The sequence below is a fragment of the Streptomyces sp. NBC_01465 genome (assembly GCF_036227325.1).
In the GTDB taxonomy this organism is placed as follows: Bacteria; Actinomycetota; Actinomycetes; order Streptomycetales; family Streptomycetaceae; genus Streptomyces.
Genome location: NZ_CP109467.1, coordinates 8,398,971 through 8,454,861, shown reverse-complemented (window position 1 = coordinate 8,454,861; position 55,891 = coordinate 8,398,971). Strand labels below are relative to the sequence as shown.

Annotated in this window: 52 protein-coding genes and 1 pseudogene (1 of these 53 running past the window's edge); 24 read left to right on the top strand and 29 right to left on the bottom strand. The window is 71.2% G+C overall.

Features of this window, described 5'->3' with window-relative positions:
- Nucleotides 1–972: the 5' portion of an amidase gene (locus OG707_RS39175; RefSeq protein WP_329126696.1), read on the bottom strand. 480 nt of this gene lie to the left of the window's left edge; 972 of the gene's 1,452 nt are visible here — the first part of the coding sequence; its start codon is at nucleotides 970–972; the stop codon falls past the left edge of the window.
- Nucleotides 973–1,006: 34 nt separating this feature from the next.
- A complete protein-coding gene (locus OG707_RS39170) occupies nucleotides 1,007–2,350 on the bottom strand; it encodes a cytosine permease (protein WP_329126694.1) in 1,344 nt (447 codons plus the stop codon).
- 264 nt (nucleotides 2,351–2,614) lie between these two features.
- Here OG707_RS39170 and fdrA point away from each other — a divergent pair, with 264 nt between their 5' ends.
- Genes fdrA through OG707_RS39155 form a run of 3 tightly spaced genes read left to right on the top strand, consistent with a single transcriptional unit; the run spans nucleotide 2,615 to nucleotide 6,431 of the window.
- Nucleotides 2,615–4,144, top strand: coding sequence for an acyl-CoA synthetase FdrA (gene fdrA / locus OG707_RS39165; RefSeq protein WP_329126693.1), 1,530 nt, complete (start codon nucleotides 2,615–2,617; stop codon nucleotides 4,142–4,144).
- A 47-nt stretch (nucleotides 4,145–4,191) separates the two neighbouring features.
- Nucleotides 4,192–5,562, top strand: coding sequence for a DUF1116 domain-containing protein (locus OG707_RS39160; protein ID WP_329126691.1), 1,371 nt, complete (start codon nucleotides 4,192–4,194; stop codon nucleotides 5,560–5,562).
- On the top strand, nucleotides 5,559–6,431 hold the full coding sequence (locus OG707_RS39155) for an oxamate carbamoyltransferase subunit AllH family protein (RefSeq protein ID WP_329126690.1): 873 nt from the start codon (nucleotides 5,559–5,561) through the stop codon (nucleotides 6,429–6,431). The genes OG707_RS39160 and OG707_RS39155 overlap by 4 nt, the downstream gene beginning before the upstream one ends.
- Here the strand turns inward: OG707_RS39155 and OG707_RS39150 are convergent.
- The 4 genes from OG707_RS39150 to OG707_RS39135 form a co-directional block, all read right to left on the bottom strand.
- Entirely contained in the window at nucleotides 6,349–6,915 is a 567-nt protein-coding gene (locus OG707_RS39150) for a DUF1097 domain-containing protein (RefSeq protein WP_329126689.1), read from the bottom strand. The genes OG707_RS39155 and OG707_RS39150 overlap by 83 nt on opposite strands.
- Nucleotides 6,916–7,054: 139 nt before the next feature.
- Nucleotides 7,055–8,320: an amidohydrolase family protein gene (locus OG707_RS39145; RefSeq protein WP_329126687.1), complete on the bottom strand. Its 1,266-nt coding sequence runs from the start codon at nucleotides 8,318–8,320 to the stop codon at nucleotides 7,055–7,057.
- Nucleotides 8,317–9,480, bottom strand: coding sequence for an acetamidase/formamidase family protein (locus tag OG707_RS39140; RefSeq protein ID WP_329126686.1), 1,164 nt, complete (start codon nucleotides 9,478–9,480; stop codon nucleotides 8,317–8,319). Before OG707_RS39140 ends, OG707_RS39145 begins: the two co-directional genes overlap by 4 nt.
- Before the next feature lie 58 nt (nucleotides 9,481–9,538).
- Nucleotides 9,539–10,561: a carbamate kinase gene (locus OG707_RS39135; protein ID WP_329126685.1), complete on the bottom strand. Its 1,023-nt coding sequence runs from the start codon at nucleotides 10,559–10,561 to the stop codon at nucleotides 9,539–9,541.
- 180 nt (nucleotides 10,562–10,741) lie between these two features.
- On the opposite strand from OG707_RS39135, the gene OG707_RS39130 reads away from it, so the two are divergent.
- The 3 genes from OG707_RS39130 to OG707_RS39120 all read left to right on the top strand — a co-directional run bounded on the left by OG707_RS39130 (nucleotide 10,742) and on the right by OG707_RS39120 (nucleotide 14,393).
- Nucleotides 10,742–12,358: a PucR family transcriptional regulator gene (locus tag OG707_RS39130; RefSeq protein ID WP_329126682.1), complete on the top strand. Its 1,617-nt coding sequence runs from the start codon at nucleotides 10,742–10,744 to the stop codon at nucleotides 12,356–12,358.
- A 53-nt stretch (nucleotides 12,359–12,411) separates the two neighbouring features.
- On the top strand, nucleotides 12,412–13,062 hold the full coding sequence (locus OG707_RS39125) for a CatB-related O-acetyltransferase (RefSeq protein WP_329126681.1): 651 nt from the start codon (nucleotides 12,412–12,414) through the stop codon (nucleotides 13,060–13,062).
- A 95-nt stretch (nucleotides 13,063–13,157) separates the two neighbouring features.
- Nucleotides 13,158–14,393, top strand: a complete 1,236-nt coding sequence (locus tag OG707_RS39120) for a carbohydrate-binding protein (RefSeq protein ID WP_329126679.1) — start codon at nucleotides 13,158–13,160, stop codon at nucleotides 14,391–14,393.
- Between the two features lie 70 nt (nucleotides 14,394–14,463).
- On the opposite strand, the gene OG707_RS39115 is transcribed toward OG707_RS39120, so the two are convergent.
- The 3 genes from OG707_RS39115 to OG707_RS39105 all read right to left on the bottom strand — a co-directional run bounded on the left by OG707_RS39115 (nucleotide 14,464) and on the right by OG707_RS39105 (nucleotide 17,724).
- A complete protein-coding gene (locus OG707_RS39115; RefSeq protein ID WP_329126677.1) occupies nucleotides 14,464–14,838 on the bottom strand; it encodes a hypothetical protein in 375 nt (124 codons plus the stop codon).
- Nucleotides 14,839–14,947: 109 nt separating this feature from the next.
- On the bottom strand, nucleotides 14,948–16,210 hold the full coding sequence (locus tag OG707_RS39110) for an arginine deiminase (RefSeq protein WP_329126675.1): 1,263 nt from the start codon (nucleotides 16,208–16,210) through the stop codon (nucleotides 14,948–14,950).
- Between the two features lie 47 nt (nucleotides 16,211–16,257).
- Nucleotides 16,258–17,724, bottom strand: coding sequence for a basic amino acid/polyamine antiporter (locus OG707_RS39105; protein WP_329126673.1), 1,467 nt, complete (start codon nucleotides 17,722–17,724; stop codon nucleotides 16,258–16,260).
- 297 nt (nucleotides 17,725–18,021) lie between these two features.
- On the opposite strand from OG707_RS39105, the gene OG707_RS39100 reads away from it, so the two are divergent.
- The 4 genes from OG707_RS39100 to OG707_RS39085 are packed head-to-tail and all read left to right on the top strand — an operon-like array spanning nucleotide 18,022 to nucleotide 22,109.
- The gene (locus OG707_RS39100) at nucleotides 18,022–19,293 is read left to right on the top strand and encodes an NAD(P)/FAD-dependent oxidoreductase (protein ID WP_329126671.1); all 1,272 of its coding nucleotides are present in this window, start codon (nucleotides 18,022–18,024) and stop codon (nucleotides 19,291–19,293) included.
- Nucleotides 19,293–20,015: a DUF1365 domain-containing protein gene (locus OG707_RS39095; RefSeq protein WP_329128208.1), complete on the top strand. Its 723-nt coding sequence runs from the start codon at nucleotides 19,293–19,295 to the stop codon at nucleotides 20,013–20,015. Before OG707_RS39100 ends, OG707_RS39095 begins: the two co-directional genes overlap by 1 nt.
- Nucleotides 20,012–21,265, top strand: coding sequence for a cyclopropane-fatty-acyl-phospholipid synthase family protein (locus tag OG707_RS39090; RefSeq protein ID WP_329126669.1), 1,254 nt, complete (start codon nucleotides 20,012–20,014; stop codon nucleotides 21,263–21,265). Before OG707_RS39095 ends, OG707_RS39090 begins: the two co-directional genes overlap by 4 nt.
- Before the next feature lie 34 nt (nucleotides 21,266–21,299).
- Nucleotides 21,300–22,109 carry a DUF1295 domain-containing protein gene (locus OG707_RS39085; RefSeq protein WP_329126668.1) on the top strand — a complete coding sequence of 270 codons (810 nt, stop codon included), beginning with the start codon at nucleotides 21,300–21,302 and terminating at the stop codon, nucleotides 22,107–22,109.
- Nucleotides 22,110–22,112: 3 nt separating this feature from the next.
- On the opposite strand, the gene OG707_RS39080 is transcribed toward OG707_RS39085, so the two are convergent.
- The 6 genes from OG707_RS39080 to OG707_RS39055 all read right to left on the bottom strand — a co-directional run bounded on the left by OG707_RS39080 (nucleotide 22,113) and on the right by OG707_RS39055 (nucleotide 27,914).
- Nucleotides 22,113–23,471 carry a cryptochrome/photolyase family protein gene (locus OG707_RS39080; RefSeq protein WP_329126667.1) on the bottom strand — a complete coding sequence of 453 codons (1,359 nt, stop codon included), beginning with the start codon at nucleotides 23,469–23,471 and terminating at the stop codon, nucleotides 22,113–22,115.
- A gap of 13 nt (nucleotides 23,472–23,484) precedes the next feature.
- Complete coding sequence (locus OG707_RS39075; RefSeq protein ID WP_329126665.1) at nucleotides 23,485–24,237, bottom strand: anti-sigma factor; 753 nt, start codon at nucleotides 24,235–24,237, stop codon at nucleotides 23,485–23,487.
- Entirely contained in the window at nucleotides 24,234–24,818 is a 585-nt protein-coding gene (locus OG707_RS39070; protein WP_329126663.1) for a sigma-70 family RNA polymerase sigma factor, read from the bottom strand. Before OG707_RS39070 ends, OG707_RS39075 begins: the two co-directional genes overlap by 4 nt.
- A 94-nt stretch (nucleotides 24,819–24,912) precedes the next feature.
- Entirely contained in the window at nucleotides 24,913–26,379 is a 1,467-nt protein-coding gene (locus OG707_RS39065; RefSeq protein WP_329126662.1) for a helix-turn-helix domain-containing protein, read from the bottom strand.
- 145 nt (nucleotides 26,380–26,524) lie between these two features.
- The gene (locus OG707_RS39060; protein ID WP_329126660.1) at nucleotides 26,525–27,415 is read right to left on the bottom strand and encodes a DUF6397 family protein; all 891 of its coding nucleotides are present in this window, start codon (nucleotides 27,413–27,415) and stop codon (nucleotides 26,525–26,527) included.
- 112 nt (nucleotides 27,416–27,527) lie between these two features.
- Entirely contained in the window at nucleotides 27,528–27,914 is a 387-nt protein-coding gene (locus tag OG707_RS39055; protein ID WP_329126658.1) for a roadblock/LC7 domain-containing protein, read from the bottom strand.
- A gap of 108 nt (nucleotides 27,915–28,022) precedes the next feature.
- Here OG707_RS39055 and OG707_RS39050 point away from each other — a divergent pair, with 108 nt between their 5' ends.
- Complete coding sequence (locus OG707_RS39050) at nucleotides 28,023–28,451, top strand: PPOX class F420-dependent oxidoreductase (protein ID WP_329126655.1); 429 nt, start codon at nucleotides 28,023–28,025, stop codon at nucleotides 28,449–28,451.
- Here the strand turns inward: OG707_RS39050 and OG707_RS39045 are convergent, their stop codons facing one another.
- The 5 genes from OG707_RS39045 to OG707_RS39025 are packed head-to-tail and all read right to left on the bottom strand — an operon-like array spanning nucleotide 28,452 to nucleotide 33,237.
- A complete protein-coding gene (locus OG707_RS39045) occupies nucleotides 28,452–29,057 on the bottom strand; it encodes a GTP-binding protein (RefSeq protein WP_329126654.1) in 606 nt (201 codons plus the stop codon).
- Nucleotides 29,038–29,472, bottom strand: a complete 435-nt coding sequence (locus tag OG707_RS39040; protein ID WP_329126653.1) for a DUF742 domain-containing protein — start codon at nucleotides 29,470–29,472, stop codon at nucleotides 29,038–29,040. The genes OG707_RS39045 and OG707_RS39040 overlap by 20 nt, the downstream gene beginning before the upstream one ends.
- The gene (locus OG707_RS39035; protein WP_329126652.1) at nucleotides 29,469–29,885 is read right to left on the bottom strand and encodes a roadblock/LC7 domain-containing protein; all 417 of its coding nucleotides are present in this window, start codon (nucleotides 29,883–29,885) and stop codon (nucleotides 29,469–29,471) included. Before OG707_RS39035 ends, OG707_RS39040 begins: the two co-directional genes overlap by 4 nt.
- Nucleotides 29,882–32,410: a nitrate- and nitrite sensing domain-containing protein gene (locus OG707_RS39030; RefSeq protein ID WP_329126651.1), complete on the bottom strand. Its 2,529-nt coding sequence runs from the start codon at nucleotides 32,408–32,410 to the stop codon at nucleotides 29,882–29,884. The genes OG707_RS39035 and OG707_RS39030 overlap by 4 nt, the downstream gene beginning before the upstream one ends.
- Before the next feature lie 53 nt (nucleotides 32,411–32,463).
- On the bottom strand, nucleotides 32,464–33,237 hold the full coding sequence (locus OG707_RS39025) for an MHYT domain-containing protein (RefSeq protein WP_329126650.1): 774 nt from the start codon (nucleotides 33,235–33,237) through the stop codon (nucleotides 32,464–32,466).
- A gap of 150 nt (nucleotides 33,238–33,387) precedes the next feature.
- Between OG707_RS39025 and OG707_RS39020 the strand changes: the two genes are divergently transcribed.
- The gene (locus OG707_RS39020; protein ID WP_329126648.1) at nucleotides 33,388–33,987 is read left to right on the top strand and encodes a class I SAM-dependent methyltransferase; all 600 of its coding nucleotides are present in this window, start codon (nucleotides 33,388–33,390) and stop codon (nucleotides 33,985–33,987) included.
- Here the strand turns inward: OG707_RS39020 and OG707_RS39015 are convergent.
- Complete coding sequence (locus OG707_RS39015; RefSeq protein ID WP_329126646.1) at nucleotides 33,978–34,736, bottom strand: alpha/beta fold hydrolase; 759 nt, start codon at nucleotides 34,734–34,736, stop codon at nucleotides 33,978–33,980. The two genes, OG707_RS39020 and OG707_RS39015, sit on opposite strands and share 10 nt — an antisense overlap.
- 102 nt (nucleotides 34,737–34,838) lie before the next feature.
- On the opposite strand from OG707_RS39015, the gene OG707_RS39010 reads away from it, so the two are divergent.
- The 4 genes from OG707_RS39010 to OG707_RS38995 all read left to right on the top strand — a co-directional run bounded on the left by OG707_RS39010 (nucleotide 34,839) and on the right by OG707_RS38995 (nucleotide 38,133).
- Complete coding sequence (locus tag OG707_RS39010) at nucleotides 34,839–35,369, top strand: PadR family transcriptional regulator (protein ID WP_329126644.1); 531 nt, start codon at nucleotides 34,839–34,841, stop codon at nucleotides 35,367–35,369.
- 109 nt (nucleotides 35,370–35,478) lie between these two features.
- On the top strand, nucleotides 35,479–35,769 hold the full coding sequence (locus OG707_RS39005; RefSeq protein ID WP_329126642.1) for a hypothetical protein: 291 nt from the start codon (nucleotides 35,479–35,481) through the stop codon (nucleotides 35,767–35,769).
- 74 nt (nucleotides 35,770–35,843) lie between these two features.
- Entirely contained in the window at nucleotides 35,844–36,623 is a 780-nt protein-coding gene (locus OG707_RS39000) for a hypothetical protein (protein WP_329126641.1), read from the top strand.
- Between the two features lie 142 nt (nucleotides 36,624–36,765).
- The gene (locus OG707_RS38995; RefSeq protein ID WP_329126639.1) at nucleotides 36,766–38,133 is read left to right on the top strand and encodes a tannase/feruloyl esterase family alpha/beta hydrolase; all 1,368 of its coding nucleotides are present in this window, start codon (nucleotides 36,766–36,768) and stop codon (nucleotides 38,131–38,133) included.
- Nucleotides 38,134–38,142: 9 nt separating this feature from the next.
- Here OG707_RS38995 and OG707_RS38990 read toward each other — a convergent pair whose 3' ends face one another.
- The 3 genes from OG707_RS38990 to OG707_RS38980 all read right to left on the bottom strand — a co-directional run bounded on the left by OG707_RS38990 (nucleotide 38,143) and on the right by OG707_RS38980 (nucleotide 40,058).
- Nucleotides 38,143–38,685: an MOSC domain-containing protein gene (locus tag OG707_RS38990; protein WP_329126638.1), complete on the bottom strand. Its 543-nt coding sequence runs from the start codon at nucleotides 38,683–38,685 to the stop codon at nucleotides 38,143–38,145.
- A gap of 73 nt (nucleotides 38,686–38,758) precedes the next feature.
- Entirely contained in the window at nucleotides 38,759–38,941 is a 183-nt protein-coding gene (locus OG707_RS38985; RefSeq protein ID WP_329126636.1) for a hypothetical protein, read from the bottom strand.
- A 70-nt stretch (nucleotides 38,942–39,011) separates the two neighbouring features.
- Entirely contained in the window at nucleotides 39,012–40,058 is a 1,047-nt protein-coding gene (locus OG707_RS38980) for an acyl-CoA desaturase (RefSeq protein ID WP_329126634.1), read from the bottom strand.
- A gap of 248 nt (nucleotides 40,059–40,306) precedes the next feature.
- Between OG707_RS38980 and OG707_RS38975 the strand changes: the two genes are divergently transcribed.
- From OG707_RS38975 to OG707_RS38965, 3 genes are all read left to right on the top strand, one after another.
- A complete protein-coding gene (locus OG707_RS38975; RefSeq protein WP_329126632.1) occupies nucleotides 40,307–43,186 on the top strand; it encodes a DEAD/DEAH box helicase in 2,880 nt (959 codons plus the stop codon).
- Entirely contained in the window at nucleotides 43,183–44,466 is a 1,284-nt protein-coding gene (locus OG707_RS38970) for an SWIM zinc finger family protein (protein ID WP_329126631.1), read from the top strand. The genes OG707_RS38975 and OG707_RS38970 overlap by 4 nt, the downstream gene beginning before the upstream one ends.
- 175 nt (nucleotides 44,467–44,641) lie before the next feature.
- Nucleotides 44,642–45,976, top strand: coding sequence for an esterase-like activity of phytase family protein (locus OG707_RS38965; protein WP_329126629.1), 1,335 nt, complete (start codon nucleotides 44,642–44,644; stop codon nucleotides 45,974–45,976).
- Nucleotides 45,977–46,034: 58 nt separating this feature from the next.
- On the opposite strand, the gene OG707_RS38960 is transcribed toward OG707_RS38965, so the two are convergent.
- Entirely contained in the window at nucleotides 46,035–46,682 is a 648-nt protein-coding gene (locus tag OG707_RS38960; RefSeq protein ID WP_329128206.1) for a TetR/AcrR family transcriptional regulator, read from the bottom strand.
- 161 nt (nucleotides 46,683–46,843) lie between these two features.
- On the opposite strand from OG707_RS38960, the gene OG707_RS38955 reads away from it, so the two are divergent.
- Nucleotides 46,844–48,301 carry an MFS transporter gene (locus tag OG707_RS38955; protein WP_329126628.1) on the top strand — a complete coding sequence of 486 codons (1,458 nt, stop codon included), beginning with the start codon at nucleotides 46,844–46,846 and terminating at the stop codon, nucleotides 48,299–48,301.
- A 10-nt stretch (nucleotides 48,302–48,311) separates the two neighbouring features.
- Here OG707_RS38955 and OG707_RS38950 read toward each other — a convergent pair whose 3' ends face one another.
- Together OG707_RS38950 and xylA are read right to left on the bottom strand one after the other, a co-directional pair.
- On the bottom strand, nucleotides 48,312–48,713 hold the full coding sequence (locus OG707_RS38950) for a hypothetical protein (protein WP_329126626.1): 402 nt from the start codon (nucleotides 48,711–48,713) through the stop codon (nucleotides 48,312–48,314).
- 70 nt (nucleotides 48,714–48,783) lie between these two features.
- Nucleotides 48,784–49,950, bottom strand: a complete 1,167-nt coding sequence (gene xylA, locus OG707_RS38945; protein WP_329126625.1) for a xylose isomerase — start codon at nucleotides 49,948–49,950, stop codon at nucleotides 48,784–48,786.
- A gap of 97 nt (nucleotides 49,951–50,047) precedes the next feature.
- Here xylA and xylB point away from each other — a divergent pair, with 97 nt between their 5' ends.
- From xylB to OG707_RS38930, 3 genes and pseudogenes are all read left to right on the top strand, one after another.
- On the top strand, nucleotides 50,048–51,493 hold the full coding sequence (xylB, locus tag OG707_RS38940; RefSeq protein WP_329126624.1) for a xylulokinase: 1,446 nt from the start codon (nucleotides 50,048–50,050) through the stop codon (nucleotides 51,491–51,493).
- Entirely contained in the window at nucleotides 51,490–52,662 is a 1,173-nt protein-coding gene (locus OG707_RS38935) for an ROK family protein (protein ID WP_329126623.1), read from the top strand. Before xylB ends, OG707_RS38935 begins: the two co-directional genes overlap by 4 nt.
- Nucleotides 52,663–52,756: 94 nt before the next feature.
- Nucleotides 52,757–54,076: pseudogene (locus tag OG707_RS38930) on the top strand (APC family permease); the annotation flags it as partial.
- On the opposite strand, the gene OG707_RS38925 reads toward OG707_RS38930, so the two are convergent.
- A complete protein-coding gene (locus OG707_RS38925) occupies nucleotides 53,974–54,207 on the bottom strand; it encodes a hypothetical protein (protein ID WP_329126621.1) in 234 nt (77 codons plus the stop codon). The pseudogene OG707_RS38930 and the gene OG707_RS38925 overlap by 103 nt on opposite strands.
- Nucleotides 54,208–54,269: 62 nt before the next feature.
- On the opposite strand from OG707_RS38925, the gene OG707_RS38920 reads away from it, so the two are divergent.
- Entirely contained in the window at nucleotides 54,270–54,872 is a 603-nt protein-coding gene (locus tag OG707_RS38920) for an N-acetylmuramoyl-L-alanine amidase (RefSeq protein ID WP_329126619.1), read from the top strand.
- A gap of 15 nt (nucleotides 54,873–54,887) precedes the next feature.
- Here the strand turns inward: OG707_RS38920 and OG707_RS38915 are convergent, their stop codons facing one another.
- Nucleotides 54,888–55,727: a hypothetical protein gene (locus tag OG707_RS38915; RefSeq protein WP_329126617.1), complete on the bottom strand. Its 840-nt coding sequence runs from the start codon at nucleotides 55,725–55,727 to the stop codon at nucleotides 54,888–54,890.
- Between the last annotated feature and the right edge of the window lie 164 nt (nucleotides 55,728–55,891).

Here is a 55,891-nt window from a genome sequence, read left to right as displayed (position 1 = left end):
GAACGCCTCGCCGGGGTCCTTCCAGCCGGGGTCTGCGGCCTCGACGTGGCAGCCGAGATCGGACTCCAGGGTGCGTACGGCAGCACCCACGACGCGGCGCACTTCGGGGTGGACGGGCAGATAGCCGAGGTCCGCGCTGTAGGCGACGCGCAGGCCCGCGATGTCCCCGGGCTGCGCCGCCAGGACCCAGTCGACGTCGCCGCACGGGATGGAGTGCCGGTCGCGCGGGTCGGGTCCGGCCAGCACCGACAGCATCAGCGCGGTGTCGGCGACCGTGCGGGTGAGCGGGCCGAGGTGCTCCAGGGACTCCCAGCCCGAGACGCCCGGATACCGCTCGTCGCGGCAGCCCGGCCACACCGGTACCCGCCCCATGGACGCCTTGAAGCCGACGAGCCCGCTGTGCGCGGCGGGCACGCGGATCGACCCGCCGCCGTCGGATCCGAGCGCGACGGGGCCGAGTCCGGCCGCGACCGCGGCGGCCGAACCGGCGCTGGAACCACCAGGGGTCAGAGCGGTGTTCCACGGGTTGCGGGTGGCAGGGAAGAGCGGGTTGTGGCCGGTCGCGCTGTAGCCGAACTCCGAGGCGTTGGTCTTGCCGAGGACCACCGCCCCGGCGGCGACGGCCCGTTCGACCACGATGTCGTCCTCGTCCGGTACGAAGTCCTCGTAGGCCGGGGATCCTGACGTGGTGCGGATGCCCTGGGTGGTGATGAGGTCCTTCACCCCGATCGGCACACCGGCGAGAGGGCCGACCTCCTCGCCGCGGGCGAGCCGGTCGGCGACGGCGCGGGCCTGCGCACGGGCGAGGTCGGGCGTGGGGGTGCAGTAGGCGCCGAGGGCGCCGTCCAGGGCGGCCATCCGCTCCAGTACGGCGTCGGTGACCTCGACGGGAGAGATCTCGGACGTGCCGATCCTGGCGGCCAGTTCGGTGGCGGGAAGGCGGCAGATCTCGTCTCGGGCGGCTTGGTCCATCAGGCAGCTCCTCGGTCGTCGAATCTCGTACGGCTCAGGCGCGGACGGTGGTCCGTACCGGGTCCGTCCCCGGGGCGGCCGGGCGCAGGGTGCGGTCCATGGCCGCGTACGCACACGCCGCCACGACGATCCCGACCAGCGCGTCGACCGCGCCGGGCAGCAGATAGTGCGTGGCCGTCGCAGCGCCCGCGCCGAGGGCCCAGCAGATGAGGGCGGGCAGCCGGTACGCGGCAGCGGGGCGGGTCGCGGTGCGGCGGCGCAGCAGCACCTGATCGGTGATGAGGACCGCGCCGATCGGCGGGACGAAGATGCCGAGCAGGTTGAGCCAGTCCACGAAGTGCGCCCAGATTCCGGTCAGCGCGGCGACCAGTCCGACGGCGCCGAGCACCAGGGCGAGCGGGCGCATCCGTGCGGGGGTCAGCGCGGACCAGCCGACGGCCGCGTTGTAGAGGCAGTGGGAGGCGACCGAGCCGAGGTTGACGAAGACGAGGACGACGGCGCACGTGGTGAGCAGCGGGCCGTGTCCCATCAGCAGGCCGAGGAATCCGCCGCCGTTGTTGCCGGGGTCGTCTGCTCCGCCGACGGCGACGACGAGCCCGCCGACCAGGAAGGAGACGCAGTTGGCGAAGGGAAACGCGCAGAAGGTGGCGATCACCCCGGCCCGCCCGGTCTTCGCCCACCGGGTGAAGTCCGCGGTCATCGTCCCCGAGTCGGAGAACCCGGCGATGACGATGCTCATGGCGGCGCCGAACGACATGGCGGCGCCGGGGCCGTCGTAGGACAGGGCGGACCCCAGGGACGCGTCGCCGAGTCCGTATCCAAGGGCGACGGCGGCCAGCACGACGAACAGCGGGGTGGCGACCATACCGAGGAAGGACAGGGCGCGGATACCGACGACGGTCAGTACGACGAAGAAGACGCCGCCCGCGAGCGCACCCCACAACGTCGCCCAGCCGAGGGCCTGTTGGAGGTTGGTGCCGGACAGTCCGATCTGGAAGGAGTACCAGCCGATGACGACCGTGGAGAGGAAAGCGGCCGGCAGGCGGGCGCCGAGGGTGCCGAAGGTGCGCGCCGTCTGCTGGGTGAAGTTCTCGCCGGTGCGACCGGCCAGCCAGCTGAGGGCGCCGACGTAGCCGAACAGGACAAGGTTGCCGAGGACGATCGCCGCGGCGCCGGTGAGGAATCCCAGGTTGTAGACGATGACGCCGCCGAAGACGGCGTTGCCGAGGTTCATCGGGAAGCCGAACCAGACGGAGCAGACCGACAGCAGGCTCTTGCGGGCATGCAGGGGAACCGGCTCGTGCTCGTACTCCTCTCCCAGGTCGACAGCGGTGCCGGCGGCCGGCGCGGGCCGGCTCTCGGTTCGATTGGAGGTCACGGAAACTCCCGGAGGACAGTGGTATACCAATGACAATGCCGGGACGCTAGGCGGCACTTGTTACGTCGGAGGGCGTGGGACGTAACAGGGGACCGCGCGGTCGGTGCACCGCGTCGTGCGCCGTACGCCCTGATGGTGCGTGTGACGGCAGGCTGGTCGCTGAGCGGTCCCGCGTCACTGTCAGCAGGTACCTGCATAGGGCCGCCGGATACTGGCAGCTGCGCACCAAGACGCGGGTGGGGGGTCCGCTCGTAGGCTCGCCGCATGGTGGAACCCGCGCTGAAAACCCCGGCCCCCGTCAATGCCGTACGGCCCAACACCTACGTGGACTCCGTCGCTCTCATGCGCATCTCCGGCGCGCTGACCGCATTCCCCCACGTCGAGGCCGCCAGCCTCGTCATGGGCACTCCGGCCAACCGGCGGATCCTCGCCGACGCGGGGCTGCTCGCCGACGAAGGTGCACGCGCCCGCCCCAACGACCTGCTGATAGCGCTGCGTTGCCCGCCCGGAGCGATCGAGGAAGCCCTCGCCGAGGTGGACCGGCTGCTCCAAAAGGGCTGGGACGGCGACGCCCAGGCACCGCCCCCGGGGGCCGACGAGCCACCTCGCTCGCTCGCCACCGTGCCCGAAGGCGCCCGGCTCGCGCTCATCTCCACGCCCGGCCCGTACGCCGCGGCCGAAGCGCTCAAGGCCCTGCGCCGCGGCATGCACGTCTTCGTCTTCAGCGACAACGTGCCGGTCGCGGAGGAGGTGCTCCTCAAGACGGAGGCCCACGCACGCGGTCTGCTCGTCATGGGCCCCGACTGCGGGACGGCCCTCCTTGACGGCATACCGCTCGGCTTCGCCAACGCCGTGCGGCGCGGCCGGATCGGCCTGATCGGCGCCTCCGGAACGGGACTTCAGCAGGTCTCCACCCTGCTGCACTCCTACGGCGCCGGGGTCAGCCAGATCATCGGGGTCGGCGGACGCGATCTGTCCACGGAGGTCGCGGGCACCTCCATGCTGGACGCGCTCGACCTGCTCGCCGCCGACCCGGACACCGACACGATCGTGCTGGTGTCGAAGCCACCGGCACCCGAGGTGGCTCGCGCTGTCCTCGCGCGGGCGGCAGAAGCGGGGAAGCCCGTGGTGGCTGCGTTCCTGGGCGCAGCCGGCGAGGACGTGCCCGGCGTACGGACGGCAGGCACACTGCGCGAGGCCGCGCGGGCCGCCGCCGGGGTGACGGGCGAGGACTCCCCCGACACCGCCTCACCGGCGGCCGGATTCGGTGCAGGGCGCAGATGGCTGCGGGCGCTGTACGCCGGCGGGACGTTCGCGTACGAAGCGAAGCAGCTCCTCGCCGGGCACGAAGTGGCAACGACCGCGACCCACGGATCATCGCCCCAACTGCCCTCCGGGCACTGCGTACTGGACCTGGGCGACGATGCCTTCACCGCCGGACGCCCCCATCCGATGATCGAGCCGGCCGTACGCACCCCCTGGCTGGCGGCCGCGCTGCGCGACCCGTCGACGGCCGTCGTGGTCGTCGACGTCGTCCTCGGGCACGGGGGCGCCGACAATCCCGCGGGCGCGGTCGCACGGGTGGTCTCGGCCGAGCTCGGCGCACTCCGCGCGGCAGGAGCACCGCCGCCCGTGGTGCTCGGTTTCGTCGTGGGCACGCCCGAGGATCCGCAGGACTTCCACGGGCAGGTACGGGCACTGCGGGAGGCGGGCGTCGTGGTCCTCGACAGCAGTACGACGGTGGCGGAGACGGCCGCCGACATCCTCGCCAAGATCGACGGAGGCGCTCTGTGAGCCGGGCCGGTGGACTGCTCCTGGGAGCCGATCCGCACCTTGTCAATGTGGGACTCGAGTCGTTCGCCGGACCCCCGCGCGCCGCCGGTGCTCGCGTCACCTCACTCGACTGGCGTCCGCCCGCCGAAGGCGACAGCGAACTAGCCCTGAAACTCGCCAGGTTGACCGCACATCCCTTGGTGGAGGCCGCCAACGCCGAGGCCCTGCGGCGCATCCTGGACGTGACTCCGCTGTGGACGGATGTCGTCACGGCGCGCGATGCGCTGCCCGTCCTCGCGGGACCCGACAAGGCGCTGCTCCACGCGGGACCGCCGCTCGCCTGGGCGGAGATGTGCGGGCCGATGCGGGCCGCGGTCGTGGGAGCCGTACTCCTGGAGGGATGGGCGTCCGCGCCGCCCGAGGCAGAGCGGCTCGCCGCCTCGGGGGACATCGCCTTCGCCCCGTGCCACGACCACGACGCGGTCGGCCCCATGGCAGGGATCATCTCGCCGTCCATGCCGCTGCTGGTGGTCGAGGACGCGGCGAGCGGCCGGCGCGCGTACAGCAATCTCAACGAGGGCGGCGGCCGCTGTCTGCGCTACGGCGCGCTCGGCGCGGACGTCATGGACCGGCTGCGCTGGATGGGCGAGCGCCTCGCGCCGAGCCTGCGTGCGGCGCTGCGCTCGCTCCCCGAACCCGTGGACCTGCGGGCGGTGACGGCGCAGGCGCTGCAGATGGGCGACGAGTGCCACAGCCGCAACACGGCAGCGAGCGCACTGCTGCTGCGCGCGCTGGCCCCCGCGCTCGCCCGCCAGGAGGCGCTCGGCGGGCACGAGGCGCTGGATTTCCTCCAGGACAACACGTACTGGTTCCTCAACTTCTCCATGGCGGCCGCCAAGCTGGCCACGTCCGCCGGGCACGGGGTGGCGCACTCGACGGTGGTGACGACGTTCGCCCGCAACGGAGTCGACGTCGGCATCCGCGTCAGTGGCGGGGGCGACGACTGGCACCGGGCACCCGCGGCCGAAGTGGACGGGCTCTACTTCCCCGGTTACGGCCCCGAGGACGCCAATCCCGACATCGGCGACAGTGCGATCACCGAGGTGTACGGGCTCGGCGGCTTCGCGCTCGCGGCGGCGCCCGCGATCGTCGGCTTCGTCGGAGGCACACCGGAGGGGGCGCGGGCCACCAGCCGGCGGATGGGGCTGATCACCGTGGGCCGCCATCGCGAACTCCGGCTGCCCGGGCTGGACTTCGAGGGCAGCCCGGTCGGCATCGATCTGCGGGCGGTGACGGACACGGGCGTGGAGCCGGTGATCACGACGGGCATCGCCCATCGCGAACCGGGCATCGGTCAGATCGGGGCGGGCCTGACCCGGGCGCCGATGGAGTGCTTCACCCGGGCCCTGCGCGCCTTCCCCGAGCCTCCCGCTCCGTGACCGTTGCCTCGGTCAGTACGTCCGTCGCCCCGCTGGTCGCCGGACCGCCGCGCACCGGGCAGGTCGTCGCCGTCACCCGGCACGCCCTGTACGTGGCCACGGGCGTACCGGCGCTGCCCGCGCTCGCCGTGGTCACGTGCGACGCGGTCGCGGTGCCGTGTGCGCTGGTGCTGGCCGAGGCGGCGGGTGCGGGTCCGCTCGGCGGGGTGCGGGCGGGTACGGCCGTGCGCTTCGGCGCGGGCCGCATGACGGCCGGGGCGCTGTGCGTCACGGCTGGGGGGTCCTGGGCACCGCCCCGTGTCCAGGGCCTCCTGCACGACGGCGTACGCACCGACCGACTCCGGGAGCTGGTGGATGCGACGGCGTTGCCCCTCGCTCCTGAAGTGGCGCCGCCGGCCGAGCAGTTGGGCCGGGCGCTCGCATCCGGGGACGCGGCGCGCCTGTACGCTGCCGCCCTCGCCCTGCTCGGCGCCGGCCCCGGGCTCACCCCCTCCGGCGACGACGTCCTGTGCGGCGTACTGCTGGCGTGCCACGCGCTGGGGCGGCCGATTCCCGGGCCGCTCAGGGACGCTATCGCCCGGGCCGAGGAGCTCACCCCCTTGGTTTCGGCGGCACTTGTCCTCCATGCCGCGCGCGGCGAGTGCGTGCCGCAGGCGGCCGCACTGCTGCGCGCGGCGGCCGCCGGACACGACGCAGCCCCCGCACTGCGGGGGCTGCTCGCCGTGGGCCATCATTCGGGCAGTGATCTGGCCCGGGGGCTTGTACTGGGGCTGGAGTTCCTGACGGTCAGGAGGGCTCGGGACTCACGGTCTCGCCCGTCCGCGCCTGCACCACCTGCGTCTCCACCTCCTCCTGGACGGGGAAGGTGAGCCGCATCGACAGATACGCGAAGACCGGGCCGAGCGCGTTCATGGCGACGACACTCACCCACGCCGCCCACGCGTTGCCGGCGTCGTAACCGAAGCCTCCGAAGAACGTGGCGAAGTAGCTCGCGAACCCGAAGAACATGCCGGGGATGAAGGCCAGGAGCTTGAGCCGGCCCGCGTACATGAGGGCCGAGTTGAGGACGAGGATGACGAGGGCCTGCATGAGGTTGCGGGCGAACTGGCTCTCGCCGAGAGCGGTTCCGGCGTGCTCTTCGATGAGCACGATGGCCAGGGCGAACGCGGACCCGGCGGGCATGGCGAGCCAGAGCCGTTTGGCGTTGGCCAGGCTCGGGCCGCCGAGCAGGAACGTCCCGGCCCAGGAAATGAAGATCGCCCAGGGCGGGAGGTGCAGGGCGTTGCCGCCGATGAAGGCGGTGGCGCCGGCGAGCAGGGATGCAACGATCTCGTGCGGTATGCGTTCGCGCATGACGGACTCCTGTTCAGGTGGAGGAGGACCCGGGGGTCTGGGGATGCGTACGGCCCGTGGTGCGGGCGCGTCGGGCGAACGAGCCGAGACGTGCGTGCGGGTGCCGAAATACAGAAGCCATGAAGTGGTGCGGCGGCCGTCAGGCCGCAGGGGCGTTCACCAGTTGCCGGGTGCGGGTGGTGCGGGCCACGACGCGGCCCGCCTTGATGACGTAGGCCCGTTCGGGACGGTCCAGGACGATGTCGTCGTAGCGGGTGGTGTCGAGGACGACGAGGTCGGCCACGGCTCCTGCGCGTACGCCGTAATGCTCGGCGATGCCGACGACGCGTGCGGCGTCGTGCGTGACCATGCGCAGGACGCGGCGCAGGTCGTCGGGGCCGGAGAGGTGGCCGGTCTGGGCGAGGAGCAGGGCGATGTCGAGGAGGTCGCCGGTGCCGTAGGGGGTGAAGGCGTTGCGGATGTTGTTGCTGGCGGTGGCGGTGACGACGCCGGCCTCCCAGAGTTCGCGGACGGGTGCGATTCCGCGTCGTACGGCGTGTGTGTCCGAGCGTCCTCCCAGGTGCAGATCGGTGGCGGGGAGCGGTACGACGTTGACGCCGGACGACGCCAACGCGCCGATCGCCACCGCTCGTTCGGGCTGTGGCCGGCCTGCGAGGGACGTCATGTGGCCGAGGGTGACGCGGCCGCCGAGCCCCCGCTGCCGGGTGGCTTCGGCGACGTACTCCGCCATGGTGTAGCGGGGGTCGCCCGCGTCGTCGGCGAAGTCGGCGTGCAGATCGGCGGGGACGCCGTGCTCGACGGCGAGGTCGAGGACCAGGTCGACGTGGCGGCGGCAGTCCTCGACGGACTCCTCCTGGTAGGCGCATCCGCCGACGACATCGGCCCCGGCGGCGAGTGCGGCACGCAGGAGTTTTTCCGTGCCGGGCGCGCGCAGGATGCCTTCCTGAGGGAAGGCGACGATCTGAATGTCGATGAAGTCCCGGTATTTCTCCCGGAGTTCGATGAGCACCTCGACTCCGAGGATTCCTTCCACCGGGTCCACGTCGGGGTGGGCGCGCAGGGTGGTGGTGCCGCTGAGGATCGCGGACTCGATGACGCGCCGGGAGCGGTCGTACACGTCGTCGTGGCTGAAGTCGCGCTTCAGGTCGAGCGTGACCGCGATGGCGTCGGCGAGGGTGGTGCCACGCGGTGCGCGCAGGCCGTCGAGGAGTGCCTTGTCGGGGTGGATGTGGGCCTCGACGAAGCCGGGCAGGACGACGCGTCCGGCGCAGTCGATGCTCTCGTACGCCGTGTCCGCACGCGCCCCTGTCGGGCCGACGGCGGTGATGCGGCCCGCCTCGACCAAGATGTCCGAAGTGGTCGCCGCGTCCTCGACGCGGGCGTCGCGCAGTATCAGTCCGGTCATGGGGTGCCTTCCTTGTCGGTCATGAACTCGCCTTTCTCTGAGGGGATTTCGCTCGGCAACTCGCCGATGTCGGACTTGCGGATCAGGCAGTGCACGCCCTGCACCTGGTCGACGACCTGGGAGATTTCGAGGTCGGCGGCCGCGCTGAGGTACGCGTACGCACTCGCCGCGTCCATGCCCGCACGGGAGGTGAGGAACGTGAGCGCGGCGCGGACGGACGCCCGCATCGCCTCGTTGAGGTCCTTGTGCAGGCCGATGGCGACCCAGTGGGTGTCGCTCTCGCCGAACGGGGTGTCGATCAGCCCGACCGCCCGCCGGGCGGCGGCGCCCTTCAGGACGGTGAGGCGGAACGTGGCGCGCAGCGGCGCCTCCAGTGCGGTGAGCGCGACTTCGCCATTGCCCTGCGCGTAGTGCGGGTCGCCGGTGTAGAAACCTGCGCCGTCGACCTGGACCGGAAGGTAGAGGGCGGTGCCGGTGTCGAGGACCTTGACGTCGAGATTGCCGCCGTGGCTCCCGGGCGGCACCGTGCTCAGCGGCAGTTCGTCCGCCGGGGTGACGCCCATGACGCCCATGAAGGGGCGCAGCGGGAAGCGGGCGGCGCGGCCTGTCGTCCCGTACGGAATGACGCCGAGCGGCCGCCCCTTGCCGTCGACCCTGACCTCGCAGAACGTGGACACCGTTCCGGAGGGCAGCCGCCGGGTGGCGGCGGTGTCCACGGTGTCCGGGGCCGGGAAGGCGGCGGGGAGTGCTCCCCTGCCGTGGCGGCTGGAGACGATGCCGTAGTCGGCACGGCGGTAGAGGGAGAGGGTCTCCACTTTGAGGAGGTCGCCGGGGACCGCGCCGGTGACGGAGATCGGGCCGGTGACGACATGCGGCCCGTCCGCGTCCGGGTCGCGCTCGAGGGCCGAGGCGGCGATGTCGCGGGCATCGGTGAGCACGTCGCGCTCGGCGACTCCGTAGGCGCCGAAGAAGGCGACCGGATCCCGGCCCTGGTCCTCCAGGATGCCCTCGTGGGAGACCGTGTCCACGGTGACGGTCTCCCCGTCGCCGACGATGAGGACGGGGCTGGAGCCGGGATGCGGGAGGGTGCCCCACCGGCCGGTCTTGGCGGTGGTGGGGAGGTGGAAGTGGCCTTCTGCGGTGGGGATGTGAGGGGGCATCAGTCAACTCCGGGGGCGGTCGGGGTGCCGGGTGGGGTGGCGCGTGATCGGAGCCGGGTCAGCGGGTGCCGTCGGGCGGCACCGGCGCGTCGTCCCGTACGAGCCAGGTGCCGCCGCTCCCCCGCATCGCACCCGCCAGCGCTGCGGGCGAGGTCACCAGGACGCGGGCGTCCCGGGTGGTGGCCGCGTCCAGATAGGCAAGGGCCGCTTCGACCTTGGGGCCCATGCTGCCTGCGGGGAACTGGCCGTCCGCGAGGTGACGGCGGGCCTCGGAACAGGTGAGGCGCGCCAGCGGGCGCTGCGTGGGCCGGCCGTGGTCGACGGCTATCTGCTCCACGCCCGTCGTGACGGCCAGGAGTCCCGCACCGAGGACGGTGGCCAGGAGCGCGGACGTGGCGTCCTTGTCGATGACGGCCTCGACTCCCTTGTACGTACCGTCGGGCGACTCGACGACCGGGATGCCTCCGCCGCCGCCCGCGATCACCACGTATCCCTGGGCCAGCAGTCCGGCGACGGCGTCCTGCTCGACGACGCGGCGCGGTGCCGGGGAGGGGACGATGCGCCGCCAGCCGCGACCCGAGTCCTCGGTCACGTGCCAGCCGTGCCGGGCGGCGAGCTTGCCGGCGGTCTCCTCGTCGTAGAACGAGCCGATCGGCTTGGTGGGGTGGGCGAAGGCCGGATCGGCGGGGTCGACGACGGTGTGCGTGACCAGGGCCGCGACCCGGTCGCCGTGGCCGACCGTCTTGAGGTGTCCGGCGAGCGTGGAGGCGAGGATGTAGCCGATGCTGCCCTGCGAGTCGGCGACGCACATGTCCAGGTCGAGGCTGGGCAGTTCGGGTGCGAGGTCGGCCATCAGGTCGGAACGGCGTTTGATGAAGCCGACCTGGGGGCCGTTCCCGTGCGTGACGACGAGGCGGTGCCCGGCGGCGACGAGTTCGGCCAGCGGCCGCGCGAGGGTGCGGGCCGCCTCGAACTGCTCGGCGATGGTGGCGGTGGGCCCTCCGCGCAGGAGTGCGTTCCCGCCGATGGCCACGACGGTGACACCGGCGGAAGCGTTCCGGATCTCGGGATTTGGGGGCATGGCCGCAACCTTAGGAACTGGCCGGTTTCGGGTCATGAGCAGCGGCTGCCAGCGGCGGAGGCAGTCCGTTGACGCCGGATGACAGCGGGGCCGACTCGGCCTCGTTTCCGCCTGGTTAACGTCCCATTACCAGCCCGTACTCCGTTTACACACGCCCCTGACCTGCGCATAGTGAAGGGCGTGGCAGGCACAGCGCACCTCACGTCAGCGGCGCCGACGGCGCCTCCCTCCCCACTTCAGCTCCCGGCGCAGCCGCCAGGAGCGGGTCCTCTTCCCGGCGCCGGCATCACGGTCGCGGAGGCCCTCGCACTGCCCTGTCTCGCGGGGGCGCGCCTGGTGGCCGGACGGCAGGGCGCGGAGCGGCGCGTGCGCGTCGTCAACATCATGGAAGTGCCGGACATCGTGCGCTGGATGCGCGGCGGCGAGCTCCTGCTGACGACGGCGTACGCGCTGCGCGGTGACGAGGACGCGCTCAGCGCGCTCGTCCCTTCGCTCGCCGCGCGCGGTCTGGCGGGGCTGGGCGTGAAGGTCGGCCCGTACCTTCCGCGTCTGCCGCAGGCGATGCTGGAGGCCGCCGACGAACTGGGCTTCCCCGTCGTGGAGTTGCCCGGCGAGGTGATGTTCAACGACATTCTCGCCGAGGTCATCGGGACCGTGCTCAATCGCCGGGCGCTCTCCCTGGAGCGTTCCCAGGAGGTGCACGAGCGGCTCACCACGGCCGTCCTGCGCGACGGGGCGTACCAGGAACTGACCACCGTCCTCGCCGATCTGGCTCAGTGTCCGGCCGCCGTACTGGGGGCCGACGGCACCCTGCTCGCCTCGGCCGGCAACCCTCCCGGGGACACCGGTGCGTCCACCCAGCGGGCGATCGGCGCGAACGCCTCGCCCGCGCACGGCAGTGTCGCCCTGTGGTGCGGGCAGCCGCCGACCGAGGACCAGCTGGCCGCACTCGAACACGCCGCGACGCTGGCCGCGATGGTCGCCGTACAGGAACGCGCGGTGGCGGGCCGTGAACGCCGCTCCCGCGCGCTGCTCCTGACGGAGCTGGTCTCGTCCGCCCCGCAGGACCGCGCCGAGACGGCGCGCAGGGCTGCCGCCATGGGCTGGGAACTCCAAGTGCCGCGCGCCGCCGTGCTGGTGGAGCTGGGCGACGTGCGCGAGGGAACGGAGACGACGGAACTCAGCGCGGAGGAACGGCTGTTGCCGTTCGTCCGGGCCGTCGTCGGGCCGCGGGCCATCGGATGGGGGGTGCCTTCGGGGCTGGCGCTGCTGGTCGAGCCCGGCGAGTCGCTCCGCTCCGTCGTACGGGCCGTGTACGACGCCGTGGCGACGGCGCTGCCCAAGACGCAGGTGCGGGTGGCGGCGGGCGGCGTACAGGCGGACTTCGCGGATCTGCACCTCAGCTACCGGGAGGCCGTCACCGCCATGACGCTCGGCCGGGAGCTGCACGGCACCGACTTCGTCTGCGAGCACCGCGACCTGGGCGTGTACCGGCTCCTGGACCAGCTCCCGCGGCGCGAACTGTCACGGCTGGTCGACGAGGCGCTGGGCACCCTGCTCGCCTACGACAGCCTGCACGAGGGCAGCCTGGTGCACAGCCTCGGCGTATATCTGGCACGCGACCGCAATGGCGTGGAAGCCGCCGAGCAGCTCCATATCCACTACAACACCCTGCGCTACCGCCTGAAGCAGATCGAGCGGCTCACCGGCGGGTTCGACCGCGACCCGATGAGCCGTCTGCAGACGGAACTGGCCGTGCACGCCCACCGGTTGCTGACGGCGCGGGCCCGCGGCTGAGTCGGCGATCATGGGACGGTAAGCAACGTGCGTCCCGTAAGGAATCGTCCGACATGCCTGTACCTGCCGACCCGACCGTCCTCCACCCCATGCCGTCCCAGCCCCGGGTGGTTCTGCTGAAGCCGCTCGTGAAGTCCCCGCTGATCGAGGTCGGGGAGTACTCCTACTACGACGACCCGGACGATGCGACCGCGTTCGAGGCGCGCAACGTGCTCTACCACTACGGGCCGGAGAAACTGGTCATCGGCAGGTTCTGCGCACTGGGCACGGGGGTGCGCTTCATCATGAACGGCGCCAACCACCGTATGGACGGCCCCTCGACCTTCCCCTTCCCCACCATGGGCGGCTCCTGGTCCGACCACTTCGACCTCCTCACAGGACTGCCGAACCGCGGGGACACCGTCGTCGGCAACGACGTCTGGTTCGGCCACAGCGCGACGGTGCTGCCCGGCGTACGGATCGGGCACGGCGCGATCATCGGCACCGGCGCCGTGGTCACGGGAGACGTACCGGACTACGGAATCGTCGGCGGCAACCCGGCCCGCCTCATCCGCACCCGCTACAGCGACGAGGACGTGGCCCGGCTCCTTGCCGTTGCCTGGTGGGACTGGCCCGCGGAGCACATCACCGAGCACGTACGGACGATCATGTCGGGCAGCGTCGCCGACCTCGAAGCCGCAGCCCCGGACGCCGGAAACTGCTGAAGATTCAAGAATCCGCAATGGTCTAGTCCAAGTCATTGACGTGTCTCCGTCACTGCTCAATTCTTGCCGCACCGTCCCCCGACAGGAGACCCCCCATGAAGCGTCTTCGCGCTCTGCTGTGCGGTGCCGCCACCGCCGCGCTGGCCACCGCCGGACTCACCGCCTTCGCCACGGACCAGGCCGCCGGTGCGACGGCCGACGCCACCGCGCTCAGCAACCAGTGGTACGCCGCCGCTCCCTATCTGATGCCGAACGACAACAACCCGCCGAACGCGGGCGCCATCATGGACGCGACCGGTCTCAAGGCCTTCCAGCTCGCGTTCATCCTGGCGCCCAACGGCGGTGGCTGCAGCCCGACTTGGGACGGCACGTCGGCCGTCTCTTCCGACACCGCCGTAGCGTCCGTGATCAGCGGGATCCGCGCCAAGGGCGGTGACGTGTCGGTCTCCATCGGCGGGTACGGGGGCACCAAGCTCGGCCAGGCCTGCTCGGACGCGGCATCCACCGCGGCCGCCTACCAGCAGGTCATCACCAAGTACCAGCTCAAGGCCATCGACTTCGACCTGGAGGAGCCGGAGTACGAGAACACGGCCGCCATCGCGCACGAGATCGGCGCGGCCAAGATCCTCCAGCAGAACAACCCGGGCCTCTACGTCTCGGTCACCACGGCGGGGACCGCCGACGGCACCGGCTGGTTCGGCAAGCAGATGCTCCTCGAGGCGAAGGCGCAGGGCTTCACGCCCAACAACTTCTCCATCATGCCGTTCGACGGCGGCTTCAACGGAGCAGCCTCGCAGACCAGCGCGCTGACGAACTTCAACTCCATCCTGCAGTCCACCTTCGGCTGGGACGCGGCGACGGCGTACGCGCACGAGGGCTTCTCCGGGATGAACGGCCGCAGCGACACCGGCGAGTACTTCAGCCAGGCCGACTTCCAGACCGTGCTGGACTTCGCGACCGGCCACCACATGGACCGCTTCACCTTCTGGTCCCTCAACAGGGACCGGCAGTGCACGCCGGTCGACAACAACGGCCAGACGTCCGGCACGTGCAGCAGCGTGGCCCAGTCGGACTGGGACTTCGCGAAGTACTCGGTGAAGTTCGCCGGCGTCACCCCGCCGACCTCGCCGCCGCCGACCACAGCCCCGCCCACGACGGCCCCGCCGACCGGCACCTGCTCGGCCACCGCGTGGAGCGCCACGGCCGTCTACACCGCGGGCAACCTCGTCTCGTACGCGGGACACACCTGGAAGGCCCAGTGGTGGACGCAGAACGAGACGCCCGGCACGACCGGCGAATGGGGCGTCTGGAAGGACCAGGGCGCCTGCTGATCACCGGCCGGGCATGACAAAAGGCCGGTTCCGGCAACCACGGGGGTTGCCGGAACCGGCCTTCGGCCGTTCAGCGAATGGTGACCGAGACCGTGGGCGAAACCGCTCCGCCGCCCACGATCCGGATCTTGTTGGCACCCCGGAGGCCGAGCTCGACGCGCAGGTTGTACGCGCCGGTCCGCGTGGTGTTCATGTGGATCGGGAGCGAGACCCAGTGCTTGCGCTGCAGCTGCTGCAGCGTGACGCGCGTGCCGGCCCGCATGTGGCCGCTGGAGCCGTAGACACGGAACTGGTGCCAGGCCGCGATGCTCTTGACCGTCGCCTTGGCCGACAGCGTCGGCCGCGGCGCGGCCGTGGGAGCGGCGGACGCCTGTACGACGGGTGCCGCGGCCAGCAGCAGGGCGGTCGCGGTCAGCGTTGCGGTTCGGGTCAGGGAGTGACGCATGAATCGGGCTCCTCACAGCCGGTGACGGACGGTGCATCACATATTAGGAATAATCGGCACGTTCACGATGATCCGCCACGCCCGCACCACTCGACTCTCTGACGCGGGGTCAGAAGTCCACCGGTTCGCGGATGATGGGGCAGGTCATGCAGTGACCGCCGCCCCTGCCGCGGCCGAGTTCCGCTCCGACGATGGTGATGACCTCGACGCCCGCCTTGCGCAGGAGCGTGTTCGTCTGGGTGTTGCGGTCATAGGTGAAGACCACGCCGGGTTCGAGAGCCACGGCGTTGTTTCCGCTGTCCCACTGCTGGCGCTCCGAGGCGTACACGTCGCCGCCGGTGGCGATGGTGCGCAGCTCGGGCAGGCCGAGCGCCTTGGCCACCACATCGGTGAACGCCTTCGGTGCCTCGTCGATGATCTCGACGCCGGGGGCCTTGTCGCTGGGGCGCAGGGAGAAGGTGTGGACGGAGTCCATGATCGCCGGGTAGAGGGTGGCGATGTCCCGGTCCACGAAGGTGAACACCGTGTCCAGGTGCATCGCGGCGCGGAGCTTGGGCATGCCGGCGACGATGACGTGCTCGGCCGCCCCCTGACTGAACAGCGCTGCGGCCACCTGCGTGACGGCCTGCCGGGAGGTGCGCTCGCTCATCCCCATCAGGACGACCCCGTTGCCGACGGGCATGATGTCGCCGCCCTCGAAGGTGGCCTGGCCCCAGCTCTGCTCGGGGTCGCCCCACCAGACGGTGGAGCTCGCGTAGTCGGGGTGGAAGGTATAGATCGCCTTCATCAGCAGCGTCTCGTCGTGCCGCGCGGGCCAGTACAGCGGGTTGAGGGTCAGGCCCCCGTACAGCCAGCAGGTGGTGTCGCGGGTGTAGAGGGTGTTGGGGAGCGGCGGCATCAGGTACTCGCGTACGCCCGTCGAGTCGCGGGCCAGGGCCAGATAGCCGGAGCGGTACTCCTCGGGCAGATCGGTGGTGGCAAGGCCGCCGATCAGGAACTCGGCGAGCTCGCGGGGCGCCAGGGATTCCAGGTAGGCCAGGGTGCCGTCCACCAGGCCGAGACCGACCTCGTTCGCGACGATCTTGCGCTCCAGGAGCCAGGTCTTCGCCTGCGGGATGGCCATCGTCTCCGCGAGCAGCTCGTGCAGTTCGACGACGTCGACACCGCGCTGGGTGAGCTTGTTGACGAAGTCGGCGTGGTCACGCTGTGCGTTCTCCACCCACATGACGTCGTCGAAGAGCAGGTCGTCGGAGTTGGTCGGGGTGAGCCTGCGGTGTGCCAGACCGGGGCGGCAGACGAGGACCTTGCGCAGCCGGCCGACCTCGGAGTGCACACCGTGGGCCGACTGCGGAGTGGATTGCTGACTTGTCATGGTGGTGCCTTCCGTGGCTCGGCGCGGTGAGTGGGGGGATGCGGAGGTCAGAGACTGATCCAGCCGACGGCCAGGGCGATCACGCCCACGACGGCTCCGGCGATCGAGACGGCGAAGATGACGAGTTCGCCGGGGCCGAAGAGTTTGCGGCCCTGTTCACGGCGGGCCATCACGAACAGGACGGTCGCCGGGGCGTAGATGATGAAGGAGACCAGGACGAACTTCAGTCCCGCCGCGTACAGCAGAAACGCCGTGTAGAGCGTGGCCAGCGCGGCGACCGTGAGGTCGCTGCCCTTGCGGGCCGCCGCCCCGGGGGGACTCGAGGTGCCCCGGAACCCGGAGGCCAGCTTCACCGCGTAGCCCGCTGCCAGCAGGAACGGGATCAGGCTGAGTGAACTGGTCAGGTCCAGCGCGAAGTTGAACGCGTCGTCGGAGAACATCGTCACGACGAGCACGATCTGCGAGAGCAGCGTGGTCAGCGCCAGCGCGGGGACGGGGACGTCCTCGTCGGTGGCCTTCCGCAGGAAGCGCGGCATGTCGTCGTCCTTCGCCGCGACGAACAGCACCTCCGCGGCCATCAGCGTCCAGGCCAGATAGGCGCCGAGCACCGAGACGATCAGCCCGACGCTGACGAACACCTTCCCCCAGGTCCCGACCGCGGCCTCCAGCACGCCGGCCATGGACGGCTGGCGCAGCTCGGCGATCTCGCTCATCGGCATCAGGCCGTACGAGACGATCGTGACCGAGGCGAAGATGGCGAAGACGCTGAGGAAGCCCAGGATCGTGGCCCGCCCGACGTCCTCGCGGCGCTGGGCGTGCCGGGAGTAGACGCTTGCGCCCTCGACGCCGAGGAACACGAAGACGGTGGCCAGCATCGTCCCGCGGACCTGGTGGAACAGGGAGCCGGCATAGTCGGCGCCGCCGAAGTTGTCCGCGAAGACGTGCGGCTTCAGGTAGAAGAGCGCGAGGACGATGAAGACCAGGATCGGCACGATCTTGGCGATCGTGACGATCCGGTTGATCGCCGCGGCTTCCTTGACGCCCCGGCGGATCAGCAGGAAGAAGCCCCACAACCCGAACGAGGACAGGATCACCGCGATCAGCGTGTCGCCGTCGCCGAGCGCCGGGGCGATCGCCCCGATGGTCGACATGATCAGGACCCAGTACGTCACGTTGCCGACGCAGGCGCTGGCCCAGTAGCCGAAGGCGGCGAAGAAGCCCAGGTACTCGCCGAATCCGGCCTTCGCGTAGGCGTACACCCCCGCGTCCAGGTGGGGCGCGCGCACCGCCAGCCGCTGGAAGACGAAGGCGAGCATCAGCATTCCGGCGCCGGCGATGCACCACGCGATGAGAGCGCCGGCGACGCCGGTCTCCTGCGCGAAGCGGCGGGGCAGTGAGAACACTCCGGCGCCGACCATCGAGCCGACCACCATCATGGTCAGCGTCGGCAGGGTCAGTTTCGCGGCCCGTGGAGCGGAATCCGCACCGGCCTGAGCTGTGCCGTCCTGGGTCATCCTCTGGCTCCCTCTGCCCCTCGGTGAGGCCGGTGATGCCGCGTCAGGGAGTGCTGCGTGGGGTGGTGTTGCTCCACCTTGTGCGGCCGGCAGGGGATCGCGGGGCACATGCGATCACCCGGGACGGTACCAACCGATGACCGCAATGCCCCGTTTTGGCCAGTTGGAATCGTGCCGGTGTTGAGCACACCCGCAGTTTTCTGTCCGGGACGTCCCACCAATCCGCCCCCTCCGCGGCTCCGAATCACCAGTGACCTGCGGCACGGCCGCATCGCAGGGGTTACCGGAGGGAGCGGCATGGCAGAGGGCAGACGGCGCATCGCGGTCGTGGGTGCCGGGGTGGCCGGGCTGACAGCGGCGTACATCCTCAGGAACGCGCACGAGGTGACGCTCTACGACGGGGACGACCGGCTCGGCGGGCACGCCCACACCCATGACGTGCTCTCGCGTGACGGCCGGGTCCATGCCGTCGATTCGGGATTCATCGTGCACAACCGCCGCACGTACCCCCATCTGCTGCGGCTCTTCCGCGAGCTCGGTGTCTCCACCCAGGAGTCCGAGATGAGCATGTCGGTACGGTGCGACGGCTGCGGACTGGAGTACGCGGGGGCCCGCGGCCTCCCGGGTCTGTTCGCCCAGCCGCGCAACGCCCTGCGCCCCGCGTATCTGCGCATGCTCGCCGAGGTTCCGGCCTTCCACCGGGCCGCGCGCCGGGTTCTGGCGGCCGGGTCTCCGGGGGATCCGACGCTGGGTGAGTTCCTGACGGCCGGCCGCTACTCCCCGTACTTCGTCACGCACTTCATGACGCCCCTGGTCTCCGCTGTGTGGTCCTGCGATGCCACCGACGCCCTGCGCCATCCGGCCCGGTATCTCTTCCGGTTCCTGGAGCACCACGGGATGCTGGCCGTCACCGGGTCCCCGGTCTGGAGGACGGTGACGGGCGGCTCGCGTGCGTATGTGGAGCGCGCCGCCAAGCAGCTGCCCCGGGTCCGCACGGGCGACCCGGTGCGCTTCGTCCGCAGGCTTCCCGGCGGAGGAGTCGAGCTCGGTACGGAGGACGGCACGACGGCGCCCTACGACGCGGTCGTGATCGCCGTCCACGCCGACCAGGCCCTGCGGCTGCTCGCCGATCCGACCGCGGCCGAGCGCAGGGTGCTCGGTGCGTTCCGGTACTCCCGCAACCCGACCGTCCTGCACACCGACACCGGCGTGCTGCCGCGCAGCCGACGGGCGCGCGCCTCCTGGAACTATCTGCTGCCGTCCTGCGACACCCCCGCCGACCGTGTGCGGGTCAGCTACGACATGAACCGGCTGCAACGGCTGACCGCGCCCGAGACGTTCGTCGTCACCCTGAACGCCGAACAGCGGGTGGCCGAGGCCAAGGTGGTGGCCCGGTCCACGTACGAACATCCCGTGTTCACCCAGGACTCGGTGGCCGCCCAGCGTGAACTGCCCGACCTCAGCGGCCCGGTCACCGCCTTCGCCGGCGCCTATCACGGCTGGGGGTTCCATGAGGACGGCTGCCGCTCGGGTGTCATGGCCGCGGCCGCGCTGGGGGTGACGTGGTGATTCCCGCCCTCTACCCCTGCACAGTCACGCACCACCGCACGTCGCCGCGCCGCTACGCCCTGCGGCACCGCACCTATCTGTGGTGCGTCGACCCGGACCGACCCCCGCGCCTGCCCCGTCCCTTGCGGCCGCTCGCCCGGTTCGATGCCCGGGACCACTTCGGCGGCCGCTCCCCCACCATCCGGGCCGGCCTGGAGCGCTATCTCACGGCCGAGGGCGTCGACCTGGCGGGCGGGCCGGTGACCATGCTGACGCAGGCCAGGGTGTTCGGGTACGTCTTCAATCCGCTGACCCTCTACTGGTGCCACGACCCGTCCGGCGCACTGGTGTGCGTGGTCGCCGAGGTGCACAACACCTACGGCGAGCGCCACTGCTATCTCCTGCGTCCCAGCGGCTCACAACTCGGCCCGGTGGAGAAGGAGTTCCACGTCTCGCCCTTCTTCCCCGTCGACGGCGAGTACCGCATGCGGCTGCCCGAACCCGGCGACCGGCTGGATCTGACGATTCGTCTCATACGTTCGGGGAAACCCGTGTTCGCGGCGAAGGTGCGCGGTGAACGGCGGCCCGCCACCGCATCCGTGCTCCTGCCGCTGGCGGTACGCCGCCCCTGGTCGACGGCGGTCGTCTCGCTCGCCATCCGCGTGCACGGCATCCGTCTGTATCTGCGCGGGCTGCCCGTCCGGCCCCGCCCCATTCATCGCCCCCAGGAAGGTGTCGAGTGAGTACGTCCCTGAGCCGTCGCCCCGTCGTCGACGACCCCGAACGCTGGCCCGATGTCGTCCGTCCGCCCCGGACGTCCCGGCTCCGTACCGCCGTGGCCGAGCGCCTCGTGCGGCGGGCTCTCGTACGGCTCCCCCTCTATGTGCGGTTCGGCACCGGTGACGCGCTCGGCCCGGGCGGTCCGCTTCTCGAGGTCCACGACCCCGACGCCTTCTTCCGCCGGATCGGGGCGGGCGGCCTGATCGGGTTCGGCGAGTCGTACCAGGCCGGCGAGTGGGACGCCCCCGACCTCGTCGGCGTACTGACGGTGCTGGCGCAGAACGCGGCCGACCTGATCCCGCGCCCGCTCCAGCGGCTGCGCGGCATGTGGGCGCTGCGGCAGCCGGACGCCCTGCGCAATACGCCCGACGGGGCCAGGGCCAACATCCGCCGACACTACGATCTGTCCAACGAACTCTTCGCCCTGTTCCTCGACGAGACCATGACGTACTCGTCGGCCGTGTTCCGGGGTTTCCCCGCCGAGTGGCCGCTGCTCGCGGCGGCCCAGCAGCGCAAGATCGACCGGCTGCTCGATCTTGCCGCGGTCCGCGAAGGCACCCGGCTCCTCGAAATCGGCACCGGATGGGGCGAGTTGGCGATCCGGGCCGCACAGCGCGGAGCCCGCGTCACCACGCTCACCCTCTCCGCCGAGCAGCGCGCGCTCGCGAACGAACGCATCCGGGCCGCGGGCCTCGCCGACCGGGTGAGCGTCGAGCTGTGCGACTACCGGGAGGCGACCGGCCGCTACGACGCCGTGGTCAGCGTGGAGATGATCGAGGCGGTGGGCGAGGAGTTCTGGCCCGTGTACTTCAAGGCGCTGGACGACCGGCTCGTCCCCGGCGGGCGCGCGGTGGTGCAGGCCATCACCATGCCGCACGAGCGGATGGTGGCCAGCCGGGACACGTACACCTGGATCCAGAAGTACATCTTCCCCGGCGGTCTGCTGCCCTCCACGGAGGCGATCGAGGAGGTCACCGCCGCCCACACCTCGCTCCGCGTCGCACAGCGGGACGGTTTCGGCGCGCACTACGCCGAAACGCTGCGGCTGTGGCGCGAGAGGTTCACCGAGCGGGCCGACGCCGTGGCGGCGCTCGGGTTCGACGCGGTCTTCCGCCGGATGTGGACGTTCTATCTCGCCTACTCCGAAGCGGGGTTCCGGTCGGGCTATCTGGATGTCCAGCAGACGCTGCTCACCCGGGAGGGGACGCTGTGACGGCGGCCGGGCGGCTCGCAGCTCGGAGGACACGGTGAGCGGCTACTCCTGGGGGCAGTTCGCACTCGGTCTGCCCGTGACGGGGGCGGCGTCGCTGGCCGTGCTTCTCGCCACCTTCGCCGTCGCCGTACGCAAGGGGGTGCACCGGATCGTCGACGCCGCCTGGGGCTTCGCCTTCACGGCGGTCGCGCTCGTCTCGTACGGCATGTCGACGGGCGAGGGCGATCCGGGCCGGCGGCTGCTGGTGACGGCCCTGACCTGTCTGTGGGGGCTGCGGCTCGCGACCCATATCGTGCGCCGGGGCCGGGGACACGGCGAGGACCCGCGCTACGAGGCGCTGCTGGCCAAGGCCCCCGGCAGCCGCAGCCTGTACGCGCTGCGCATGGTCTACCTGCTGCAGGCCGGGCTGGTCTGGCTGGTCTCGCTGCCGGTCCAGGCCGCCATGTACGTACGCGCGGACCTTGGTCCACTGGTGTGGGCCGGGGTGCTGCTGTGGGGCGTGGGGTTCGTCTTCGAGGCGGTCGGCGACCGGCAGTTGCGGCGCTTCAAGGTCGACCCGGCCAACCGGGGCGCGGTCATGGACCGCGGCCTGTGGAGCTGGACGCGGCACCCCAACTACTTCGGTGACTTCTGCGTCTGGTGGGGTCTGTTCCTGCTGGTCTGTGATGCGCCAGGGGCGGCGGCTGCCACCGTGGTGTCGCCGCTGGTGATGTCCTTCCTGCTGATCCGCGGCAGCGGAAAGGCGCTGCTGGAGCGGCACATGTCGGGGCGGCCCGGCTACAGCGACTACGTGGCCCGCACGAGCGGGTTCGTGCCGCTGCCGCCGCGCCGTCCGCGGACCTGACGTTCAGACTCCGCGCGCCTGCTCGAACCGGGCGCGCCCTTCGGCGAGTTCGACGACGGGGTCGGGGTAGTCGACCCCGGCCCGGTCCAGGCCCTCCAGTTTCCAGGGTTCGTGTACGTAGCGGTCCTCGACGCCCGCCAGTTCGGGCACCCAGCGGCGTACGTAGGTGCCCTGCGCGTCGAAGCGTTTGCCCTGCACCACGGGGTTGAGGACCCGGTTGGGGCGGGTGTCAGTTCCTGTGCCCGCCGCCCACTGCCAGTTGAGCTGGTTGTTGGCGACGTCCCCGTCGGCCAGGAGGCTCAGGAAGTGCCGGGCGCCGACCCGCCAGTCGACGTACAGCGTCTTGGTGAGGAAGCTCGCCACCAGCATGCGGCCCCGGTTGTGCATCCAGCCTTCATGGGCGAGCTGTCGCATCGCCGCGTCGACCAGCGGATAGCCGGTGCGGCCCTCCCGCCAGGCGGCGATCTCCTTGTCGTCCGAGCGCCAGTGGTCACCCCGGGACCGGTAGTCCTCCGCTGCCGCGTCCGGCCGGGCCGCGAGGACTTGATGGTGGAAGTCGCGCCAGGCCAGCTGCCGTACGAACGCCTCGGCGCCCACCGAGTTCTCCCGCCGGGCCAGGTGGACGAGTTCGGCCGCGGACAGGGCGCCGAAGTGGAGGAACAGGGAGAGCCGTGACGTGGCGTCGCCCGCCAGGTCGTCGTGGCCGTCCGCGTACCCGGCGAGACCGCCCGACAGCCACTCCCAGACCCGCTGCCTACCTGCCCTCTCGCCTCCTTCGGCAAGTCCCGGGGAGACCCCGTCGATTCCAGTACGCGGATGGAGCGGCTCGGATGCGATCTCGGCGACCTTCACCTTGCGCGGTGTCGGGACGGGGTCCCGGGCCCCGACTTCGGTCCAGCGCCGGAAGTACGGGGTGAAAACGGCGTAGTGGTCGCTGCCTGCGGGGGTGACGGCGCCGGGCGCGACCGCCGTCAGGACGGCTTCGTGCACGGCCAGGGTGCATCCGGTTCCCACGAGGGCCGATCTCAGGCGCCCTTCGCGGCGGGTGGCGTACCGGCTCACTCCACCCGCGACATGAACGCGCGTCGCACCGACGGTGCGCACGACGGAGCGGACCTGCTCCACCACGTCACCGCTGCGGACCACCAGGCGACCGCCTTTCGACCGCAGTCCGGCATCGAGATCGGTCAGACAGTCGGCGAGGAACGCCCGCCGGTTGGGGGCGTCGAAACCCGCTCGGTGCACTCCGGTGTCGTACACGAACAGCGGGACGATGCGATCGGAACCGCGGAGTGCGGCGGCGAGCACCGGATTGTCGTGCAGGCGGAGATCGGAGGTGAACAGGGCTACAGAGACCGTCACTTGGCGGGGCTCCTCATGCTGCGGGGAAGTTCATCAGTGCGAGCGGCGCGGAGGTCGGTGCTCTCGATCCGCCGGAGGGTTCGACGGTGATGCCCATGCCCGACGCCTGGTCGACAGGGCCTGCGAGCAGGACCGCCTCGGTGGTCTGCGACGGGTCCATGAGACCTGCCGAGCGCATCGTGCCCGCGTCGTTGAACCAGAGCTGGTAGACCTTGCCGGCCGGGGGCCTGGGCATGCCGGACGCGACGAAGACGGCCTGGTTCTTGCTGTGCGCGACGACGAGAGTGCCGCTTGCGCCGCCGGCGAGTTGCCCGGTGGTGGCCTTGGCGTCGGGCGCGGCGAGCACGCTCGCAAGCTGTTCGGACTGCTGCTGTGCGGCGCGGGCCTGCTGGTGGGCCTCGTCGGCGCTCCGGTGCTGCCAGACCGCGATCCCGCCGCTGACGGCGGCCACCGCCACGCACGCTGCCAGCAGGAACCGGGCAGCCCTGCGACCGCGGAGCCTGGCCCCGACCGGGCGGACCGGGGCCGGGGCGAGCGGGGGTTCCTGGCGCACCGTGCCGATCCGACGCATCACCGCGGCCTTCATCTCGGGCGGCGGGGTGACCGAGACGGCGAGCCCGAGACGGGCGGCTGTGGCGCTGAGTTCCTGCACCTCCAGGGCGCAGGCCGCGCAGTCGCCGAGATGCCGCTCGAACTCTTCACGTTCCTCGTCCGACAGCGCGTGCAACGCGTAGGCACCGGTGAGCGTGTGCAGTTCCGCGTTCATGTGCTCACCCCCAGGCAGTCACGCAACCGGATCAGGCCGTCGCGCAGCCGGGTCTTGACCGTGCCCAGCGGTACGGTCAGCAGCTCGGCCACTTCGCGGTAGGTCAGCCCCTGGTAGTAGGCCAGCGTGACCGACTGGCGCTGCAGTTCGGTCAGGGACCGCAGACAGCGCCTCACCTGCTCGCGCTCCAGCCGGGCCTCCACCTGCTCGGTCACCTCGTCGAAGGCGGGCGTCCGGTCGAGCAGGGCCGCCTTGTGCTCGCGGTCGGCCGACGCCTGTGCGGAGCGCACCCGGTCCACCGCCCTGCGGTGCGCCAGGGTGAGCACCCAGTTCATGACCCCGCCCCGGTCCGGCTGATAGCGGGCGGCCGTGCGCCACACCTCCGTGAGGACCTCCTGGGCCACCTCCTCGGACTGTGCCGGATCGCGCAGCACGCTCCGGACCAGTCCGAGCACAGGGCCGCAGACCACTTCGTACAGCGAGCCGAAGGCCTCCTGGTCGCCCCTGGCGACCTGGCCCACCAACACGGGCAGATCGGGCCCGGCAGGCAAGGGCCCGCTGATGTACACCACTTCTTTCACCCGCTGATCCTCCTGGAGACTCGTCTCTACGGAGGTGATTCGGAGCCGGTGCCCCGGGGGGATTGGTCATCCGGCCGAATTCTTTCGAATGACGTCAGCTCCCCGTGTCGCCGCCGACGGTGTAGACGTCCTTCACCTTTACCTCGGCCACTCCCCGTCCCTCGGGAAAGACCCGGCGCCAGTCACCGAGAAGGTGGAGTTCGTCGGTGCCCATGGCGCGCACCACGGTCAGATTCTCGTTGTGTGCCTTGAAGGCCTTGGTCCAGAGGTTCGCGAAGGCCTGGGAGCGGATGATGTGCATCCAGTCCGGGCGGTAGAGCTCACGGTTGTAGTTCGACTCCCCCATCGTGGAGACGAACTTGGAGTACATCGCCTTCACGTATTCCAGGGTGACTTCGTCGTCCTCGGCAATGGCGCGCTCACGGGCGTCACGCAAGGTGCCGCGGAACTTCTCCAGGAGATTCTCCGTGGCGCCCGAGGTGAACGACTCATGGATGACCGGTGGTTCGCACAACCGGTATTTCGTACCCGAGAGGCGCAGCAGGAGGCGCAGCGTCGGCTCGGTGATCCACAGGGGACCCGGCTCGTCACGATTGCCGATCGGGTTCGGCAGTACGTCCTCGTACTCCCAGGCGGCCGGGGTGATGAGATGGATGCCGGCCCGGCGCCGGTCGTGGGTGTCCCCGGAGGAGTGCTCAAGGGAGCCCAGCGGAAGGTGCGTCTTGAGTGCCGACAGATAGGCGCCGTTGATGTCCAGGGCGGTGATCTCGTGCGCCCCGGGCGGGAGCTCGGCCCGGGTCCACTTGGGGCGGGCCTCCCAGATCTCGTCCGCTCCTCGGGCCGTCTTCTTCTTCAGCACGTCCGGGACCCAGGGGTGGGCGACGATGTCGTACCGGGCGCCCTTGCGGCAGGCGTCCAGCAGGCTCATCGCGTCGGGAATCGCGCGCTTGAGCAACGCCGCGCTCGCCGCCTCCATGTCGCCCTGGGCCTTCTCCATGGCCGCCTGTACCGCCTGCCCGATCAGATCGGGCATGTCCGACGACTCCTGGAGGGCGCGACGCGCCTGCGTCGGCGGTGTCTTGGGCGTGTGTGCACGGGGCTCCGGCCGCGGCGTATCGGCGGGCGCCGGGGTGCTCTGCGGAGGGGCGGCCTCGGCGCACTCCTCGGGTGTCAGATGCTGCGGGAAGCCCTCGACCTGATGCCTCGCCGGCTGTCCGCACAGTACGCACGGCGCGGCCACCGCCAGCTCCACGTCCTCCGCGCCGTCGCCTTCGATGTCGCCTTCGCCGTCGGAGTCCTCGGCCGTCTGCTCGTTCTCGGGGTGCAGTTTCGCGCGCAGACCGTCGAGCAGGTACGCGTACTTCGTCCGGATCTCCCCGGCCGGTTCGCGTCCGGCCTCCCAGCCGCGCACCGTGCTGGGGCTCACCCCGAGCGCCTCGGCGACCTGCGCCTGGGCGAGGCCCAGGCCCTCGCGCAGGAGGCGTCGCTCGGCGGCCGGGGGAAGTGCTGCCTCGAGCCGGACGGAGGCCAGCAGCGCGTCGAGGGCATCGAAGTCTGTCAACGCCCGGCTCCGTTCGGCTCGTCGGTGGTGGCCTGCTGACCCCTGTGCGCTCTCCACATGCCCGCAAGCTTAGGTGTTTCCTCCGCCCCATCTCCGTCACCGCGAAGCCGTGGTCCGGCCGCGGTGACGGCCGGACCTTCCCCCGCTACTCCTTCGCCCTCAGGCCCAGCAGGCTCCGCCAGCCTTTCTGGGGCGGCTCCGCCCGCACCGTCGGCGGCAGTTGCGGCGGTGCGGACGCGTTTCCGTCCGGGTGCGGTGCGCTTCCCGCCTCCCTGGCGTCGTCCAGTGCGAGGACCAGGCTCATCCTGTGCCACAGCAACTCGTCCGGGTTGTCGGCGGCCAGCAGACGCTGCGTCGCTTCCCACGCCGCCGGAGACGGGGGACGTCCCGGGGCGAGATCGGGCTGGAGCTTGCGCAGATGGGCGCGTTCATAGGGGTCGTCCACGACTTCCGCCAGTTGTACGGGGTCGAGCACACACGCCATGACGGCTGCACGCTCCCATGCGCCCTCCGTCTGGCGCAGGAGCATGCCGAGGCGACGGCCGCGCCAGTTGCGGGGGCGCCAGTCCTCACCCGCGTCGAGCTGCGCGCGACAGCTCTTGGGCATGGTCCCGGTGAGAAGTCCGGGTTCTCTGGACGCGAAGGCCCTCAGCTCCTCCGCCAGGTACAGCCAGACCACCGCCCGATACCTGTTCAGATAGAAGCGCACGGGTGTGACATGGCCCGTACGGGCCAGCGCGGTGAAGCGTGTTGTGCTGATGCCGAGCAGCTCCGCGCCGTCCGCCGTCCCGACGGTCCGGATCCGCTCCCGGAGGGTGTCGGGGAAGCCCGGCTGCGCCTGCAGTCGCTCGATTTCCTCAGGGGCGACACGACGTCGCGCGTCGCCCGGCTCCGTCACCGTCCGGATATGGCCGAGCTGCACGGCGAGATCGAACTCGCCCCGCTTCAGCATGAGTTCCTGTGCGGCACGTGCGGCGGCCGGCGCTTTCCTGCTGGTCCCGGCGGTCGTCGTGCGCTGCTGTTCCTTCACGGTCATGCGGTCCTCCCCCGCGAGCAATGAATACTCTCAGTGACGACCGTAGCCCGGCGGGAAGAATCCCGCCGGGCCTGTGGATAACTCTGCGGCAGGCCGCTCGGGCGGCCCGCGTCTACTGCCTGGCCGAGACCCCCAGGTGCTCCCCCACCCGGTTGACCAGACGGGTCATCTCGTACGCGATCTGCCCGATGTCGGCCTCCGCCGCGCTCAGCACGCACAGGCAGCTGCCGTCGCCGGCCGCGGTGACGAAGAGGACCCCTTCGTCGAACTCGACCATCGTCTGCCGCACCTTGCCGGCGCTGAAGTGCCGGCCCGAACCCTTCGCGAGGCTGTGCAGACCCGACGAGACCGCGGCCAGGTGCTCCGCGTCCTCGCGCGCCAGCCCGGTGCTCGCGCCGGTCACCAGGCCGTCGTTGGACAGCACCAGGGCGTGCCGTACGTGTTCGACCCGCTTGGTGAGATCGTCCAGCAGCCAGTCGAGTCCTTTGTCCAGCGCCATGTGCCGGCCCTCCCCGTTCATTCGTTCCCCGTGTCCCTCGTTCGGCTGCCAGCCTTCACCACGGCAGCTCCGCGGGCAAGCGGCTCCACACTGGTTGATGATGTGCGCATGGCACAGAAAATGACCGATGACCAGTGGCGGGCGTTCGTCTCGGAGTCCACCCGTACCGGAAAACTCTCGACCGTACGGGCCGACGGCAGCCCGCACATCGCGCCCGTCTGGTTTCTCCTGGACGGCGACGATCTCGTCTTCAACACAGCGAAGGAGTCCGTGAAGGGACGCAATCTGGTGCGCGACGGACGGGTCGCGCTGTGCGTGGACGACGACCGGCCCCCTTTCGCGTTCGTCGTCATCCGCGGACAGGCCGAGATCGTCGAGGAGTTGAGCGAAGTCCGTCACTGGGCGGCACGCATCGGTGCGCGGTACATGGGTGAGGACCGGGCCGAGGAGTTCGGCGCGCGCAACGGCGTGCCGGGTGAACTCCTCGTGCGGGTGAGGATCGAGAAGGTGCTCGCGCAGGCCGCCGTCTCCGACTGATCAGCCGACCGAGTCGAGCAGCCGGGCGGTGTGCATCCGCCCGGCGTACTCGACCAGGCGGACCAGGACCTCCTTGCCCGAGTCCTTGTCGCGCGCGTCGCACAGGACCACGGGGGTTCCGCGGTCGAGGTCGAGGGCGCGGGACACTTCGTGTGCGCCGTAGGTGCGGGCCCCGGTGAAGCAGTTGACTGCGACCACGAACGGGATGTGCCGGTGCTCGAAATAGTCGACAGCCGGGAAACAGTCCTCCAGGCGGCGGGTGTCGGCGAGTACCACCGCTCCCAGGGCTCCCTGGGAGAGCTCGTCCCACAGGAACCAGAAGCGGTCCTGCCCGGGGGTGCCGAAGAGGTACAGGGACAGCCCGGACCGGATGGTGATGCGGCCGAAGTCCATGGCGACGGTCGTCGTGGTCTTGTGGTCGAGGCCGTCGGTGTCGTCGATGGTCTGCCCGGCCTCGCTGAGGAGTTCTTCTGTACGCAGGGGGCGGATTTCGCTGACGGCTCCGACCAGGGTCGTCTTGCCGACGCCGAAGCCGCCCGCGACAAGGATCTTCAGGGCGAGGGCGGTGTTCTGCCCCTCGGTGGTGTCAGAGCGCTCGAAGCCCATCGATGACCTCTCTCAGGATCTTCTCGTCGGGTAGCTGTGCGGGCGGTACGGGGTGGGCAACGGTGACCTGGCCCGCTTCGAGCAGGTCACCGACGAGGACGCGGACGACGCCGACGGGCAGGTCGGCGCCGGCCGCGAGTTCGGCGACGGACTGTGTCTCGGTGCGGCACAGGGTGAGCAGAGTCCGGTGTTCGGGGCCGAAGAGCGATTCCTCGGAGGCGGGGGGCGCGTTGCCGTCGAGGGTGACGAGTGCGATGAGGTCCAGGCGCACCCCGCTGGGACCTGACGTGGTGCGGCCGCCGGTCATGGCGTAGGGGCGTACGAGAGGGCCCGCGTCGGCGTCGTACCAGCGGCTGCCCGGCTGCCCCTGCCCCTGCTCCTCGCCCGGTGCGCTGCCGGCGGTGTCCTGGGTCATGTCAGGCGCGGCGGGGTGCGGAGGTGTTCGCCGACGCGGGTGACGAGGCGGGCCATTTCGTACGCGATGAGCCCGATGTCGGCGGTGACGGAGCTCAGTACGGCCAGGCATGAGCCGTCTCCGGCGGCCGCGACGAACAGGAATCCGTCGTCCATCTCGACCAGGGTCTGGCGTACCGCACCGGCGTGGAAGTGCCGGCCCGCGCCCTTGGCGAGGCTGTGGAAGCCGGAGGCCACGGCGGCGAGGTGCTCGGCGTCCTCGCGTGTCAGCGCGCTCGAAGCGCCCACGGCCAGACCGTCGTTGGACAGGACGACCGCATGGTGCAGTTCCCTCACGCGGTCCACCAGGTCGTCCAGCAGCCAGTCGAGATCGCCGGCGCGTGGCTGGGTGTCGGCCCTCTGGTACTCGATCATGCTCGGTCTCCTTCGCCGGCCGTATCGGTGAGACCCGTGGCGGTGCCGCGGGCCCAACCGCCCATGTAGGCCGTCATACGGTCTCTGACCTGTTCCGGGGTGCGGTGTGCGGTGTCTTCGTCCTCGGGCGGTGCGGCTCCGGCCGGCGCGGCCGGGGGTGGCGCCTCCCTCAGCTGTGCCACGAGGTTCGCCTGCCTGACCCTGCGCGGGAGTTCGGCATCGTCGTCGCTCTCCGCCGCGGACCGGGGGTCCTTGTCCGCGGGGGCCTCGGCCGGGCGGGTGCGCGGCCGAAGCGTGGCGACGCCGGGGGGCGGCGGGGTGTCCTCGGCCGGCGCGGCGAGTGCGGGGCGTGGTTCGCGCGCGGGGAACGCGGTGGTGGGGGTGTCGGCGCGGACCGGTCGCGGTCCGGGAGCCGGGAACGCGGGTGTCTCCTCGGTGGGTTCGGGGGCACGCTCCGGGGCGTCCCGGTCGGCCGGGCGTGCGGTGAGCGCGCCGGGAAGGATGGCGGTCGGCAGGAGTACGACGGCGGTGGTCCCTCCGTAGGGAGAGGCCCGCAGATGGACTTTGATGTCGTGGCGTGCGGAGAGGCGGCTGATGACGAAGAGGCCGAGGCGCTCGCTGTCGAAGAGGTCGAGCGACTGGGACTGTTCGATCCTGCGGTTGGCCTCGGCGAGCGCCTCCGGGCCCATTCCGAGTCCGCGGTCCTCGATCTCCAGGACGTATCCGTTGCCGACGGGCTCGCCGCTGACCCGGACCTTGGTGTGGGGCGGGGAGAACTGGGCGGCGTTCTCGACGAGTTCGGCCAGCAAGTGCGTGAGGTCGGCGACGGTGGTGCCGGTGACGGCGGCCTCGGAGAGCTGGCGGACCTCGATGCGTGCGTAGTCCTCGACCTCGGAGACAGCGGCCCGTACGACATTGGTGAGGGGTACGGGCTTGCGCCAGGCCCGGCCGGGTGCGGCGCCGGAGAGGATGATGAGGCTTTCCGCGTGCCTGCGCATGCGGGTGGTCAGGTGGTCGAGGCGGAACAGGTCACCGAGCTCGTTCGGGTCCTCCGCGCGGCGCTCCATGCTGTCGAGCAGGGCGAGTTGGCGGTGGACGAGGACCTGGCTGCGCCGGGCCAGGTTGACGAAGATCTTGGAGATTCCGCCGGCGAGTTCGGCGCGTTCGGCGGCGGCGCCCAGTGCCGCGCGGTGCACGGTGTCGAGGGCCTCGCCGACCTGGGCGATCTCGTCCTGGGCGGGCGGTCCCTGTGGGGCTTCGGCCTGGATGTCGATCTCTTCGCCGGAGCGCAGACGCTGCATGGCGTGGGGCAGTTTGCTGCGGGCGATCCTCAGCGCGCTGTTGCGCAGGGTGAGGAGTTCGACGACGAGGCTGCGTCCGATGCGTACGGAAATGACCAGCGAGGCGGCCACCGCGAGGAGACCGAGCAGGACGGCTGCTCCCGAGGTGGTGAGCAGGCCGCGGGCCACGGGGTCGGGCCTGCTGCCCGCGCCCGCCGCGATGTCGCGCAGTTCGCTCTGCACCGCCGCTGAGGAGGGGTCCCACGCGTCGGAGGGGGCGGCCTGGGCGGCGGCGCGGCCGGGGGACGCGGCGAGGACCTTGTCCTCCGCGGTACGCAGCCGGGTGTAGTCCGCCGAGGAGCTGAGAGCCTGCCAGGCGGAGCGGGAGGCGGCCGGGAGGTCGGCGGCGGACGCGGTGAGGTCACGGCGGGTCAGGACGGCTCCGGTGAAGGCGCGCAGACGCTCTCCGGACAGGGAGTGGGCGAGCTGCGCGGAGGCGAGGAGCGCGTCCTCCTGGGAGAGTGCTTCGCCCGCCCGGGAGAGTTCGTACTGGACCCGCAGGCCGGAGGTGTCCGCTCCGCCCTGCGCGCCGGTGAGGGCGCCGTTGACGCCGAGCCCGGTGGCGATGGCGGCGTTGTACTGCTCGTACGCGGTGTCGCCGTTCGCGTGACGGTCGAGAACTGCCGTCCGCAGGGCGTCGAGACGTGTGGCTCCCCGGACGAACGCGCCGAGCCGGTCGACGACTTCGGCGGGCATGCCGCCGGCGTCGGCGACGGTGTGGCTGCCGCCGACCTGCAGTGCTGCCACGGCGGTTTCGGTGCGCCCCGCCTGGCGGCGGAGTTCGGCCCCGGCGTCGCTGCCGGGGGCCGCCGCGTACCGGAGTGCCGCGCGCCGCTCCGCCTGGAGCTGGACGACGGCGGAGGTGACGGGGTTGCGGATCTGCTCGTCGACGCGCTGCAACTGCCGCAGCCCGGCCACGTCCTGGGCTGTCGTGACGGTGGCGAACCCCCACAGGGCCAGCAGGGAGACGACGGGCACCATCAGCAGCGACACGATCTTCGCCCGTACGGTCCTCGGGCGCAGGGTGATGCGGCCCGGGGCTGCGGCCATCGGCGGTGGGAGCTCCGGCGGTTCGCCGACCGGGTGCTCCTCGGCGGGCGGACCCGCGTGCGCGCGCCGTCCGCGCGTCTGCGGCGCGGGCGGCTGCGGGGCGGTGTCGCCCTGGTTCTTGCGGGGTGTTCGCACCGGCTCTCCTCGATTGCGGATACGGAACTGGCGGCCGGGGCCGTTGGCCTCGGTTACGGCGCTGCGGATTCGGTGAGGCGTTCCGCGGCGGCGTAGGCCGCGCGTTCGCGTGCCGTCGGGGAGAGCGCGACGAAGGCGGAGGTGACGAAGAGGTACGACCCGAGGCCCACGGCGAGGGGGAAGATGAACTGCATCGCCGTGGCCCCGGGGAGCACACTGCGGGAGGGGGTGACCTGCACGCTCACGGCGAACATTCCGGTGTAGTGCATGCTGCTCACCGCCAGTCCCATGACGAGCGAGGCGCCCGCGACCGCGACCGGCGCCTCGATGTTGAGGGCCGCCCAGAGCGCGGCCGTCGCGGCCAGCACGGCGATGAGGACGGAGAGTCCGACCAGCATCGGGTCGTAGTGCACCGTGCCGTGGAGCCGCAGTGCCGCCATGCCGAGGTAGTGCATGCTCGCCACCCCGAGTCCGGTCGTCAGTCCGCCGATCAGGAGGGATCTGACGCGGTCCTGGCCGTAGCCGACGGCGAAGACGCCGACGCCGACCACGAGGACCGCCACGAGCAGGCTGAGGAGGGTCAGCGGCACGTTGTAGCGGATGTCGGTGCCGCTGACGCCGAAGCCGAGCATCGCGACGAAGTGCATGGTCCAGATGCCGGTGCCGAGCGCTGTCGCCGCGGTGACCAGCCAGTTGCGGCGCGATCGGCCGCTCGTCTCCAGTGCCCGTACGGTGCAGCGCAGGCCGAGGGCAGAGCCGATGGCGGCCATGACGTACGACAGCACGGGGGTCAGCCATCCGAAGGCCGCGTGGTCCAGGTGTCCCATGGATCCGGGACGCTAGACCCGTTGGGGGCGTGCGGTGGGGGCGCATTTCGAAAGCGGCCGGATTATGGCGAAGGCGTGTTCCATGACGATCGCGCCGTGCTCGAACGTGCGCACAGTTCGACGCCCGATCGGGTAGGGGATCATGTCCGTATGGCCGATGACCACACGCACGTTCAGGAGTTCTTCGGTGCCCGCGCGGCGGACTGGGACACCCGGTTCCCCGACGACGGTCCCGCGTTCGCGGCCGCCGTCGGCGCGCTGGGGCTGCGGCCGGGCGACGCCGTGCTCGACGCCGGCTGCGGCACGGGTCGCGCCCTGCCGGCGCTGCGCGAGGCCGTGGGCGAGCGCGGTTCCGTACTCGGAATCGATGTGACGCCCGGGATGCTCGAGGCGGCAGTGCGCGCCGGGCGCGACCGCAACGGGCAGCTGCTGCTCGGCGATGTCGCACGGCTTCCGGTGCGGTCGCAGTCCCTGGACGCGGTGTTCGGCAGCGGGCTGATCTCGCACTTGCCTCAACCGCAGGAGAATCTGGGCGAGTTGGCCCGGGTGGTGCGCCCCGGCGGGCTGCTCGCGCTCTTCCACCCCATCGGCCGTGCGGCGCTGGCCGCCCGGCAGGGGCGCCGGATCACCCCCGACGACCTGCGCGCCGAGCCGGTCCTGCGTCCGCTGCTCGCCTCCTCGGGCTGGCGGCTGGTCTCGTACACCGACGAGGACAGCCGTTTCCTGGCGGTGGCCGTCCGTCAGGACTGAGCGGCCAGGACCCGGGTGAAGGCCGCCGCGTTGTCGAACATGACGTTGTGGCCCGCGTCCGCGACGGTCTCCACCCGCACGCCCGAGGCGACCAGTTCCTCGTGGCCGGCGAGCTCGCCGCTGAGCGCACCCTGCAGATAGGTGCGGTCGGCGGTGATGTCCATGAGCATGCGCCGCATGGTGGGTTGCGTGCCGCTCATGAGGCCGATCGCCGTACGGTGCAGGGCCAGCGGGTCGGCGAGCCGCATGGTCGCCGCCCAGTCGGGCCCCACCCGCCGCAGGACCTTCCCGAAGCCCCCTCCGTGGACGAACTCCTCCTCGGTGTACGAGGCGATGCCGCTGCTGCCCGCCTTCACCGGAGGATTGGCGTCGAGATTCGCCTCCGTGAGCACGAGGCGGGAGACCAGGTCGGGGCGCCGGTACGCCAGGACGACGGCGACCGCGCCGCCCATGCTGTGCCCGACGAGCTCCGCGCCCTCCACGCCTGCCGCGTCCAGTGCGGCCGCGAGTGCCTGCGCCATCACTTCGAGGGTGTAACCGAAGCCGTCAGGCCGGTCGCTGATGCCGTGGCCCGGCAGGTCGACGAAGAGCGTCCTGCGGCCCGCCAGGTCCGGGTGGGCGGCGATGTGTGCGTGGTAGACGGTCGAGGCGGAGCCCAGCCCGTGGACGTAGACCCGCGCGGGACCGTCCCCCGGGGCCTCGGTCCACCGGATGAGGCTCCCCTGTGCGTCGAAGCGTGCCTTGTGCATGTCGCAACTCCCTCTGCTCCGGTCCTGCCGACGGCCAGACAATACATCGGTGCCGATGTATGACGCTACCGAGGTACAGCGGGAGTGCGGCAGAATGCGGGCATGCTCGAACTCGCCATCCTCGGATTCCTCTACGAAGCACCGCTGCACGGCTACGAACTGCGCAAGCGCATCACCGCGCTCACCGGCCATGTCCGCCCCGTCGCCGAGAGCACGCTCTACCCCGCGATCAAGCGGCTGGAGAAATCCGGGTGGCTGGCCCGCGAGACACAGCCAGGAGCCGTCGCCGCACCCCGGCACGTCCTGCAGCTGACACCCGAAGGGCGGGACGAGCTGGAGCGGCGGCTCGCCGAGCCGGCCCGGGGCGAAATCACCGACGAGAACAGGTGGTTCACGCTGCTCGCGTTCCTGCGCCACCTCCCCGGCGCGGAAGCGCAGTCGAACGTACTGCGGCGCCGCCTCGCCTTCCTGGAGGAACCGGCCAGCTTCTTCTACGAGGGCGACCGGCCGCTGCGCGCCGAGGAGTTGGACGACCCCTTCAGGCGAGGCATCCTCACGATCGCCCGGGCCACCAGCCGGGCCGAGATCACCTGGCTGCGCTCCACGCTCCGCGCTCTCGAAGCGGACGGCTGAGTCTTCACAGCCCCCGTCCTCTATCAGACCGCGGGGGTCCAACCCTACGTTGGAGGAGCCGACTTGAAAGATCGGCGGACATGCACCACGCACGGGGACGGTGGGTCTGATGTTGAGCAGATTGAGGAAGTTCTTCACGCCGGACAGCAACGCGGCAGTGCCCGCCGCCCGGCGGGAGAACCCGCAGCACAATATTTTCGAGGCGGCCGCGACTTATGTGTCGGCCTGCGCGGAGGACGACGACGACCGCAGCGACGAGGCCGCCGGGTGGGTCTCGCCCGAGGCCCTCTCCTTCGGGATCAGCGAGCTGGCCACCCGGGCGGTGATCGCCCTGGCCCGCGAGCGGGACGAGAGTCCCCAGACCGTGGCGCGCTCCCTCCTCGGTCTGCCCGTGGCCTGAGGGACGGGGGCCTCGACGGCCGGGTTACTCAGTGGTTAAGGTGCGCCGACGACTGATCACTTAGGGAGTGCGGCGTGGCCGGGACGGAAGATGTCACAGACGATGCGCTGTATGTGCTCACGGCGCTGCTGCTGACCCCCGCACAGTTCCCGAGCGTGCTCGGGGACGACTTCCCCGCGGCCTGCGCCACGCTCGGCATCGCACCGCATCCCGAGGGATACGGACTGGTGCTGGGCCAGGACGAGAACGGCGCGCGCTGGACCGTGGTGGTCGACGACGTGTCGCTGGTGGCGGTCGCGATCGCCACCTGGGACTGCGGCATCGAGTACGACCTGTCTCCCGACGAGCGGAGCATCGTCGCCTCGCTGCCGGGCTGGCCCCTCGCCGTGGCGGTGTCCGCGCCCGGCATTCCCGAGCCGCACGACCCCGACGATCAGTCGCCGCTGGTCCCGCCGGACACCGAGCAGTGGGGTCCGGCCCAGCGGCGGCTGGGCGCGGACGAGATCGCTCTGCAGTGGGCCACCTGGCGTGAACAGCTTTCCGGGGACGAGGCGTTCGCCGCGCCCGACATCGCACCGGACAAGCCCTCGGGTCCCGCGGCACGGGTGATCGAGGAGCTGCACGGCTATGTGGCGTCGCCGCCGCCGGTCGGCCGGGTGCGCTCCACGTACGCGCCGGACGGCGCCCGCACCGTACGGGCAGACGGCCCCGGCTGGTCGATGGTGGCGCGTACCGACGACATCGCCTTCCTCCTCCTGGACGAGGCTCCGGGCGAAGTGCTGCCGCTCGGGCGCGGCGCGAAGCTGCCCGCGCTGCTCGAGGCGCTGGAGGCACTGGCCGTACGGCCCGCCTGACGACGAGGACCGCCCACCCGCACATGACCCGGTCCCCCGCCGTGTGGGGCGGACCCATGGCCGTGACGAATGCGCGACTGGAGCATATGGCGCTGCACCCACTCTTCCCGCTGCTTCTCCTCTCGTGCTCCGGAGGCCGTCCATGCGCCTGTCCAGAAGTGTTCCGCTGTGCGCCGCCCTGCTGCTGGGGCTGACCGCGGCCGGGCCCGCAGCTGCCCGGCCCGCCCCGGCCGACGGTCATTGCGTACGGCTCGACCGGATCGATGTTCCTGGTGCGGAGCGCCAACAGAGAGCCTGCCTGGGCGATTTGACCACGGCCGCGCTGGCGGGAACCCCGTACACCGACACGGCCGACCAAGCGGGTCTCGCCGCCAGGGGGACGAGGAATCCTTCGGGGGTGCCGGGGGTGCAGATCGACGGCTACTTCCCCGACACCTCGCACTTCAACACCACGCACGGCTGGAACCACGACGCCCAGTTCGTGATCCGCCTGCCCGACCGCTGGAACGGCGGTCTGGTGGTGACCGGGGCGCCCGGCACACGCAAGCAGTACGCGACCGACGCCCTGATCTCCGACGCGGTGCTGGCGCAGGGGTACGCCTATGCCGCCACGGACAAGGGGAACGCGACCGCGGACTTCTACACCGACGGGAAGCGGCCCGGGGACGCGGTGGCGGAGTGGAACCGGCGCACCACCGAGCTGACGCGCGCCGCGACGAAGGTGCTGGGGCAGCGGTACGGGCACGGCCCCCGGCACACGTACATGACGGGAATCTCCAACGGCGGCTATCTGACGCGCTGGCAGCTGGAGAACCGTCCTGAGCTGTACGACGGCGGGGTCGACTGGGAGGGCACCCTGTGGACCGCCGAGGGGCCCAACCTGCTGACGTCGCTGCCCGTGACCGTGGCCCGGAGCCTCGGCGCGGCGGACGACCAGGCCCTGCTCGACGCCGGGTTCGCGCAGGGCTCGCAGTTTCTGTGGCCGTACCACCAGCAGGCGTACTGGGGAGTGACGCAGAAGACGTTCCGCGCCGAGTTCGACCCGTCGTACGACGTGAACTGCCCTGGATCGTCGACCGGTTCGACGGCCGCGGAGATCCTTGCGCCCTGCGCGTCGGACGCCCTGTACGACTACGCCTCGCGACCCGCGTCCGTGCACCGGGCGGTCGCACGCGTCGCCCTCACCGGGCGGATCGGGAAGCCGCTGATCACGCTGCACGGGACGCTCGACAGTCTGCTGCCCATCGCCACCGATTCCGATGTGTACGAACGGATGGTGACGCGAAAGGGGCGCGACCGGATTCACCGCTACTACACCGTGGAGGCCGGCACGCACACCGACGGGCTGTACGACACCTATCCGGACAGGCTGCGACCGGTGCTGCCCTGCTACCGCTCAGCCTTCACGGCGCTCACCGCATGGGTGGAGGACGGCACCGCACCGCCCGCGGACCGTACGATCGCACGGCCCGCGGAGGGTGACGTCGTCAACTCCTGCGCGCTGAGCTGAGACCGGCGGTCAGACCCGCTCCAGAGGGCGGTGCGGCTCGGCCGGAAGCTCGACCCTGATCGGGTCGCCGGGCCGGACCTCGCCGCCCGCCTTCACGATGCTCATGATTCCGGCCTTGCGGAAGATGTTGCCCGCCTCGTCGCGGCCGACGACCTGCTTCAGCAGCCCGTCCTGGAAGTTGTCGATCTGCAGGCACGGGTTGCGCAGTCCGGTGACCTCGACGACCGCTTCGTCGCCGACGTGCAGCAGGGTGCCGGCCGGAAGGGAGAGCAGGTCGATCCCACTGGTGGTGATGTTCTCGCCGAGCTGGCCCGGCGCGACCTCGAAGCCGTCGGCGAGGACCTCGGCGAAGAGCTCCTGGTGGATGAAGTGGACCTGGCGCAGGTTGGGCTGCGTGGGGTCCTGGGCGACGCGTGAGCGGTGCTTGACCGTGACCCCCGCGTGCACGTCGCCCTCCACACCGAGTCCGGACAGCAGAGTGATGCTGTTCCGGTTCGGCTTGGTGAAGGAGTACTCCCCGTTGCTGCTGACCGCTGTGACCGTCCCGCCCATCGCGCGGAACTCCCCTCGTCCGTGCCGGTGATCCTTCGTCGATCCTATCCCGGCACGGATGACAAGAGCCTGGTCAGCGACCTATCTCCTTGCGCGCGACCCGGCGGAGCCTGCGGCGCTGGCTGGGGTCGAGCATGAGGTATGCGATCACTGGCACCCCGATCAGCACCAGCAGTGCCGGGAGGAAGCCGATGATGGGAATCAGGATGAGGCCGGCGACGACACCCCCGGCGGCAATGACTGCGGTCCTTGACATCTGCGACGCCTCCTTCGCGGCGACTGCCGCTCTCTGACTGTTGAACGCGCATGCGCGCCCGTCGGTTCCACTATCCGGCACGAAGCGGCTCACCGACCTCGTGCATGTGCGTCAGCGCCTGCCGGTAGGAGTCGACGAGCCCGGTCTCGGTGTACGGAATCCCCAGCTCACGGCAGTGCGCGCGCACCAGCGGCTGGACGAGGCGCAGATGGGGCCGGGGCATGTTCGGGAACAGGTGGTGCTCGATCTGGTAGTTGAGCCCGCCGAGGAACCAGTCGGTGAGCAGCCCGCCGCGGACATTCCGCGAGGTGAGGACTTGGCGCTTGAGGTGGCCCCACCGCTCCTCGCTCTCCGGGTCGGGCATCTCCATGCCCTTGTGGTTGGGGGCGAAGGTCATGCCGAGGTGCAGGCCGAACAGGGCGTGGTGGAGCAGGGCGAAGACGATCGCCGTCGGGACGGACATGGTGGTCAGCAGCAGGGTGAGGTAGCCGCCGAGGTGGAGCAGGAGGAGCGCGCCCTCGACGGCGCGCTCGCGGGCGGGCTGGCGCTTGAGGTCCTGGAATCCGTAGATCTTCAGCGCGATGCCTTCGAGCAGCAGCATCGGGAAGAAGAGCCGCGCCTGATTGCGGGTCAGCCAGCGGGCGAATCCCTCGCGCTGCGCCGCCTGCTTCTGGGTCCACACCATGGCGCCGACGCCGACGTCGGGGTCCTTGTCGACGTGGTTGGGGTTGGCGTGGTGCCGGTTGTGCTTGTCGTTCCACCAGGCGTAGCTCATGCCCAGCAGCAGGTTGCTGTGCAGCAGACCGACGGCCTTCGCCGTACGGCGGTCGCCGCTGATCTGCGCGTGTCCCGCGTCATGTCCGAAGAAGGCGGTACGGGCCGAGAGCACGGCCAGCGGGAGGGCGAGCAGGAGCACCCACCATGAGCCGCCGAGGAGTGCCATGCCCGTGATCACCGCGGAGAGTGCGACCAGATTGGCGAGGATGCCGACGGCGTACCAGCCCGTACGGCGCTCCAGGAGCCCCTGCGATTTCACCGTCCTGAGGAGCGGCGCGAAATCGCTGCCCGTCCGGGGCTCTCGCTCCGGCCTCGTGAGCGTTGAGGCGGCCTGTGGCATGACGGTCTCCGGTCTGTTGGCCCATGCGCTGACCTCATAGAACGTACGGATCAGTGACCGTCGGCGACCATGGCGCCACCACCCGGAACCGGCGGGGGTGTCCCCCGGTGCCATGGTGGGGCTGGCTACACCCCCCTGATCCGAAGTGACGTGGATCACGGCGGTTCGACTCCCGTCGGGTACCACCCGTCAGGTACCCTCGGCGGCTCCGGCCTGCAGTAGTCAAGTTTGAGGAATGCGCTATCGCTGTGCACCGACTCCCCCTGGCAACGCCCTCCCAGATCACCGAACTCTCCCGCTGCTCCACGGTCTTCCTGCCCTCCGACCCCTCGCGCACCGGACGGATCGCGTTCTGGCACCCCGACAGCACGGAGCCCCCGGAAGGCCCCGGTTCCGTCGAGGACCTGACCGTGGTCGCGGACGACGCGACGCCTTGTTCCGTACGGGCGTTGCTGCTTCCCGTACGCGACGCTCTGCCCGTCCTCACCCGCGCCCGGGCTTCGGCGCACGCCTCTCCCGCGGCCGCCTTCTGGGGAACCGCCGCGGTGTTCGCGCTCCAACTCGCGGCGCGTGGGCGCCTGTTGCCCGGACTCACCGCGACCGACCACGACGCCTGGCGGGCCGGCCCCTTCACCGCCGACGACCTGGAGCGCGTACGGGAACTGGCCGCGGCGATGCCGCCCACCGCGCACGCGGTCCCGCTCGGCGGTGTCGACGACGCCGAGGCCCCGCTTCTGCTGCCCGCGCCCGAGCCGCTGCTGCGCGCCTTCCTCGACGCGGTCGCCGACGGCCTGCCGCGCACACCGGCCGCCGCGTTCGCCGCCGGGAGTCCCGCCTTCGCCGCCGACACCCCGCAGCAACTGCCCGCACAGCGCGCCTGGGCGGCCGACGTGGCCTCGGGGCACGACGCGGGTGTCCGGATCTCGCTGCGCATCGAGCTGCACGGCCTCGACACGGCGTCCGCAGGTGATGCGGACGGTCCCGGACCCGTCTTCCGTGCCGTACCGCAGGTGCACAGCGTCAGCGATCCGACGCTGGTCGCCGATGCAGCCGACGTATGGTCGGGCGCGGCCGCCGGTTTCGGCCCGCGCCCCCAGATGGACGCCCTGCTCGCGCTGCGCCGCGCGGCCCGCGCCTGGCCTCCGCTCGCTCCCCTGCTGTCGGCCGCCGTGCCCGATGTGATCGAACTGGCCGACGAGGAGGCCGCCGAGCTGCTCGGCGAGGCGTCCCGTGCGCTGGCCGCGACGGGCGTGCAGGTGCACTGGCCCAAGGAGTTGGCGCGCACCTTCACGGCCCGTGCGGTCATCGGCCCTCCCGACGAGGCGGCGGACGACTCCCCCGCCGACAGGACCGTCTCCGGCATGCCGTCGGTGCTGTCCGCGGACGCGCTGCTCGGCTTCAACTGGTGGTTCGCACTGGGCGACCAGCAGCTCAGCAGGGCCGAGCTCGATCGGCTCGCGGAGTCGAGCAGACCGATCGTACGGCTGCGCGACCAGTGGGTGCTGATCGATCCGGTGGAGGCGCGGCGGGCCCGCGAGACGCAGGACCGCAAGGTCACCCCCATCGACGCGCTCGGTGCCGTACTGACCGGGTCGACGGAGGTCGACGGGCGGCGCGTCGAGGTGCGGGCGACGGGCTGGCTGGCGCGGCTGCGCGACCGGCTCGCAGACCCCGAGGGCGCGGAACGGCCGCCGGTGGAGCAGCCGGCGGCGCTGACCGCGACCCTGCGCGACTATCAGCTCCGCGGTCTGGGCTGGCTGGACCTGATGACGTCGCTCGGGCTCGGCGGCTGTCTCGCCGACGACATGGGGCTCGGCAAGACGATCACGCTGATCGCCCTGCATCTGCACCGGCAGTCCGACACGGCCACGGCCGGGCCGACCCTGGTGGTCTGTCCGACGTCCCTGATGGGCAACTGGCAGCGGGAGATCGAGAAGTTCGCGCCGGGCACCGCGGTCCGCCGCTTCCACGGCTCGTCCCGCTCCCTGGAGGGCCTGGCCGACGGGGAGTTCGTCCTCACCACGTACGGCACGATGCGGCTCGACACCGAGCGGCTGGCCGGGGCGGAATGGGGCCTGGTCGTCGCCGACGAGGCCCAGCACGTCAAGAACCCGTACTCCTCGACCGCCAAACAGCTGCGCACCCTGCCCGCCCGCGCCCGCGTGGCGCTCACGGGCACCCCCGTCGAGAACAACCTCTCCGAGCTGTGGGCCATCCTCGACTGGACGACCCCCGGACTCCTCGGCAAGCTCGGCACGTTCCGCACCCGCTACGCCCACGCCGTCGAGGGCGGACAGGACCCGGCGGCCGCCGAGCGGCTCGGCGCGCTGGTCCGCCCGTTCCTGCTGCGCCGCCGCAAGTCGGACCCCGGGATCGCCCCCGAACTGCCGCCGAAGACGGAGACCGACCGGGCCGTCTCGCTCACCAAGGAGCAGACCGGTCTGTACGAGGCGGTGGTGCGCGAGACCCTCGCCGAGATTGCGGAAGCCGACGGATTCTCGCGCCGCGGACTGGTGATCAAACTGCTCACCGCGCTCAAGCAGATCTGCAACCACCCCGCGCAGTACCTGAAGGAGGACAAGCCGAGGATCACCGGGCGTTCGGGCAAGCTGGAGCTGCTGGACGAACTCCTCGACACGATTCTCTCCGAGGGCGCGAGCGTGCTGGTCTTCACCCAGTACGTACAGATGGCGCGGCTCGTCGAGGAACATCTGGCGGCGCGCGGTGTGCCCACCCAGTTCCTGCACGGCGGTACGCCCGTCGCACGCCGCGAGGAGATGGTGCAGCGGTTCCAGGACGGTGAAGTCCCGGTGTTCCTGCTGTCGTTGAAGGCGGCGGGCACCGGCCTCAACCTCACCCGCGCCGAGCATGTCGTGCACTACGACCGCTGGTGGAACCCGGCCGTCGAGGCGCAGGCCACCGACCGTGCGTACCGCATCGGGCAGACCAGGCCCGTCCAGGTGCACCGGCTGATCGCCGAGGGCACCATCGAGGACCGGATCGCCGAAATGCTGCTGCGCAAGCGGGAGTTGGCGGACTCCGTCCTCGGGTCGGGCGAAGCCGCCCTGACCGAACTGACCGACGCCGAACTGGCGGATCTGGTGGAGCTGCGAGGGAGCGCACGATGAGCGATGCCATGGACGGTACGCACGGCATGGAGCGCACCTTTGCCGCGCTGGCACCGGTGCACGGCCGGGGCTTCGCGGAGACCTGGTGGGGCCGGGCGTGGCTCACCGCGCTCGAAGAGACGGCGCTGGACAACAAACAGCTGAAGCAGGGCCGCAGGTACGCACGCCAGGGTGCGGTCGGCGCGGTGTCGGTACAGCCCGGGCGGATCACGGCCGTCGTCCAGGACCCGGACGGAACCGGTCAGCGCAGCGATGTGCTGCTGCAGCGCCTCAGCGAGGAGGAGTGGGACCGCTTCCTCGGCATGGCGGTCGAGCGGTCCGGGCACATCGCGGCGCTCCTGGACCGGGAGATGCCCCCGGACCTGGTGGAGGACGCGGCGGCCGCCGGGGTCGAACTGCTGCCGGGCATAGGCGACTTGGAGCCGGAGTGCGCGTGCGAGGCGTGGGACCACTGCCCGCACACCGCGGCGCTCTGCTACCAGGTGGCACGGCTCATGGACCAGGACCCGTTCCTGCTCCTGCTCCTGCGCGGCCGGGGCGAGCGGCAGCTGCTGGACGAACTGCAGGCGCGCAGCGTCGCGCAGGCGGCACCGCAGGAGCCGGCCGACGAGGACACCGAACCACCGGAGGGCGTACGGGCGGACGAGGCCTTCGCCGCACGGGACATCCTCCCGCCGCTGCCCGCCCCGCCTCCGGTGCCCGACGAGCCCGGGCAGCCGCTCTCCCTCGACACGGAGACCGGTCCGGCACCGGGGGTGGAGGCGGCAGCCCTGGAGTTCCTGGCGTCGGACGCCGCCCGACGGGCGCGGCTGATGCTGCTGGACGCGCTGTCGCCGGGGCATGAACAGCAGCCTGTGGAACCGGAGTTGACGCCGGAGCAGGATGCCGTACGGCTGGCTGCGGCCGGTGCGGATGCGCGGCTCTCCGCACGGCTGGCGGAGGGTTCGCAGCGCGAGCGGGCCGAGCTGGCGCTCGCCGTGCGCGCCTGGGAGTACGGCGGGGCCGCGGCTCTCTCCGTACTGGAGGAGGAGTGGACCCCGGAGCCGGAGAGCCTGGCGCGTGCCCGCACCCAGCTGGACCAGGCCTGGGAGGAGGGAGCGCGGCCGTCGCTGCGGGCCGGCCGCAACCGGTGGACGGTGACGGGCACCGATGCGCAGTTGCGGTACGGACGGGACGGGCGGTGGTGGCCGTACCGCAAGGAGCGCGGCCGCTGGACTCCGGCCGGGCCTGCTGATCACGATCCTGCGGCGGCGCTGGCCGTGCTCACGGGCGAGGAGTGACGTACGACAGCTCGTCCCGCCTCCCCTGATCCCGGCGGCAGTTGACGACGGCGCCTCCGCCCTTCGCGGGAGGCGCCGTCCGTACGTCGTCCGGTGTTCACCCTCCCGTGGTGCACCGTTGGGAATGAAGGCCCAGCCTGGCCGCTGTCCGCACCTTTGCGCCCCAGGAGGCCTCATGTCCCCGCGTGTTCTCAAGCGTTCCGTCGCTGTGGGACTGCCGCTCGCCCTGCTCGCCGCCGTCGCGGTGGCCGGCACCGCCACCGGAGCCCCGGGACACGGGCACGGCACCGCCCGGGTCACCGGCACCGCGGTGCTCGGCGACATCCCGCTGGGCACCTTCTCCAACACGCTGCTGCCCGGGACCGTCGGCAACGACAGGGGCGTCGACCTCGGCGGCATCGGGAGCGACATCTACCCGGCGGGCCGCCAGGGCGAGTTCTGGACGGTGACCGACCGCGGCCCCAACGGACAGATCAAGATCGACGGCGCGAAGCGGCGCACGTTCCCGGTCCCCGGTTTCGACCCGGCGATCGTGAAGGTGCGCACGGAGCACGGCAAGCTGAAGGTGCTGCAGGCGATACCGCTGACCACCCGGTCGGGCGCGGCCGTGACGGGCCTTTCGAACCAGCAGGGCCGCGACGAGGCTCCGTACTCCTACGACGCGAAGTCCCCGCTCTCGTACAACCCGAACGGTCTCGACACCGAGGGCATCGTGCGGGCGAAGGACGGCAGCTTCTGGCTGGTCGACGAGTACGGCCCCTCCCTGGTGCACGTGTCGGCGCGCGGGCAGGTCCTCACGCGCTACGTCCCCAAGGGGCTGCACCTGACCGGCACCGACTACCCGGTGGTCGAGTCGCTGCCCGCCATCCTGCTCCAGCGCAAGATCAACCGCGGTTTCGAGGGGCTGGCCCAACTCCCGGGCGGCGACCTGGTGCTGGCGGTGCAGAGCCCGCTGTCGGTGCCCGACACCGCGGCCGGTGAAGGATCGCTCAACGTCCGGCTGCTGCGCTTCTCGACCAAGCACCGGGCCGTCACGGCCGAGTACGCCTACCGGTTCGACCCGGTGAACGTGGTCGACCCGAGCGAGGACGACACCTCCGAGCTGAAGGTCTCCTCGGTCGTGGCGATCGGCGGCGACAGCCTCCTGGTGGAGGAGCGCACCGACAAGGCGGCCCGGCTGCAGCGCGTCACCCTGCCGCACGGCAAGGGCATCCTGGGCAGCGCCTGGGACTCCGCGGCGACTTCGCCCTCGTACGAGCAGCTGGCCGACCCCTCGGCCGCGGGCGTGCCGGTGCTGCGCAAGCGCCTGGTCGTTGATCTCGGTACGGTCCCGGGCGTGCCCGGAAAGATCGAGGGAGTCGCCCTGGCCGGGCACAACACCCTCGCGCTGATCAACGACAACGACTTCGGGATGACGGACGGGGCCGGCGCCTTCGACGCGCAGGGGCGCCTGGTCGACAGCGGGATCAAGACGGTTCTGACCTACCTCCGACTGCCCGAGGGCCGCTGATCAGTCAACCAGGACTCCGTGGCCGACCCCTTCCGGGATCGGCTGCGGATTCTTTGCGTCAGGCTCCGGCCTGGATGCGGAGGCCCGCCAGCGTCAGATCCAGCGCCGCGAGGAACTGCTCCTTGTCGTCGTGCCCGTCGAACTCCTCGACGATGTCGCGCACGAACGGATACTCCTCGGCGTCGAGCTCACGCCACGTCTGGGCGTAGCGACCGAGGAACTCCTCGCGGCCCACGATGCCGTCGACCACCTCCGCCGGCGGCTCCTGCCCCAGGTCGGCGGCGTTGGCGACCACGACCCCCACGATCGCCGACACGGCGTAGAACCGCTCCCGTGGTGTGAGGTCGAGTCGCAGCGTCTGCCGCCCCAGCTCTTCGTAGAGCCGCAGCGAATTTCCCTGGACGTTGATGTCGCGCATGAAGCGCCCGCCCAGCCAGGGCCGGTCCACGATCGCGTCGAAGAGCTTTTCGGCCATCAGGCGCAGGTCGTCGATCGGGTCGCCGCTGTCGGTCTGCCCCTCGACGGCGGTCAGCACCCCACCGAGCACATGGTCGATGGCCCGGTCGAGCAGCTCGTCCTTGCCCGAGACGTACCAGTAGATGCTGCCGACGCCGGTGCCGAGCCGGGCCGCGAGGGCGCGCAGGGTCAGCGCCGGCTCACCCGCCTCGTCGAGGAGGGCCACCGCCGCACCGAGAACGGCCTCGATGGAGTGCGAGGCGCGTTGACGCCCCCGGGAAGGACGGTCGGCGGGTCGTGGTCGCGGGCCTGTCATGGTCCACATCCAATCACAGCTTGCACATTTATCGAACTGCGTTCTATTGTAGAACGTCGTTCGATAGTCGGCGACGTCACGAAAGGAGGCCCGCCATGACCACCACAGCCACCGCGCCCGCCGCGTCGCGCACCTATCCGTCGCTGCGCGCCGCATGGATACCTTTGGCCGCGCTCTGCCTGGCCTTCTTCGTCGAGATGGTCGACAACACGCTGCTCTCGATCGCCCTGCCCACGATCGGCCGGGACCTGGACGGCAGCACGACCTCGCTGCAGTGGGTCACCGGCGCGTACTCGCTGACCTTCGGCGGGCTGCTGCTGACGGCAGGATCGATGGCCGACCGGCTCGGACGCCGACGCGTGCTGCTGGTCGGCCTCGCGGTGTTCGGGCTGCTGAGCCTGGGCGTCGTCGCGGTCACCAGCGCGGGGCAGCTCATCACCCTGCGGGCCGGCCTCGGCGTCGCCGCCGCGGCGATGGCCCCGATCACCAACTCGCTGGTCTTCCGGCTGTTCGACGACAAGGCGCTGCGGATGCGCGCGATGACGCTGATGATCGTCGTCGGCATGTCCGGCTTCGTTCTCGGCCCGCTGCTGGGCGGCACCGCCCTGGCCCACGTCTCGTGGCAGTGGCTCCTGGTCGTCAACGCCCCGATCGCCCTGATCGCGGCCATCGGCGTCCGCCTCGGCGTGCCGGCCGACCGGCCGGAGGACCTGACCCGCGACAAGCTCGACCTGCCGGGCGCCGTCCTCAGCGTCCTCACCATCGGCCTCGCCTGCTACTCGCTGACCAGCGGCGTCGAGCACGGCTGGCTCTCCGCGGCCACGCTCGCTTCGGTCCTCGGTGCGATCGCCGCAGGGGTCGGGTTCGTGTGGCACGAGCGCCGCAGCGCATCGCCGATGCTGGATCTGCGCCTCTTCTCCAACGGCACCGTCCGCGGCGCCGCCATCGCGCAGATCGGCACGGCCATCGCGATGGCCGCCGTGATGTTCGGGCTGATCCTCCACTTCCAGTACGCCTACGGATGGAGCCCCGTACGAGCCGGCCTGGCGAACCTGCCGATCATCGTGACGATGATCGCCGCAACGCCCCTGTCCGAGTGGCTCGCGGCAAGGTTCGGCCACCGCATCGCCTGCCTGGTCGGAGCGGCCTGCCTGGCCGGCTCGCTGGCGGGTCTGTCCTGGGGCGTCGACCACGGGTACGCCGCCATCGCGGTCTGCATGGTCGTGATGACCATCGGACTGCGTACCGTCATGACGATCTGCGCCATCGCCCTCGTCGACGCGATGCCCAGCAACCGCACGTCGATCGGCACGGCGCTCAACGACACCGCCCAGGAGGTCGGCAGCAGCATCGGCACCGCCGTGGTCGGCACCATGATCGCGGCGCTGGTCACCACACAGCTCCCCGCGGGCACATGGAGCGACGCACTCGTGGCGTCGTTCTTCCACGGCGAGCGGATCACCTACGCCGTGCTGGCGGTCATCGTCGGACTGATCGCGGCAGCTGGTGCGCTCACACTCACCGACTCCCACGCCACCGAAGAGCACGCCTGATACGGACCGCTCAGAAGGAGGGGAGCAGGGAGTCCAGGTCCGACGGGAACTCCGAGGGGAGCTCTGTCGGGATGCTGGTCGGGATCTTGGTGGGCAGTTCGGTGGGGATCTCGGTGGGGATGCTCAGCGAGGGCGTCGGGTTCGGCGAAGTGGTGCCGGTGCCGGGCGACTTCTTGCCCGACGAACCGCTCGTGCTGATCAGCACGACGACCACCACGACGATCACCACCGCGACGGCGGCGGCGATCGCCAGGAACCGACGGTTCGGACCGCCCCCACCGCGATGCGGTGGGGGCGGTCCGTATCCGCTGGTCTGCGTCGGTGGTCCGTACCCGCCACCCTGCGGCGGCGATCCGTACCCACCGCCCCGCGGTGGACCGGGCGGCTGAGGGGGCATCGGCGGTGTGGCCATACCCTCCAGAGTCGCCCCGAAGCGGTCATCTCGCCATCCCTTCGGGCAAGTTGACCGCTCCTGGGGCAGATCAGCCGCGTGCGGCGAGCAGGTGGTCCATCGCCAGCTGGTCCAGGTGCTCGAACGCCATGGACCGCTCGGCGGCCTCGGTGACGTCGAACTCCTCGAAGGCGCCGCGGTCGGCGAGCAGACCCGCGAGCCCGTCCGCCGCCGTGGGCTGCGCCAGCTGGTCGAGGCGCGAGGCGCGCAGCGCGTCCTGGACCTCGGGGTCGGCGCGGAACGCGGCCGCGCGCTCCTTGAGGATCAGGTAGTTGCGCATGCAGCCCGCGGCCGAGGCCCAGACCCCGTCGAAGCCCTCGGTGCGCGGCGGCTTGAAGTCGAAGTGGCGCGGGCCCTCGTAACCGGCGCTCTCCAGCAAGTCGACGAGCCAGAACGCGGAGCGCAGGTCGCCCGCGCCGAAGCGCAGGTCCTGGTCGTACTTGATGCCGGTCTGACCGTTGAGGTCGATGTGGAAGAGCTTGCCGGACCAGATCGCCTGGGCGATGGAGTGCGTGAAGTTCAGCCCGGCCATCTGCTCGTGGCCGACCTCCGGGTTCACGCCGTACAGCTCCGGTCGCTCCAGGCGCTCGATGAACGCGAGGGCGTGGCCGACGGTGGGCAGCAGGATGTCGCCGCGCGGCTCGTTGGGCTTGGGCTCGATGGCGAAGCGAAGGTCGTAGCCCTTCTCGGTGACGTACTCGCCGAGGAGGTCGAAGGCCTCCTTCATCCGGTCCAGGGCGCAGCGGACATCCTTGGCGCCACCGGACTCCGCGCCCTCGCGGCCGCCCCACGCCACATAGGTCTGGGCGCCGATCTCGGCGGCCAGGTCGATGTTGCGCATCGTCTTGCGGAGCGCGTAGCGGCGTACGTCGCGGTCGTTGGCGGTGAAGCCGCCGTCCTTGAAGACCGGGTGCGTGAAGAGGTTCGTGGTGGCCATCGGCACGATGAGGCCGGTGGCGTCCAGCGCCTGCCGGAAGCGCTTGATGTGGGACTCGCGCTCGGCGTCCGAGGACCCGAAGGGGATCAGGTCGTCGTCGTGGAAGGTGACGCCGTACGCACCGAGTTCGGCCAGGCGCTGTACGGACTCGACCGGGTCGAGTGCGGGCCGGGTCGCATCACCGAACGGGTCGCGTCCCTGCCATCCCACGGTCCACAGGCCGAAGGAGAACTTGTCCTCGGGGGTCGGCTGGTAGTTCATGTCGTGCTCCTTTTGACGGGCCCGGCTATTTCGTCATGGCCGTTAACAAATTAGTATCCGGAGGCATCGTTGTGAAGTCGCGGAACGGAGTCAAGTGATGGCAGCACCTCACAGCCCGCTGGTCATCGGGGTGGACAGCTCCACCCAGTCCACCAAGGCGCTGGTCGTGGACACCGAGACCGGCGAGGTCGTCGCGAGCGGCCAGGCCCCGCACACCGTCTCCGGCGACGCGGGTGCACGCGAGAGCGACCCCGCCCAGTGGTGGCAGGCCCTCGCCGCCGCCCTGCAGGCCTGCGGCGAACCCGCGACGCGGGCCGCCGCGATCTCGGTCGGCGGGCAGCAGCACGGGCTCGTCACCCTGGACTCCGCCGGCAATCCCGTACGCCCGGCGATGCTCTGGAACGACGTACGGTCGGCTCCGCAGAGCGAGCGCCTCATCGGTGAACTGGGCGGCCCCAAGGCCTGGGCCGAGCGGACCGGCAGCCTGCCGGGGCCCGCGTTCACCGTCACCAAGTGGGCCTGGCTGCGCGAGAACGAACCCGAGGCGGCGCGCGCCACGGCCGCCGTACGCCTGCCGCACGACTACCTCACCGGACGCCTCACCGGCCGGGCCGTCACCGACCGGGGCGACGCTTCCGGCACGGGCTGGTGGTCCTCGGCGACGGGCGCGTACGACGAGGAGATCCTCGCCCTCGCCGACCTGGACCCCGCGATGCTCCCCGAGGTCCTGCGGCCCGACGAGGCCGCCGGCACCGTACTGGACCTGCCCGAACTCCCCCTGCGGCCCGGCATCCTCGTCGCGCCGGGCACCGGCGACAACGCGGCTGCGGCCCTCGGCCTCGGCCTGCTCCCCGGTCAGCCGGTCCTGAGCCTCGGCACCTCCGGCACGGTCTACGCGGTGTCCGGACACCGCCCCGTCGACCCGACCGGCACCGTCGCGGGCTTCGCTGACGCCCGCGGTGACTGGCTGCCGCTCGCCTGCACCCTCAACTGCACCCTGGCCGTGGACCGCATCGCCGCCCTATTCGGCCTGGACCGCGAGGCTGTCGAGGCGGGCGGCTCCGCCACCGTCCTGCCCTTCCTCGGCGGCGAGCGCACTCCCCAACTCCCCCACTCCGCCGGTCTGTTCTACGGCGTGCGGCACGACACCACCGGCGGGCAGCTGCTCCAGGCGGCCTACGACGGGGCCGTCTTCGCGCTGCTCGCCGCCCTGGACGAGGTGCTCGACCATGACGCGGACCCGACCGCTCCGCTCCTGCTGATCGGCGGCGGCGCACAGGGCGCGGCCTGGCGCGAAACCGTACGACGGCTGTCGGGGCGCGCCGTACAGGTTCCCGCGGCCAAGGAGCTCGTGGCGCTCGGCGCGGCCGCCCAGGCGGCGGGTCTGCTGACCGGCGAGGACCCGGCCGCGGTCGCCCGGCGCTGGGGCACGGCGCAGGGTCCGCTGTACGCTCCCCTCCCGGTGGACGAGTCCGCGCTGCACAGGATCGGATCCACGCTCACCGGAGCCGATGCACTGCTGCACCAGGAGGTACGGACATGACCGCTCCCCTTCCCAACACCCAGCAGGGCATGCGACGGCGCAATCTCTCCCTGGTGATGCACGCGGCAGCCGGGTACGGACCGCTGTCCCGGGCCGCCGTCGCAGGCCGTATCGGCCTCACCCGGGCAGCCGTCTCCTCCCTCGTCGACGAACTGATCCGCGGCGGGCTCCTGGTCGAGCTCGGCCGCGAACAGTCGGGGTCGGTCGGCCGCCCCGGCAGTGCGCTCTCGCTGAGCGGGCGCGGCCCGGTCGGCATCGGGGCGGAGATCGGCGTCGACCATCTCGCCGTCTGCGCCGTCGATCTGCACGGCAAGGTGCGCGCGCGGGCCGACGCGCAAACCGACAACCGCGGCCGCCCGGCCGAACCCGTGCTGAAGGAACTCGCCGAGCTGATCCGCCAGGTGACGGACAGCGCACGCGGCGAGGGGCTGCGGCCCGCGGGGATCGCGGTCGCCGTCCCCGGTCTGGTGGCGCGCGACACCCAGACCGTCGTCCGCGCCCCCAACCTCGGCTGGGAGGACGTCGATCTGGGCGCCTGTCTGCCGTACGGGGCGCAGCTGAGCGTCGACAACGAGGCGAACCTGGGTGCGCTCGCCGAGCTCTGGCTCGGCGGCGACCCCGCCCCCCAGGACTTCGTCCATGTCTCCGCCGAGATCGGCATCGGCGCCGCGGTGGTCGTCGAGGGCCGCCTGCTGCGCGGAACCCACGGCTACGCGGGCGAGTTGGGCCACGTTCCGGTACGCCCCGAAGGGCCGGCCTGCGCCTGCGGCGGCCGCGGCTGCCTGGAGCAGTACGCCGGCGAGGAGGCGGTGCTGCGCGCCGCCGGGCTCACCGCGACCGGCCGCTCCGTGGACCTGCTCGCCGAGCGCGCGGCGGACGGCGACCGCGCGGTGCGGCGCGCGCTGAGCACGGCGGGAGGTGCGCTCGGCATCGCGCTCGCCGGGACCGTGAACCTGCTCGACCCGCAGGCGGTCGTCCTCGGCGGCGCGCTCTCGCGCCTCGCTCCGTGGCTTCTCCCTTCACTGGAGCGGGAGTTGACACGGCGCACGGCCGAGCCCGCCCGCCCCTCGCTGACCGTCTCGCGGCTCGGCTCGGAGGGCCCGCTGCTCGGCGCGGCACACTCGGTGGTCCGTGCGGTATTGGACGACCCGGCCTCCTACACGGGCTGACCGTACGCCCCGGTCTCTTCCGCCCCTTGCGCGCCGCCCCGTACCGTGTGGCCCGCGAGACTCTTGTCGGTTGGCGGACGCAAGGAGTCGAAGGATGTCGGGGGATACGAATCCAGGGCTGCGCCGCGACGCCGTAGGGCTGCGCGAGGTCCTGTTCCAGAGCATCACGGCGATGGCGCCCGCGGCTGCCGTCGCCGCTTCCATACCGTCGGGCGCCGCCTTCGCGGGCGGCAGTCTGCCGCTCTCCGTACTGGTGGCGCTCGTCGCCTGCCTCTTCACCGCCTCGTGCATCGCCGAGCTGGCCCGGCATCTGCCGGCCGCGGGCTCGGTGGCCACGTACTCCTCCCAGGGTCTCCATCCGGCGATCGGATTCCTCGTCGGCTGGGGCTACGTCTTCGTCGAGGCACTGGTGCCCGCGCTCCTGCTGCTCCAGCTGGGCTTCACCACGGCGCCGACCCTGCACCGGCAGTGGGAGTCCTACCCGGCGGGCCTGTGGTGGCCGTGGGCCGTCGCCGGAGCGGTGATCATCGCGCTGGCGGGATTCTTCGGCGTACGGGCGTCGGCACGCTTCGGAACGATCCTCGGCCTCTTCGAGGTGGCGGTGTTCCTGGTTTTCGCGGTGATGCTGATCGCGAAGGCGGGCGACGCCAACACCCTCTCGGTGTTCGGCACTTCGCACACCGCGGAGGGGCACTCGGGTCTCAGTGGCGTCTTCGCGGGCTCCGTCTACACGGTGCTGGCCTTCGCCGGATTCGAGGCAGCCGCCCCGCTCGCAGAGGAAGCCAAGGACGCGCGGCGCACGATGCGGCGGGCCGTGCTCGGCGCGGCGCTGTCGATCGGGCTGTTCTACGTCCTGACGACCTATGCCATGTCCGTGTACTTCGGACCCGACAAGTTCGCCGGCTTCGGGGTGTCGGGCGACGCCTCGTGGGAGGGCGTGGCGCGCGCCTCGTTCGGGCTGTTCTGGGTGCTGGTCTTCCTGGCCGTCGTCAACTCGACCATCGCCAACGCCAATGCGTGCTCGAACGTCTCCACCCGTACGGCCTTCGCGCTCGGCCGCGCCGGAGTCTTCCCGCGCCCCTTCACCCACATCCATCCGCGCCACCGCTCCCCCGTGGTGGGCGTTGCCGTGCAGTTCGTCGTGGCGCTGGCGGCCGTGCTCGGACTGGGCTTCGGCTACGACCCGGTGACGGCCTTCTATCTGCTGGCCGCGGTCATCGTGACCGTGGTCATCGGGGTGTACATCGTCGTGAACCTGGCCTGCGTCGGGTACTTTCTGCGGCGCAGGCGCGAGGCGTTCAACCCGGTGCTTCACCTGCTCTTCCCGCTGCTGGGCATCGTCGCCTTCGTCCCCGCGCTGCTGACGGCCGCCGGGATCCCCGTCTTCGACTTCGTCACCGAGCTCACGCCGCCGGTCTCGTACGCGGGTCCCGTGGTCGGCGTGTGGATGCTGATCGGCGTGATCGTCCTGGCCGTACTGGTACGCCGCCATCCCGGGCGGCTCGCGGAGACCGGCCGGATCCACCTGGACGAACCGCAGGACACCCCGGTCCGCTCCCCCGCCGGTAGGCCGCGTACCGTTCCCGCACCGAGACAGGAGAGCCTCCATGCCACGCGAAAGAACAGGCCCCAGCCGCAGACGGCTGCTCCAGGGAACCGCCCTCACCGCGGCCGCGGGCATCCTGCTGCCCGCCACGCACGCCGAGGCGGGCGCGACGGCCGACACCGACTACCTGCTCGCGCACTGGAAGCCCGGCTCCACTTCCAACTACACGGCGTCCACCCGGCCTTCGGCGTACACGATCGACCGGGTGATCATCCATGTCACCCAGGAGACCTTCCCCAACACGATCTCCATCTTCCAGAACCCGGCGAAGCAGGTCACCGCGCACTATGTGGTGCGCTCGGCCGACGGGTACATCGCCCAGTGCGTGCGCGAGCGCGACATCGCCTGGCACGCGGGGAACTGGGGGTACAACACCCGCAGCATCGGCATCGAGCACGAGGGCTGGGTCGATCAGCCCTCGTACTTCACCAACGCCCTGTACGAGCAGTCGGCGGCGCTCACCGCCTCCGTCTGCGACCGGTACGGGATACCGAAGGACCGCGAGCACATCCTGGGCCACTACCAGGTGCCGGGCACGGACCACACGGATCCCGGCCCCGAGTGGGACTGGGTGCGCTACATCCGGCTGGTCAACTTCGCCTGACCCTACGCGCGTTCATCAGGAGGGGTACTGCCCCGGCGGGACGTCGGAGACGGTGGCGTTCCCGCCGAGGCCCATCTTCAGCGTCAGCGTCCAGGTGCTGTAGATGATCTGGGTGGAGGTGGTGGTCGTCTCGAACTTCGACGTCCGGTCGAACTTCTGGAAGGTGCACCCCCTGGAGAACTTCTTCGCCCCTCGGTCCCAGTCCTCGCCCGACGCGTAATAGATCGTGTAGGTACCGTCGTTGATGTGCCTGACCTTCACGTCGGAGTGCCTGCGCACATAGACGGTGAAGGCGGGCCGCTTGCCGCGGGCCACGGTCAACGCCGTATCGGTGGAGCCCGAGTTGACGACGGTGAGGATGCCGCGGCCGCTGCGGTTCCCGTCCCGCAGGAAGGTGCCGTTGCCCAGGCTGCGGTGCTGCTCCTTCGGCATCCTGGGCAGGACGAGCCCCGGCCTGTAGCCGCGGGCGGCGAGCGCCGCGTCCGCCGTCCGCAGGGCGGCGAAGCTCTTCTCGGTGCCGATGTGCGTGACGGCCGCACCCGGGGTGCACAGGCCGCTGGAGGCGGGCGTGCGCAGGCCGGTGCTGGTGTCGAGCAGGTCGGAGTGCAGGTCGTCCATCGCCTGGGCCAGGGCCGTGTGATCGCTGCGGGCCCCGTCAGGGGTGCGTACGCCGTCGAGGCGTGTCCTCGCGCTCCCCGTGGCGTCCGTCGCTTTCGCGAGCGCCTTCTGCACTGCGCCGCCGGACCGCGCCCTGGCCAGGTCGGCCAGGGCCTGGTTGACCGGCGCGGTCGCCCCGCTCAGCGACGTACGGTACTCGGCGGCGGTGACGGGCGCGGATGTGGTCGCGGACGGCATGGGAGTCGCACCTCCGCTGCCGCCCTTGGTCTGGCCGTCGCTGCAGCCGCAGAGCGTCAGCGCGGAGCCGGCCAGCAGGGCAACTGCCCCTCCCGAGAACCTTTTTGACCCATGCGCAACACTAAGCACGTTTCGTTGCATGAAATCCCCCGTTGTGTTACGTC

Excerpts from the sequence above, each read along its gene's own strand:
- fdrA (WP_329126693.1), top strand. The coding sequence starts at position 2,615 with ATGGTGGAACCCGCGCTGAAAACCCCGGCCCCCGTCAATGCCGTACGG.
- OG707_RS39150 (WP_329126689.1), bottom strand. The coding sequence starts at position 6,915 with ATGCGCGAACGCATACCGCACGAGATCGTTGCATCCCTGCTCGCCGGC.
- OG707_RS39145 (WP_329126687.1), bottom strand. The coding sequence starts at position 8,320 with ATGACCGGACTGATACTGCGCGACGCCCGCGTCGAGGACGCGGCGACC.
- OG707_RS39140 (WP_329126686.1), bottom strand. The coding sequence starts at position 9,480 with ATGCCCCCTCACATCCCCACCGCAGAAGGCCACTTCCACCTCCCCACC.
- OG707_RS39135 (WP_329126685.1), bottom strand. The coding sequence starts at position 10,561 with ATGCCCCCAAATCCCGAGATCCGGAACGCTTCCGCCGGTGTCACCGTC.
- OG707_RS39125 (WP_329126681.1), top strand. The coding sequence starts at position 12,412 with ATGCCTGTACCTGCCGACCCGACCGTCCTCCACCCCATGCCGTCCCAG.
- OG707_RS39120 (WP_329126679.1), top strand. The coding sequence starts at position 13,158 with ATGAAGCGTCTTCGCGCTCTGCTGTGCGGTGCCGCCACCGCCGCGCTG.
- OG707_RS39115 (WP_329126677.1), bottom strand. The coding sequence starts at position 14,838 with ATGCGTCACTCCCTGACCCGAACCGCAACGCTGACCGCGACCGCCCTG.
- OG707_RS39110 (WP_329126675.1), bottom strand. The coding sequence starts at position 16,210 with ATGACAAGTCAGCAATCCACTCCGCAGTCGGCCCACGGTGTGCACTCC.
- OG707_RS39105 (WP_329126673.1), bottom strand. The coding sequence starts at position 17,724 with ATGACCCAGGACGGCACAGCTCAGGCCGGTGCGGATTCCGCTCCACGG.
- OG707_RS39100 (WP_329126671.1), top strand. The coding sequence starts at position 18,022 with ATGGCAGAGGGCAGACGGCGCATCGCGGTCGTGGGTGCCGGGGTGGCC.
- OG707_RS39075 (WP_329126665.1), bottom strand. The coding sequence starts at position 24,237 with ATGAACGCGGAACTGCACACGCTCACCGGTGCCTACGCGTTGCACGCG.
- OG707_RS39060 (WP_329126660.1), bottom strand. The coding sequence starts at position 27,415 with ATGACCGTGAAGGAACAGCAGCGCACGACGACCGCCGGGACCAGCAGG.
- OG707_RS39055 (WP_329126658.1), bottom strand. The coding sequence starts at position 27,914 with ATGGCGCTGGACAAAGGACTCGACTGGCTGCTGGACGATCTCACCAAG.
- OG707_RS39050 (WP_329126655.1), top strand. The coding sequence starts at position 28,023 with ATGGCACAGAAAATGACCGATGACCAGTGGCGGGCGTTCGTCTCGGAG.
- OG707_RS39045 (WP_329126654.1), bottom strand. The coding sequence starts at position 29,057 with ATGGGCTTCGAGCGCTCTGACACCACCGAGGGGCAGAACACCGCCCTC.
- OG707_RS39040 (WP_329126653.1), bottom strand. The coding sequence starts at position 29,472 with ATGACCCAGGACACCGCCGGCAGCGCACCGGGCGAGGAGCAGGGGCAG.
- OG707_RS39035 (WP_329126652.1), bottom strand. The coding sequence starts at position 29,885 with ATGATCGAGTACCAGAGGGCCGACACCCAGCCACGCGCCGGCGATCTC.
- OG707_RS39025 (WP_329126650.1), bottom strand. The coding sequence starts at position 33,237 with ATGGGACACCTGGACCACGCGGCCTTCGGATGGCTGACCCCCGTGCTG.
- OG707_RS39020 (WP_329126648.1), top strand. The coding sequence starts at position 33,388 with ATGGCCGATGACCACACGCACGTTCAGGAGTTCTTCGGTGCCCGCGCG.
- OG707_RS39015 (WP_329126646.1), bottom strand. The coding sequence starts at position 34,736 with ATGCACAAGGCACGCTTCGACGCACAGGGGAGCCTCATCCGGTGGACC.
- OG707_RS39010 (WP_329126644.1), top strand. The coding sequence starts at position 34,839 with ATGCTCGAACTCGCCATCCTCGGATTCCTCTACGAAGCACCGCTGCAC.
- OG707_RS39005 (WP_329126642.1), top strand. The coding sequence starts at position 35,479 with ATGTTGAGCAGATTGAGGAAGTTCTTCACGCCGGACAGCAACGCGGCA.
- OG707_RS38995 (WP_329126639.1), top strand. The coding sequence starts at position 36,766 with ATGCGCCTGTCCAGAAGTGTTCCGCTGTGCGCCGCCCTGCTGCTGGGG.
- OG707_RS38990 (WP_329126638.1), bottom strand. The coding sequence starts at position 38,685 with ATGGGCGGGACGGTCACAGCGGTCAGCAGCAACGGGGAGTACTCCTTC.
- OG707_RS38985 (WP_329126636.1), bottom strand. The coding sequence starts at position 38,941 with ATGTCAAGGACCGCAGTCATTGCCGCCGGGGGTGTCGTCGCCGGCCTC.
- OG707_RS38980 (WP_329126634.1), bottom strand. The coding sequence starts at position 40,058 with ATGCCACAGGCCGCCTCAACGCTCACGAGGCCGGAGCGAGAGCCCCGG.
- OG707_RS38970 (WP_329126631.1), top strand. The coding sequence starts at position 43,183 with ATGAGCGATGCCATGGACGGTACGCACGGCATGGAGCGCACCTTTGCC.
- OG707_RS38965 (WP_329126629.1), top strand. The coding sequence starts at position 44,642 with ATGTCCCCGCGTGTTCTCAAGCGTTCCGTCGCTGTGGGACTGCCGCTC.
- OG707_RS38955 (WP_329126628.1), top strand. The coding sequence starts at position 46,844 with ATGACCACCACAGCCACCGCGCCCGCCGCGTCGCGCACCTATCCGTCG.
- OG707_RS38950 (WP_329126626.1), bottom strand. The coding sequence starts at position 48,713 with ATGGCCACACCGCCGATGCCCCCTCAGCCGCCCGGTCCACCGCGGGGC.
- xylA (WP_329126625.1), bottom strand. The coding sequence starts at position 49,950 with ATGAACTACCAGCCGACCCCCGAGGACAAGTTCTCCTTCGGCCTGTGG.
- xylB (WP_329126624.1), top strand. The coding sequence starts at position 50,048 with ATGGCAGCACCTCACAGCCCGCTGGTCATCGGGGTGGACAGCTCCACC.
- OG707_RS38935 (WP_329126623.1), top strand. The coding sequence starts at position 51,490 with ATGACCGCTCCCCTTCCCAACACCCAGCAGGGCATGCGACGGCGCAAT.
- OG707_RS38920 (WP_329126619.1), top strand. The coding sequence starts at position 54,270 with ATGCCACGCGAAAGAACAGGCCCCAGCCGCAGACGGCTGCTCCAGGGA.
- OG707_RS38915 (WP_329126617.1), bottom strand. The coding sequence starts at position 55,727 with ATGCCGTCCGCGACCACATCCGCGCCCGTCACCGCCGCCGAGTACCGT.